This window comes from Acinetobacter johnsonii (genome assembly GCF_048551975.1).
GTDB lineage: Bacteria > Pseudomonadota > Gammaproteobacteria > Pseudomonadales > Moraxellaceae > Acinetobacter > Acinetobacter johnsonii_A.
Map to the genome: position 1 here is coordinate 1 of NZ_JBIMCF010000013.1, position 57671 is coordinate 57671.

At 43.0% G+C, this 57671-nt stretch carries 52 protein-coding genes (1 of these 52 running past the window's edge); 33 read left to right on the top strand and 19 right to left on the bottom strand.

The genetic code is table 11. The features are described from left to right. The first annotated feature begins 283 nt into the window (after positions 1 to 283). From ACG9ZB_RS10805 to ACG9ZB_RS10820, 4 genes are all read left to right on the top strand, one after another. Positions 284 to 454 (top strand): hypothetical protein, encoded by a 171-nt coding sequence (locus ACG9ZB_RS10805; protein WP_419325749.1) that lies wholly within the window; start codon positions 284 to 286, stop codon positions 452 to 454. Between the two features lie 57 nt (positions 455 to 511). Then, positions 512 to 1276 (top strand): glutamate carboxypeptidase, encoded by a 765-nt coding sequence (locus ACG9ZB_RS10810; RefSeq protein ID WP_419325836.1) that lies wholly within the window; start codon positions 512 to 514, stop codon positions 1274 to 1276. A 498-nt stretch (positions 1277 to 1774) separates the two neighbouring features. After that, positions 1775 to 4180 carry a YgiQ family radical SAM protein gene (locus ACG9ZB_RS10815; protein ID WP_419325751.1) on the top strand — a complete coding sequence of 802 codons (2406 nt, stop codon included), beginning with the start codon at positions 1775 to 1777 and terminating at the stop codon, positions 4178 to 4180. A 381-nt stretch (positions 4181 to 4561) separates the two neighbouring features. Next, complete coding sequence (locus tag ACG9ZB_RS10820; protein WP_419325752.1) at positions 4562 to 5104, top strand: DUF2726 domain-containing protein; 543 nt, start codon at positions 4562 to 4564, stop codon at positions 5102 to 5104. 61 nt (positions 5105 to 5165) lie between these two features. Here ACG9ZB_RS10820 and ACG9ZB_RS10825 read toward each other — a convergent pair whose 3' ends face one another. From ACG9ZB_RS10825 to mdtD, 4 genes are all read right to left on the bottom strand, one after another. Further along, positions 5166 to 5522, bottom strand: coding sequence for a RidA family protein (locus ACG9ZB_RS10825; RefSeq protein ID WP_419325754.1), 357 nt, complete (start codon positions 5520 to 5522; stop codon positions 5166 to 5168). A 525-nt stretch (positions 5523 to 6047) separates the two neighbouring features. Further along, entirely contained in the window at positions 6048 to 7109 is a 1062-nt protein-coding gene (gene dinB, locus ACG9ZB_RS10830) for a DNA polymerase IV (RefSeq protein WP_419325755.1), read from the bottom strand. Between the two features lie 134 nt (positions 7110 to 7243). Beyond that, on the bottom strand, positions 7244 to 7957 hold the full coding sequence (locus tag ACG9ZB_RS10835; RefSeq protein ID WP_419325838.1) for a GH25 family lysozyme: 714 nt from the start codon (positions 7955 to 7957) through the stop codon (positions 7244 to 7246). Between the two features lie 170 nt (positions 7958 to 8127). Next, positions 8128 to 9522, bottom strand: coding sequence for a multidrug transporter subunit MdtD (gene mdtD, locus ACG9ZB_RS10840; protein ID WP_419325756.1), 1395 nt, complete (start codon positions 9520 to 9522; stop codon positions 8128 to 8130). Between the two features lie 163 nt (positions 9523 to 9685). On the opposite strand from mdtD, the gene ACG9ZB_RS10845 reads away from it, so the two are divergent. Together ACG9ZB_RS10845 and ACG9ZB_RS10850 are read left to right on the top strand one after the other, a co-directional pair. Continuing rightward, positions 9686 to 11590, top strand: a complete 1905-nt coding sequence (locus ACG9ZB_RS10845) for a choice-of-anchor I family protein (protein ID WP_419325757.1) — start codon at positions 9686 to 9688, stop codon at positions 11588 to 11590. A 166-nt stretch (positions 11591 to 11756) separates the two neighbouring features. Further along, positions 11757 to 12731 (top strand): hypothetical protein, encoded by a 975-nt coding sequence (locus tag ACG9ZB_RS10850; RefSeq protein WP_004978518.1) that lies wholly within the window; start codon positions 11757 to 11759, stop codon positions 12729 to 12731. 58 nt (positions 12732 to 12789) lie between these two features. Here the strand turns inward: ACG9ZB_RS10850 and ACG9ZB_RS10855 are convergent, their stop codons facing one another. Further along, positions 12790 to 13410 (bottom strand): TIGR00730 family Rossman fold protein, encoded by a 621-nt coding sequence (locus tag ACG9ZB_RS10855; RefSeq protein ID WP_419325758.1) that lies wholly within the window; start codon positions 13408 to 13410, stop codon positions 12790 to 12792. A 332-nt stretch (positions 13411 to 13742) separates the two neighbouring features. Between ACG9ZB_RS10855 and ACG9ZB_RS10860 the strand changes: the two genes are divergently transcribed. From ACG9ZB_RS10860 to ACG9ZB_RS10885, 6 genes are all read left to right on the top strand, one after another. Beyond that, entirely contained in the window at positions 13743 to 15323 is a 1581-nt protein-coding gene (locus ACG9ZB_RS10860; protein ID WP_419325760.1) for a TerC family protein, read from the top strand. 72 nt (positions 15324 to 15395) lie between these two features. Beyond that, positions 15396 to 15863: a YchJ family protein gene (locus tag ACG9ZB_RS10865; RefSeq protein WP_419325762.1), complete on the top strand. Its 468-nt coding sequence runs from the start codon at positions 15396 to 15398 to the stop codon at positions 15861 to 15863. Between the two features lie 59 nt (positions 15864 to 15922). Then, a complete protein-coding gene (locus tag ACG9ZB_RS10870) occupies positions 15923 to 16567 on the top strand; it encodes a trimeric intracellular cation channel family protein (RefSeq protein ID WP_004692884.1) in 645 nt (214 codons plus the stop codon). A 103-nt stretch (positions 16568 to 16670) separates the two neighbouring features. Next, positions 16671 to 17990: an MFS transporter gene (locus ACG9ZB_RS10875; RefSeq protein ID WP_419325764.1), complete on the top strand. Its 1320-nt coding sequence runs from the start codon at positions 16671 to 16673 to the stop codon at positions 17988 to 17990. Positions 17991 to 18526: 536 nt separating this feature from the next. Next, entirely contained in the window at positions 18527 to 20746 is a 2220-nt protein-coding gene (parC, locus tag ACG9ZB_RS10880) for a DNA topoisomerase IV subunit A (RefSeq protein ID WP_419325766.1), read from the top strand. Between the two features lie 148 nt (positions 20747 to 20894). Then, on the top strand, positions 20895 to 22574 hold the full coding sequence (locus ACG9ZB_RS10885) for an AMP-binding protein (protein ID WP_419325768.1): 1680 nt from the start codon (positions 20895 to 20897) through the stop codon (positions 22572 to 22574). A 47-nt stretch (positions 22575 to 22621) separates the two neighbouring features. On the opposite strand, the gene ACG9ZB_RS10890 is transcribed toward ACG9ZB_RS10885, so the two are convergent. Continuing rightward, the gene (locus ACG9ZB_RS10890; RefSeq protein ID WP_058868712.1) at positions 22622 to 23002 is read right to left on the bottom strand and encodes a hypothetical protein; all 381 of its coding nucleotides are present in this window, start codon (positions 23000 to 23002) and stop codon (positions 22622 to 22624) included. Positions 23003 to 23109: 107 nt separating this feature from the next. Here ACG9ZB_RS10890 and ACG9ZB_RS10895 point away from each other — a divergent pair, with 107 nt between their 5' ends. Both ACG9ZB_RS10895 and ppa read left to right on the top strand, forming a co-directional pair. Beyond that, entirely contained in the window at positions 23110 to 23514 is a 405-nt protein-coding gene (locus tag ACG9ZB_RS10895) for an MAPEG family protein (protein ID WP_104221762.1), read from the top strand. Between the two features lie 117 nt (positions 23515 to 23631). Then, the gene (ppa, locus tag ACG9ZB_RS10900) at positions 23632 to 24156 is read left to right on the top strand and encodes an inorganic diphosphatase (protein ID WP_004692877.1); all 525 of its coding nucleotides are present in this window, start codon (positions 23632 to 23634) and stop codon (positions 24154 to 24156) included. Between the two features lie 103 nt (positions 24157 to 24259). On the opposite strand, the gene ACG9ZB_RS10905 is transcribed toward ppa, so the two are convergent. Then, positions 24260 to 25552 (bottom strand): OprD family outer membrane porin, encoded by a 1293-nt coding sequence (locus ACG9ZB_RS10905; protein WP_419325770.1) that lies wholly within the window; start codon positions 25550 to 25552, stop codon positions 24260 to 24262. Positions 25553 to 26008: 456 nt separating this feature from the next. Between ACG9ZB_RS10905 and ACG9ZB_RS10910 the strand changes: the two genes are divergently transcribed. After that, positions 26009 to 26779 (top strand): TorF family putative porin, encoded by a 771-nt coding sequence (locus ACG9ZB_RS10910; protein ID WP_419325772.1) that lies wholly within the window; start codon positions 26009 to 26011, stop codon positions 26777 to 26779. A gap of 347 nt (positions 26780 to 27126) precedes the next feature. Then, positions 27127 to 27897: a TorF family putative porin gene (locus ACG9ZB_RS10915; RefSeq protein ID WP_419325774.1), complete on the top strand. Its 771-nt coding sequence runs from the start codon at positions 27127 to 27129 to the stop codon at positions 27895 to 27897. A gap of 71 nt (positions 27898 to 27968) precedes the next feature. Here ACG9ZB_RS10915 and ACG9ZB_RS10920 read toward each other — a convergent pair whose 3' ends face one another. Beyond that, entirely contained in the window at positions 27969 to 29456 is a 1488-nt protein-coding gene (locus tag ACG9ZB_RS10920) for a YifB family Mg chelatase-like AAA ATPase (RefSeq protein WP_419325776.1), read from the bottom strand. Positions 29457 to 29521: 65 nt separating this feature from the next. Beyond that, positions 29522 to 29749 (bottom strand): accessory factor UbiK family protein, encoded by a 228-nt coding sequence (locus tag ACG9ZB_RS10925; RefSeq protein WP_419325777.1) that lies wholly within the window; start codon positions 29747 to 29749, stop codon positions 29522 to 29524. A gap of 276 nt (positions 29750 to 30025) precedes the next feature. On the opposite strand from ACG9ZB_RS10925, the gene glnK reads away from it, so the two are divergent. The 7 genes from glnK to ACG9ZB_RS10960 all read left to right on the top strand — a co-directional run bounded on the left by glnK (position 30026) and on the right by ACG9ZB_RS10960 (position 36227). After that, a complete protein-coding gene (gene glnK, locus ACG9ZB_RS10930; protein WP_004281042.1) occupies positions 30026 to 30364 on the top strand; it encodes a P-II family nitrogen regulator in 339 nt (112 codons plus the stop codon). 59 nt (positions 30365 to 30423) lie between these two features. Then, a complete protein-coding gene (locus ACG9ZB_RS10935) occupies positions 30424 to 31827 on the top strand; it encodes an ammonium transporter (protein ID WP_419325779.1) in 1404 nt (467 codons plus the stop codon). A 151-nt stretch (positions 31828 to 31978) separates the two neighbouring features. Next, positions 31979 to 32437, top strand: coding sequence for a transcriptional regulator NrdR (gene nrdR / locus ACG9ZB_RS10940; RefSeq protein WP_004692852.1), 459 nt, complete (start codon positions 31979 to 31981; stop codon positions 32435 to 32437). 14 nt (positions 32438 to 32451) lie between these two features. Then, on the top strand, positions 32452 to 33555 hold the full coding sequence (ribD, locus tag ACG9ZB_RS10945) for a bifunctional diaminohydroxyphosphoribosylaminopyrimidine deaminase/5-amino-6-(5-phosphoribosylamino)uracil reductase RibD (RefSeq protein WP_419325781.1): 1104 nt from the start codon (positions 32452 to 32454) through the stop codon (positions 33553 to 33555). Beyond that, positions 33552 to 34850 carry a DNA adenine methylase gene (locus ACG9ZB_RS10950; protein ID WP_004692850.1) on the top strand — a complete coding sequence of 433 codons (1299 nt, stop codon included), beginning with the start codon at positions 33552 to 33554 and terminating at the stop codon, positions 34848 to 34850. Before ribD ends, ACG9ZB_RS10950 begins: the two co-directional genes overlap by 4 nt. 23 nt (positions 34851 to 34873) lie before the next feature. Continuing rightward, positions 34874 to 35533, top strand: a complete 660-nt coding sequence (locus tag ACG9ZB_RS10955) for a riboflavin synthase (RefSeq protein ID WP_419325782.1) — start codon at positions 34874 to 34876, stop codon at positions 35531 to 35533. A 145-nt stretch (positions 35534 to 35678) separates the two neighbouring features. Then, complete coding sequence (locus ACG9ZB_RS10960) at positions 35679 to 36227, top strand: VTT domain-containing protein (RefSeq protein WP_004692848.1); 549 nt, start codon at positions 35679 to 35681, stop codon at positions 36225 to 36227. An 85-nt stretch (positions 36228 to 36312) separates the two neighbouring features. On the opposite strand, the gene blhA is transcribed toward ACG9ZB_RS10960, so the two are convergent. From blhA to ACG9ZB_RS10975, 3 genes are read right to left on the bottom strand one after another with little or no spacing between them, the layout of a single operon-like run. Beyond that, a complete protein-coding gene (gene blhA / locus ACG9ZB_RS10965) occupies positions 36313 to 36948 on the bottom strand; it encodes a cell division protein BlhA (RefSeq protein WP_419325784.1) in 636 nt (211 codons plus the stop codon). Between the two features lie 32 nt (positions 36949 to 36980). Then, positions 36981 to 37388: a DNA polymerase III subunit chi gene (locus tag ACG9ZB_RS10970; RefSeq protein ID WP_114836628.1), complete on the bottom strand. Its 408-nt coding sequence runs from the start codon at positions 37386 to 37388 to the stop codon at positions 36981 to 36983. Continuing rightward, entirely contained in the window at positions 37381 to 38829 is a 1449-nt protein-coding gene (locus tag ACG9ZB_RS10975; RefSeq protein ID WP_419325785.1) for a leucyl aminopeptidase, read from the bottom strand. The genes ACG9ZB_RS10970 and ACG9ZB_RS10975 overlap by 8 nt, the downstream gene beginning before the upstream one ends. Positions 38830 to 38987: 158 nt before the next feature. Here ACG9ZB_RS10975 and lptF point away from each other — a divergent pair, with 158 nt between their 5' ends. From lptF to ACG9ZB_RS10995, 4 genes are all read left to right on the top strand, one after another. Further along, the gene (gene lptF / locus ACG9ZB_RS10980; protein ID WP_419325786.1) at positions 38988 to 40088 is read left to right on the top strand and encodes an LPS export ABC transporter permease LptF; all 1101 of its coding nucleotides are present in this window, start codon (positions 38988 to 38990) and stop codon (positions 40086 to 40088) included. A 2-nt stretch (positions 40089 to 40090) separates the two neighbouring features. Further along, positions 40091 to 41161: an LPS export ABC transporter permease LptG gene (lptG, locus tag ACG9ZB_RS10985; protein WP_218289288.1), complete on the top strand. Its 1071-nt coding sequence runs from the start codon at positions 40091 to 40093 to the stop codon at positions 41159 to 41161. Between the two features lie 123 nt (positions 41162 to 41284). After that, a complete protein-coding gene (gene gpmI, locus ACG9ZB_RS10990; protein ID WP_419325789.1) occupies positions 41285 to 42832 on the top strand; it encodes a 2,3-bisphosphoglycerate-independent phosphoglycerate mutase in 1548 nt (515 codons plus the stop codon). Positions 42833 to 42850: 18 nt separating this feature from the next. Beyond that, positions 42851 to 44026 carry a S41 family peptidase gene (locus ACG9ZB_RS10995; RefSeq protein ID WP_419325791.1) on the top strand — a complete coding sequence of 392 codons (1176 nt, stop codon included), beginning with the start codon at positions 42851 to 42853 and terminating at the stop codon, positions 44024 to 44026. 4 nt (positions 44027 to 44030) lie between these two features. Here ACG9ZB_RS10995 and ACG9ZB_RS11000 read toward each other — a convergent pair whose 3' ends face one another. The 3 genes from ACG9ZB_RS11000 to ACG9ZB_RS11010 form a co-directional block, all read right to left on the bottom strand. Then, positions 44031 to 45395 carry a sigma-54-dependent transcriptional regulator gene (locus ACG9ZB_RS11000; protein WP_419325839.1) on the bottom strand — a complete coding sequence of 455 codons (1365 nt, stop codon included), beginning with the start codon at positions 45393 to 45395 and terminating at the stop codon, positions 44031 to 44033. Positions 45396 to 45467: 72 nt separating this feature from the next. After that, positions 45468 to 47036 carry a sensor histidine kinase gene (locus ACG9ZB_RS11005; protein WP_419325793.1) on the bottom strand — a complete coding sequence of 523 codons (1569 nt, stop codon included), beginning with the start codon at positions 47034 to 47036 and terminating at the stop codon, positions 45468 to 45470. A 21-nt stretch (positions 47037 to 47057) separates the two neighbouring features. Further along, positions 47058 to 47693 (bottom strand): response regulator, encoded by a 636-nt coding sequence (locus ACG9ZB_RS11010; RefSeq protein ID WP_004692836.1) that lies wholly within the window; start codon positions 47691 to 47693, stop codon positions 47058 to 47060. A gap of 215 nt (positions 47694 to 47908) precedes the next feature. Here ACG9ZB_RS11010 and ACG9ZB_RS11015 point away from each other — a divergent pair, with 215 nt between their 5' ends. After that, positions 47909 to 48964: a serine hydrolase gene (locus tag ACG9ZB_RS11015; protein ID WP_419325794.1), complete on the top strand. Its 1056-nt coding sequence runs from the start codon at positions 47909 to 47911 to the stop codon at positions 48962 to 48964. 85 nt (positions 48965 to 49049) lie between these two features. Here the strand turns inward: ACG9ZB_RS11015 and thrC are convergent, their stop codons facing one another. From thrC to xerD, 4 genes are all read right to left on the bottom strand, one after another. Beyond that, the gene (gene thrC / locus ACG9ZB_RS11020; protein ID WP_419325795.1) at positions 49050 to 50189 is read right to left on the bottom strand and encodes a threonine synthase; all 1140 of its coding nucleotides are present in this window, start codon (positions 50187 to 50189) and stop codon (positions 49050 to 49052) included. A 65-nt stretch (positions 50190 to 50254) separates the two neighbouring features. Continuing rightward, positions 50255 to 51559 carry a homoserine dehydrogenase gene (locus ACG9ZB_RS11025; protein ID WP_125273421.1) on the bottom strand — a complete coding sequence of 435 codons (1305 nt, stop codon included), beginning with the start codon at positions 51557 to 51559 and terminating at the stop codon, positions 50255 to 50257. A gap of 129 nt (positions 51560 to 51688) precedes the next feature. Further along, entirely contained in the window at positions 51689 to 52498 is an 810-nt protein-coding gene (locus ACG9ZB_RS11030; protein ID WP_419325797.1) for a DsbC family protein, read from the bottom strand. 123 nt (positions 52499 to 52621) lie between these two features. Continuing rightward, positions 52622 to 53539: a site-specific tyrosine recombinase XerD gene (gene xerD, locus ACG9ZB_RS11035; protein ID WP_010325702.1), complete on the bottom strand. Its 918-nt coding sequence runs from the start codon at positions 53537 to 53539 to the stop codon at positions 52622 to 52624. A 179-nt stretch (positions 53540 to 53718) separates the two neighbouring features. Between xerD and ACG9ZB_RS11040 the strand changes: the two genes are divergently transcribed. The 5 genes from ACG9ZB_RS11040 to ftsW form a co-directional block, all read left to right on the top strand. Beyond that, entirely contained in the window at positions 53719 to 53979 is a 261-nt protein-coding gene (locus ACG9ZB_RS11040) for a FeoA family protein (RefSeq protein WP_010325703.1), read from the top strand. Continuing rightward, entirely contained in the window at positions 53976 to 55835 is a 1860-nt protein-coding gene (feoB, locus tag ACG9ZB_RS11045; protein WP_419325799.1) for a ferrous iron transporter B, read from the top strand. The genes ACG9ZB_RS11040 and feoB overlap by 4 nt, the downstream gene beginning before the upstream one ends. A gap of 27 nt (positions 55836 to 55862) precedes the next feature. Further along, complete coding sequence (locus ACG9ZB_RS11050) at positions 55863 to 56114, top strand: DUF6587 family protein (protein WP_419325800.1); 252 nt, start codon at positions 55863 to 55865, stop codon at positions 56112 to 56114. Positions 56115 to 56273: 159 nt separating this feature from the next. Further along, complete coding sequence (gene murD / locus ACG9ZB_RS11055; RefSeq protein ID WP_419325802.1) at positions 56274 to 57620, top strand: UDP-N-acetylmuramoyl-L-alanine--D-glutamate ligase; 1347 nt, start codon at positions 56274 to 56276, stop codon at positions 57618 to 57620. Positions 57621 to 57639: 19 nt separating this feature from the next. Then, on the top strand, positions 57640 to 57671 hold the start of the coding sequence (gene ftsW / locus ACG9ZB_RS11060) for a putative lipid II flippase FtsW (protein WP_419325804.1). Its footprint extends 1165 nt past the window's final position; only the first 32 of its 1197 coding nucleotides appear in the window; the start codon lies at positions 57640 to 57642; its stop codon lies off the right edge, out of view.

The following is a 57671-nucleotide window of genomic DNA, read 5'->3' on the forward strand; positions in this document are numbered from 1 at the left end:
AGTGTGGAGTTATCCATGTGAGAGTAAGTCATCGCCAGCTCATTAATTCTAAATCCCCCTCCGCTTAATGCAGAGGGGGATTTTTTTATGATGAAAAGATTAAGTAATATACGAATCAATCGGCTAATTTATATTTAGGATTGCTTTATACATACTGATTTACTTATTTATCGATCATGACATTTAATCTACCCAACATTTTTGTTTTAAGATTTTAAAAATATTGGATAGTCAATCAAATGTTCATAGTTTGTTAGCAATATCTTTAAATGGAATAATGAGTATGTCTAATAAAATTCAATACCAACTGAAAAAACTTCCTTTAATTTCATGTGCGTTGTTGAGCTGTTTGGCTTTTGGGCAAGTACATGCTGTATCTAATGATCAGGTCAAATATCTGGTTGAGTCAGAAAAAAAGAATTATTTAGGCTCTAGAGGCTTTAGTCAATATTGAGTCGGGGATTAAAGATCTTGTCGGCGTGAATAAGATCGCTAAATATGTCGCCGAACAATTAAAACAGTCTTACTTAACTCCGATGAAGAGATCAGTTCGCCAGGTTCACGCAAACTGATTACTGAAACTGCACAAGACCAAGATGTAGTTTTGTCATTTGAAGGTGGTGGTAAAGATGGTAGTTTACGATTAGCCACCAGTGGGATTGGTGCAGCATATTTAGAGGTTCACGGGAAATCTGTACATGCAGGGGTTAAGCCTGAAGCAGGCATAAATGCACTGACAGAATTGTCACATCAAATCTTACAGTTACAAGATTTATCGAATCCTAAAACGGGGTTGAAATTAAACTGGACGGTGGCGAGTGCAGGTAAAGTGCGTAACGTGATTCCAGACCTTGCAACTGCACAAGCAGATGTTCGTGCCTTGCAAGTTAAAGATTTTCAGCAAGTGGAACGTGTATTACAGGAAAGGATTAAACATAAAAAGTTAGCTGATAGTGAAGTTAAGTTAAAGTTTGAAATGCGTCGCCCACCTTTAATGGCAAACCCACAGGCAAAAAAATTGGCTGAACAAGCACAGCTTATTTACAAAACTGATTTTAACTTACCAATGAAAGTCTTAGCCGAAGCAACAGGTGGAGGTACAGATGCGGCATTTGCTGGCTTAAATTCAAAAGCAGCAATTTTAGAAGGTATGGGTTTATCTGGTGACGGTGCACATTCGAATAATGCGGAATATATTCTGGTCGAAAGTATTGTGCCGCGTTTATATTTAGCGACAAAGTTGATTATGGACTTATCGACCGCTCAAAAAGAATAAAGTTGGTATGAAAGAACTGAATTGATTTGAGTTTTTACATGATGAAAGATGGTGTTTATTTTTAGCAGCATCTTTCATTAATCTAAATATTAGAATCTTAAAAGGGAATGGGTGAGATCTTAAAGAAAAACGCCATAAAGTGAGGGATATTCTGAGAGATCGGCATAGCTATAGTTGATGTTAATTTTTCATTCTTTGCTGCATAATTCAGCTGAAACTGTTGGGTTTCGGTGCATTGTCTCTACTTTCCCAAGTGACTGGACATTGGTCTTTATTCTTTAAGGAATGAAGGGCCAGCTTTTGGCTCTTCACTGTCGAATTGTTTCTTTTTAAATAAAAACTTCGAAATTACGTTTGCATAAAAAAAATAAATGATAACGTGCTGTATATGATGCTTTTTTAACCAAGCAAGCTGAATGTAATTCATGGTAAAATGATCGGCTTTCATCTTTGATCTTTATTTCAGATCTTTCATCTGCCAGCCGAGAATTGCTAGCCATGTCTACTGCTTATACTATGCAGACCGCGCCTAAAGCGTTGTTTGATTACGACAAATATTGGGCGTCATGTTTTGAACCTGCGCCATTTTTGCCGATGTCGCGCGAGGAAATGGACCAACTCGGTTGGGATAGTTGCGACTTTATTTTGGTCTGCGGTGATGCTTATATTGATCATCCATCATTTTGTTCGGGCATTATTGGTCGTACGTTAGAAGCACAAGGTTTCCGTGTCGGCATTATTGCGCAACCAGATTGGACTAATGTTGAAGCTTTTCGTGTTTTAGGTAAGCCCAATATTGCTTGGGGTGTGACTGCTGGGAACATGGATTCGATGATCAACCGTTATACGGCTGATCGTAAAATTCGTTCTGATGATGCCTATTCACCAGATAATTTACCCAATAAACGTCCAGACCGTGCAGCAACCGTATATTGCCAGCGTGTGCGCGAAGCATTTCCAGATGTACCTGTATTGTTAGGTGGAATAGAAGCGTCTTTACGTCGTATTGCGCACTATGACTATTGGTCAGATAAAGTACGTCGTTCAGTGTTGATGGACTCAAAAGCCGATCTTTTGATGTATGGTAATGGTGAGCGTTCAATTACTGAAGTGATGCATCGCTTAGCCAAAGGCGAAAAAATTCACGAAATTACCGATGTTCGTGGCACGGCATTTATTGTGAATAAATTAAATCGTCCATCTAAAGCCAAGTTTGTGGAAATCGCATCGAATGATGTGGATACCATTGGCCGTGTTGATCCGATTATCAATCCTTATGTGATGACTGAAGATTTAGATGGCTGTGAAATTGAAAAAGATAAGGGTAATTCTTTAACTCAATACCAAAATTTCCAAAAAGAAATTGTGACGAATCAAATTGTTCGTGAAGGGGATAAACTCGATCCTGATACACAAATTGTGCAATTACAGCCGTCTTCAAAGGCAATTAAACATAAATTACCGCCGCGTGAACTGGCAGTGATTCGTTTACCATCTTTTGAGGAAGTGGTGAATGATCCTGTGCTGTATGCGCATGCTAACCGTATTTTGCATTTAGAAACCAACCCTGGCAATGCGCGTGCTTTGGTACAAAAGCATGGCGAGCGTGATGTTTGGTTAAATGCTCCACCGATTCCGTTAACGACGGAAGAAATGGATTATGTATTTGATTTACCTTATGCACGTCTACCGCATCCTGTCTATGGCGATGCCCGTTTCCCTGCATTTGACATGATTAAGTTCTCTGTGAACATCATGCGTGGTTGTTTTGGTGGTTGTACTTTCTGTTCGATTACAGAACATGAAGGACGTATCATTCAAAACCGTTCTGAAGAATCAATTTTGCGTGAAGTGGAAAAGATTCGTGATACCGCACCGGGCTTTACCGGCATCATTTCTGACTTAGGTGGGCCTACAGCAAACATGTATCGTTTGTACTGTAAAGACCCTGAGATTGAAAAGAATTGTCGTAAACCATCCTGTGTTTATCCGGGTGTGTGTCAAAACTTACATACCGATCATGCACCTTTAACGCAGCTATATCGTAAAGCACGTGCCATTAAAGGCATTAAAAAGATTCTGATTGGTTCAGGCTTGCGCTATGACTTGGCGGTGTTAAACCCTGAATATGTCAAAGAATTGGTACAGCATCATGTTGGTGGTTATTTAAAAATTGCGCCTGAACATACCGAAAAAGGTCCATTGTCGAAGATGATGAAACCAGGCATCGGGACCTATGATCGTTTCAAGCAAATGTTTGATCGTTTCAGTAAGGAAGCAGGTAAAGAGCAGTATTTAATTCCGTACTTTATCGCAGCACATCCAGGTACGACCGAATATGACATGATGAATTTGGCGATTTGGTTGAAGAAAAATGGTTTCCGTGCCGATCAGGTACAGACTTTCTATCCATCGCCAATGGCAACTGCGACCACCATGTATCACACGGGTAAAAACCCATTAGCTAAAGTGGCGCGATATACTGAAGATGTGGATATTGTGAAAGGTGAGAAGCGTCGTCGTCTGCATAAAGCCTTCTTGCGTTATCATGATCCAAACAACTGGCCATTATTACGTGAAGCTTTAAAGGAGATGGGTCGCCAAGATTTGATTGGTAACTCGAAACAGCATTTGATTCCAACCTATCAACCGCAAGGGACAGAAGGTCAGTATCAGTCTGCTCGGAAGAAAAACTCAACCGTGGATGGCGATTCGCAAAAACGTAATGGTGATAACCGTAACCAACAAGCGAAAAATCAATCGCGTCCATCAAATACCAAAAAGCGTCCTGAGCGCGGTCAGATTTTAACGCAGCATACAGGTTTACCACCGCGTGAAGCAGGTGATGCCAAGAAGCCATTTGGACATTCAAAGTCAAAACCAAAGTCTAAGTCACGTGCTTAATCGCAATTGAATATAAAAAAGGATGCTACGGCATCCTTTTTTGGGATCGATCTTTTTATTGCTTTAGCAAAATAGCTCAAAGATTGGTTTTTCTGCCATCCGTCTGGAAAATTGGGTCAGTCCAAAAAATCATATTGCACGTGAATGAATCACTCTATTACAGTGTAGATAGGCTAAAGAGCCAAAATTTCATTTAGATTAAAACAAAACGTGTTACAACGAATGACATTGCAAAAAATTGTTTAGTTTTACCAGCGTTTGTTTGATTTTAGCTTTAGTTTTTTTATTGCGTGGTTTGGATAAATGGTCAGTAGGTTATACTGATCGAATAAAAATGGTTGTGATACCGAAAATTATAATAAAGATCAAAAGGATGAAAATATGACAACTTATATGGTAATTGGTAGCGTGTTGTTGATACTGGTCATGATTTTAGCGAGTAAAGCGTTGATCCCTAAGACCAAGCAGCAAGATAGTGCATTAAGACAACGTGCTATTTTTAGTATGCATGAGCAACTGACTTATACTCGTTTGAAAGAAATTTTACCGCATCATACTGTTCTGGCACATGTGTCTTATGATGCCTTACTGACTACAAAATTTTCGCGTACGCGAAACAAATACCGCAATTTGGTGGCTGATTTTGTCATTATGGATAGTGCACAACAAGTTTTGGCAGTGGTTGCTTTAGAAGATCCGCTTTCACTGAAACGTCCACAAAAGGCACAGTTTAAGGATGCGATCCTCGAGATGGCTGGCTATAAAGTGATTCGTTATGAAGAAGTGCCTGACTATCATCAGTTACGTGAAGATTTTTATGGCGATCTCTATGCTTCGTCGCGTTCGACTAAAGATACGCGTGTAGCCAAAAAATATGATTACTATAATGCAGCACAAAATCGAAAATTACGTCTGATCGGCTAACTGAATCTCAGTGCGTATGATAAAAACATGAAAAATCATGTTTTTATCATGCATGTATTTTTTATGCAGGTTTCACTGCAATAACGGTTAACTCTACCAATACTCGTGGATCATAAAGTTTAGCTTCAACACACGTACGGGGTAAGGCATCAATGTCTGCAACCCAAGCATCCCAAACTTCATTGAACGCTGCATAGTCATTTTCAATGTCTTTTAAATAAATCGTCACCGATAAGATATGGCTTTTATCTGTGCCTGCATCAGCTAAAAATTGGTCAATCATGTCGAATGTTTGTTGGGTTTGACCTTTAATATCGAGATCAAAGTCAGACGCCAATTGACCTGCCAAATGAACGAGGTTGCCAGCAATCGCAACTTCAGAAAAACGATTTGAGACATGCAAACGTTGAACCGTCATGATGTATGCATCCTGTGTGATGAGTATAAAAATAGAAGATGAAAAGTAGTTCAATAGCCTACCACAAACTCATGTATGACAGATGGCTACGATGTTGGCTTTCAATCAGGTGCAGAATTTTACAGCTTGAAGGATCTTATCTATTGTTATAAGTGCATGTGAACAGAGGATGGGTTCAGTATCTTGACGTGGGAATTACAAAAAATGAAGCAACGCGATTAATAGTTCAATCTTATTCAGGCTTTATAAAAGTATATTTTTAAATATTGGATTATTCTGATGCTAGAGCGCTACTCTGTAATATAGAGGGGAAATACCATATAAATATCAGAGATGTCCTGTAATCTTCGGATTTGATCGTCACGCCAATCACAGGACGTATGCTAAAAGTAAAGGTAAGTTTTAGCATCTCAGCGGTTACATGGATAAATGCAGCGCGTCATTAGATTACTCTAAAAACACAGTTTGTGAATGCTAAATTGCATTATTTTTGTTCTTTTGGTTAAAAAATGACTCATTGAGCAATCAGTCAGACCATAAAGAGAGCTGGGGTAAAGGCTCTTGAGTCGAAAGTGCATAGACCCCAACACCGATAAGACGAAATTGTTGATCCGGTGTGATTTGCATTTCTTTGAGTAAGATATCTAAGGTCATTTGTAGTTCAGTTTGATGCTTTAATGGCGTTTTGAAGCTTTTACTGTGCTGTAAGGTTTGAAAGTTTTTCAGTTTCAGTTTGACGGTGACACCGCGGGCATACAGTTGCTTTTTCTCTAAGCTTTGCCAGACTTGTGCAATCAACTTGGGCCAAAATGGGAGACATTGTTCAAGGATTAAGTCATCATCAAAAGTGGTTTCTTTTGAAATTTGCTGACGTTCTCGTTCCGCTTGTACAGGACGCTCATCAATCCCTTGTGCATATAGATAGAGCTGTTTTCCATACTTGCCAAAATGATGAATCAGGATATTTTCATCTACATGCTGTAAATCACCTAAAGTTTCAAGTTTGAGCGCATGTAATTTTTCTTGCATGACTTTACCCACTCCGGGGATTTTTTTAAGCTGCAAGTGCTGAATAAACTGCTGAACTTGTGAGGGTTTAATCACGCAGATACCATTGGGTTTATTCCAGTCCGAAGCAACTTTGGCTAGAAACTTATTCGGTGCTACACCCGCAGAGGCGGTCAGGCCTATGCTCTGAAAAATATCAGCACGGATGCGTTCAGCAACCTCTGTGGCGCTTGCCAGTTGTTGTAAATTTTCCGTCACATCTAAATAAGCTTCATCTAATGAAAGCGGTTCAATGAGTGTGGTATAACGCTGAAAAATTGTATGAATTTGCTCTGAGACCGCACGATATTTAGCGAAATTAGGTTCAATTACTATCACTTGAGGGCAGCGTTTTTTGGCTTGAGTCATCGACATGGCAGAGCGGAGTCCGTAGTGACGTGCAGGGTAGGATGCGGCAGCAATGACGGCACGAGGATGGTGTGAAGAAATCACTACAGGTAAATGCTTTAAGTCAGGACGATCAAGTAACTCCACCGAGGCATAGAAGGCATCCATGTCGATGTGAATGATTTTTCGCATGTTGAATTTTAATGTTGAAACCTAAGTCAGTATTGCACTATTCAGATCGATTGCGTAGTCCTGTATGCGGCATAAGCGACAGAATTTGACTTGGTATTTTTGTATTTGAACTTCAAAGATGAGCTTGAAACTGCTTACTTGATCGGTAAGTTTTGTGGCGGTTCATAAAGCGCTTGGCGCTCTAAAAAGCTGATCCAATCTTGTTCTGAGCCGTGAAATACATTGAGATCCACCAAGGTTGGTATGCCTTTAATTTGACCTTGGCTGGTGTGTTGCCAAAAGGTCCATTTCGGATTGCCTTTGAGCTCAGGCTTGCCTTGATATTCACGAATCCAAAGGGGAGTTTGTTTAAATTCATCGACCAAAATAATATTATAAAATGCTTTAGATGTATAAAAAATGGGTTGCAAACCATAGTGTTTATACAGTTGGTCGTGCATGACCTGAATCTCTTTGAGCAGCTGTTCTCTGGTATAGGTGTTGATACAGTTGCTGTCATATTCCAAATCAATCACAGGCGGCAAACTATCGGTTTTCTTCGGCACAGTTTCGATAAAGTTCTGCGCCTGAATCTGGCCATCACGGCATAAACGATAAAAATGATAAGCCCCGACTAAAAAGCCTTGTTCACGGGCTTTGAGCCAATTGTCCTGAAATTTACGGTCTTTGAAATCGCCCCCTTCGGTGGCTTTTAAATAGACGAATTTAAACTCTTGGGGAGAAATGGATTGCCATTGGATATCGCCCTGATGATGAGACACATCAAAGCCTTTTACCGGATACTCTTGGGCAGATGCGACATTGTTCTGCAAGAAAAAATAGGTGATTCCCAGTCCGACACATAGCATCACTACACAGGCAATTATGTAATAGGGATATGAGATTTTTGACGGCGTGGAAACTTTTTTTCTTGCGGACATGCTTTTGCAGGTATTGGTTTTTAGCTCATCATCATAGCTCGAATTTGTGGAACTGACTATGATGATTATGGTCAGTAAATGGTAGCACTTCGTATCTGTTATTCATCCACGGTATCTTTGGGGATGTGCCAGAAAATAGCTGCGGTTATCAGGTTAATACAACCCAAAACAATTAAGGTGTTATGGAATGCCATGACGATGTGATCTGTGCCCCAATATGCCGTAAAGACATTGACCAAAGTACCTGCCAGAGCCACGCCAATACTCATCGAAACCATCATGATCATTGACAAAAAACTGTTGCCACTGCTGGCATCTTGTTGTGGTAAATCTTTCAGCGTGAGGGTGTTCATAGATACAAATTGCAGTGAGTTCAGCATACCAAAAATAAAGAAATGCAGCGCGCGTAGCCAAGTTGGGGTGTCTGCGGTATTGAGGGCAAAACTGGCGATACATGCACCAACCAACAAGGTGTTAACCAAAAGCACGTGGCGATACCCGAAGCGCTGAATCAAGTGACGAATAATGGGTTTTGAGGCCAGTGAGCCTAGCACTGTTGGAATCATCAAGAGGCCTGTCACAAAAGGTTCAAAACCGAAAGCTACTTGGAGCATGAGTGGCATCAAAAAAGGCATGGCATTGCCACCGAGGCGAGCAAAGAAGTTACCTAAAATACCCACGGCATAAATGCGGTTACGAAACAGTTTACTGCGAAATAGCGCATTTTGATGGGTATGTGCATGATAGGCATACCAGAGTGCAGCTACTAAGCTCAGTACAATCAGCCCCATACTCCACCATAAAGTCAGGTGCGGACTGGCAAAATTTTCAATCCCTAGAGATAGCCCTGCCATGGTGATCACCAACAGGATAAAACCCCAAAAGTCAAAACGCGGTACATTCTGCTCGGTGACATTCGGCATGGCTTTAAAGCTAATCAGGACACCTAACAGCCCCATGGGGAGGTTAATCAGGAAAATCCAATGCCATGTACTGACTTCGACCAACCAGCCCCCGAGTGTTGGACCAATCAGAGGGCCAATCAGTCCCGCGAGACTCATCAAACTCATGGCTGATAAAAACTGCGTCCGCGGAATGACTTTGAGCATGGCTAAGCGGCCAACAGGGAGCAATAATGCACCGCCTACGCCTTGTAGCACGCGATAGAACAACAACTCATTTACGCTTTCAGAAAAGCCACAGCCCAGCGAAGCAAGGGTAAAAATGATAATGGCACTGAAATAAGTATTGCGCACCCCAAAACGGTCTGCGAGCCAGCCACTCAAGGGAATACAGGCAGCAACGGCAAGCACATAGGCCACCACCACGCTATGCATTTGCAGCGGGTCTTCATTTAAACTGACTGCCATAGCCGGTAGAGCAGTATTCACAATGGTAGTATCTAAGCCTTGCATAAAAAAGCCAATCGAAACCAGAAGTACCAAAAGACGGTACTCAGGAGCGAGTGCTTGATGGGTCGGCGTTTGGTTCATAGATACAACAAAGTGAAATTTTTAAACAGTTTAGCTTAATTTAAGTTGGACTGTTGTTGCGAATGTGCATTTATCACATGCCATCAAATTGACATCTCTACGTCATGTGTTTGCAACGCGTACGTCATACATTGGTTAAATTTGAACCGATATTTAGATCATAATGAATAAAACATATAGTGCTGTCTTTTTAGCATACATGGGGTTGGGCTTAGCGGGGTGTAATGACAGTGATGATGCGCAAACCATCACATCACCACCAGTGGTAGAGGAAGCCACGCCGAATAGTATTGAACTGGTTCATCTTGCAAGTTATGAGTCGGGGATATTTGGACAGAGTGCAGCGGAGATCCCCGCCTATGATGCTGCGAGTAAGCGTCTGTTCGTGGTGAATGCACAAAAGGGCATGGTCGATGTTTTAGATTTCTCCCAGCCAGCGCAGCCGACATATATCCAATCTTTGGATGCTAAAACTTATTTATCTAATTCCGAGGTGAATAGTGTCGCGGTGCATAATGGCATCGTGGCACTGGCGGTTCAGGCTGAGGATAAAACCCAAACCGATATTGTGGCTTTCTTTAAAGCACAGGATCTCTCTTTTATCAGCCAAGTCACTGTAGGGGCTTTGCCAGATATGTTGACCTTCACTCCTGATGGTCGAAAAGTACTGGTAGCGAATGAAGCGGAACCGAATGAAGGGTATCAAGTTGATCCCGAAGGTTCGGTCAGCATTATTGATATTTCAGATATTCAAAAACCAACAGCAATCATTGCGGGCTTCCACACATGGAATGACCGTAAACAAGACTTATTAGATGTAGGCATTCGTATTTTTGGCCCAGACATCAGTCAATACTCAAATGTAGCGACCGCAGGTATTCAAACGACCACCGTTGCACAAGACCTAGAGCCTGAGTACATCGCAGTCAGTGCTGATGGTAAAAAAGCATGGGTCAGTTTGCAGGAAAATAATGCCATTGGGGTTTTAGACTTAGCAAAAAATCAATTTGTTGATCTTTTCCCGATGGGCTACAAGGACCATAGTTTGCCTGAAAATGCCTTGGATGGAAATGACCGTGACTGTGCTATTGGCCAAGACTCTTTGGGGCGTAGTATTACAGAATGTGCAAAAGATGCAGGCATGATTAATATCCGCTCTTGGCCAGGGCTATATGGCATGTATATGCCCGATGCCATTGCACAATATCAAGCCAATGGTAAAACCTATTTGGTCACGGCCAATGAAGGGGATGCCCGTGAATGGTTAAGGGATGAAGCCAAATACTTTGAAGGCGGGGACTTAAATGCTGGTTATGCTGAAGAGATACGCATCAAACATTTGTTTAAAAAAGCAGGTTTTGACGCCAAAGGTGATTATGCCGCGCATTTACGTCAACTTGCACCGGGTTTGAAAGGGGCAAAATTAAACCCCGAGGTGTTTAAACCTTGTCAAACGGCTGATGCAACAGAAGTCTGCGCGGACAATTTAATTAAAGATTCACAAATTGGACGTTTGACCATTAGTTGGACGCAAGGTTATCAAAAAGATCTACTGACTGGTCTGCCAAAGCTGGATGAAAATGGGCGTCTGACTTATGACAAATTATATGCCTATGGTGGTCGTTCGGTAAGTATTGTCGACCCTGAAACCAAGCAGATTGTATGGGACTCGGGGAGTGAGTTTGAGCGAAAAATTGCGGAGCTGTTCCCAGAGCAATTTAATAGCAATCATGAAGCATTTAAATTTGATGACCGTAGTGACAATAAAGGCCCTGAACCTGAAGGTGTGACTTTGGGTAAAATTGGTGAAAAGACCTTTGCCTTTATTGGACTTGAGCGTGCCAGTGGCATCATGGTGTATGACATTAGCAACCCGAATCAGGCTAAATTTGTTCAGTATTTGAACCATCGCAATACCAATGAAACTGAAGTCACGAAGCAAGGGGACTTAGGTCCAGAAGGTTTGATTTTTATCGCGGCGAAGAATTCACCCAATGGTCACCCGCTGTTGGTGGTGGGAAATGAAGTCAGTGGTAGTACAGCAGTTTATGAAGTCAAACTCAATTAAAAAACTGAACTTTGAATTTGAAAAAAGAGCACTACGGTGCTCTTTTTTTATGGCGCTACAAAAAATATATGACAGGGATGTCATGAAAATGAAATAAAACCGTCATAATCTTTGGCAAACGTCCAAGGGCACTGTCTTGGAATAAATTATTCAAAAGGTTGGTTTTATGACAATCGAAATTTTGATGGTGATAGGCTTCTGTTTAGCCGCTTATTCTATCGTCGGAAATGATGTGCCACAGACATTAGGTACGTTTATTTCATCCAATGCACATCGTCCATGGTGGGTGCTTTGGCTCTTTATCAGCAGCATTTTGGTGGTGGTGTTGATTTATGGTTGGTATGCATCTGGTGTGGGTGATGCATCATATGGCCGTTTAGAAACGATCCCTTTTCCTGAGGGTGGAGTCACGTGGCTCTATATTGTGCCACCGATTTTACTGTTATTTTTAACCAAATACGGAATTCCCGTCAGTACCACTTTCTTGGTTTTAACCATTTTCTCGCCTGCAAGTTTAGGCTCGATGATGGTGAAATCGATGATGGGCTATGCGGTGGCCTTTGTGGTTGCGATTATTGTCTATCGTTTTGTGATGCGCCAAGTCGCGAAGTATTTTGCGAAAACCCGTAATCAAGAACCGTCGCATATTTGGATTGGGCTACAGTGGGTCTCTACGGCTTTTCTGTGGAGTCAGTGGCTGATTCAAGATTTGGCCAATATTTTCGTCTATGTACCCCGTCAAGTGCCGTTTTCATTTTTACTGTTTGCCATCACGGTCTTTGTGGTGTTGTTGGCGGTGATTTTGTACCAACGTGGTGGTGCGATTCAGAAGATTGTCGATACCAAAACAGGTGTTACCGATATTCGTGCAGCGACCATTATTGACTTTATGTATGCCCTCATTTTGTTGGTCTTCAAAGAGTGGAGCAATATTCCAATGAGTACCACATGGGTATTCTTAGGTTTACTTGCAGGTCGTGAGTTTGCAATGTCGATGATTTTTGATGAAGTGAACAAACACCGCACTTCGCGTAACGTCAGTAAAGATGCGATGAAATTGATGTTTGGCTTAGCCATGTCCGTGATTTTGGCGACCACACTGCCGTGGTTCTATAACTTTGTCACCCATTATGGACAATAACCGCACATGTTAAACAAGCGAGCTCTAGGCTCGCTTTTTATGGCATTAAGAACAGGGTTTAAATGGCAAAGTGTGTTGGACTGCCGAGGTTGGCAATGGCTGAATAAATCTGTTCAGCATGGTTGCACACAATCAGTTTTGCGCGGTGCTGTGGCGGTAGAAAACCTTCTTCTACTGCATGATCCAACTGGGTAATCAGTGCGTCATAGAAACCATTGACGTTATAAATCATCATCGGCTTTTGGTGTTGGTTCAGTTGTCCCCAGGTTGCCACTTCTAAAATTTCTTCAAAAGTGCCTAAACCACCAGGTAGTGCGACAAAGGCACTTGCACGTTCGGCCATTAAGGCTTTGCGCTCATGCATGGTTTGTACAACATGTAATTCGGTCAGTTGGTGATGCGCAATTTCATAATCCAGCATAAATTCTGGAATGACGCCGACGGCTTCACCGCCGTGGCTAATCATGGCATCGGCCACTTGTCCCATGAGGCCAATACTTGCCCCCCCATAAACCAGACCAAAACCCTGTTTAGCTAAACCTTGTGCCAGTGCAATCGCTTTTTCTTGATAAATCGGTTTATTGCCCGAACGAGAACCGCAGTAAAGTGCGATCAGAGGTTGCGTGGTTTGAACGTTTACTTCAGTGTTGAGAGAGGATGTTTTTAATTCACTATTCATGGCGTATGTTTTTACCTTTTGCTTTATCTACTTTTTCTTTCATAGTTTAAGCAAGAAATGTGACGGCAAGCTGTATTTAATCTCACAATCGGGTAATAATTTGTTAAATACTTTAAAACAGTGCGCTTTTGAAAAAAAGATGAATTTCATTGAGATCTTGCCTATACTTATTTCCTGTTTTACAACACAAGAACGAACATGGGTAGTGGTAGTTGTCGCTCAAGACATCTTCAGTTTTCCGAAAATAATTTACAGCGAGCAGTGCTGAATCTTCATTTTTATTCGCCTAATCATTATGCGCGTTATACATTCCCTCGACAGGAGCAGATCACATGATATTTGAATGGATGTCTGATCCTTCTGCGTGGGTGGGCTTACTCACCTTGGTGGTGCTGGAAATTGTCCTCGGGATTGATAACCTCGTTTTTATTGCGATTTTGGCGGAGAAACTTCCACCAGAACAACGCAATACGGCTAGAGTTGTTGGTTTGATCCTTGCACTCTTAATGCGTTTGGTGCTGTTGGCCTCAATTGCTTGGGTGGTGACACTGACCGAGCCGCTGTTCCATATCTTCGATCATCCTTTCTCAGGACGGGATTTGATTCTTTTGTTTGGTGGGGTGTTCTTGTTGTTTAAAGGCACCATTGAACTGCATGAACGTATTGACGCCAAAGTGGTTCAGAAAGAAGAAAGTCCAGCCAATGCTGTGTTTTGGATGGTGATCGTTCAGATTGTGGTTTTGGATGCTGTATTTTCCTTAGACTCGGTGATTACCGCAGTCGGTATGGTTAAACACCTGTCTGTGATGATGATTGCGGTGGTTATCGCCGTGGGCATTATGCTGTGGGCATCCAAGGCCTTGATGGAATTCGTCAACAAACATCCGACCGTGGTGATTTTGTGTCTCGGCTTCCTCATGATGATCGGTTTCTCATTGATTGTAGAAGGCTTTGGTTTCCATATTCCAAAAGGCTACTTATATGCCGCGATTGGTTTCTCGGTGATTGTTGAATTCATCAACCAAACCATGCGCCGTAATCAAGAGAAAATGGTCACCACCACAGATCTCCGCTATAAAACTGCGTCTGCAGTGCTGCGAATGTTGGGCGGTAAAAATAATGATCATGCCTCTGAGCCTGAAGATGTCCTGGCAACTCGCGCTTATGCGGATGAAGTATTTGATCCTGAAAATGGGGTCTATCATAGTGTCTTGGTACAAGGGGTGCTGGGTTTGTCCGAGCGTCCTGTGAAGTCCGTGATGACACCACGTCCAGAGTTGGAGTGGATTGATTTAGAGGATGATGAAGCCTCGATCAAATCACAACTACTCAGTATTACGCATTCACGTTTAATCGTGGCACGGGGCGAGTTAGACAACATCGCCGGTGTGGTGCTGACCCATAAAGTTTTAAACGAATATATCGAAACTGGTGTACTCGATTTTGATAAACATTTACGTGAACCTGTGATTGTGCATGAAAATGCACAAGTCCTGATGGTGATGGAACAATTGCGTCAAGCACCGTTGCAAATGGCTTTGGTCTTGAACGAATATGGCTCGATTGAAGGGATTGCCACGCCGATTGACGTATTAGAAGCGATTGCAGGGGAGTTCCCTGATGAAGATGCCGAAGACAATGTGGCTGAAAGTTTAGAAGATGGTAGCTTGATGCTCGATGGTTCAATCGATATTCGCCATGTGTCGTTATTGTTGGATCGGGATTTGGTTGACGAATCCGAGCAGTACTCAACCTTGTCAGGCTATATCCTTTTTCATTTAGGTCGTTTACCTGAAAATGGCTCTAGCCTTGAAGCAGATGGTTGCATTTTTGAAGTGGTGACAATGGATGGGCACAAAATTGAAAAAGTGCATGTGATTCCAAAGTCGGATCTGCATAAGGAATCATCTTAAAATCCGTCCTCAAACTGGGGTGAACAGGTTAAAATAGCTCGCAATGTCGAGCTATTTTTTTATGGAAAAATCATGAGTAATGTTGAGTGTCCGTGTGGGCAGGGTGAATATGAAACGTGCTGTCAGCCTTTGCACTTGGGACAAAGCCGTGCGCAGAGCGCTACTCAACTTATGCGCTCACGTTATAGTGCTTTTGCCAAACAGCAAATTGATTACATTGTACAAACCACAGCGTTGGGGCAACAACAGGCTCTAGATGTTGCAGCAATTTCTGAGTGGAGTCGAAGCAACCAATGGTTAAAGTTAGACATCGTACAGGCCAAGGAAAAACTCGATAAAAACCATGCCATGGTTGAGTTTAAGGCCCATTATCATGATGGCACATCGCCACAGATACATCATGAAATTTCACATTTTGTGAAACATGCCGAGGCTTGGTATTTTTTAGATCCAACCACTGAAATGCAAATCACCATGAAACAAGCGTGCATCTGCGGTTCAGGGAAAAAATTTAAACAATGTTGTGCACAATTTTTATAATTTTAAGCAAATTTGGCTTAGAATAGCGCGCATCAATTAGCCTATATGGAATCCAGGCGATGTTACTCACTATTATTTATATTATAGCGATCACAGCAGAGGCAATGACAGGTGCACTGTCGGCGGGTCGGCGTAGTATGGATTGGTTTGGTGTGGTGATTATTGCCTGTGTCACAGCGCTGGGCGGAGGTTCTGTCCGCGATGTGTTATTGGGACATTATCCGCTGACTTGGGTCAAGCATCCTGAATATCTGATGCTGACGTGTTTTGCCGCTTTTATGACAATTTTGATTGCCAAGTGGATGCGTCATTTACGCAACATTTTCTTGGTGCTCGATGCTCTGGGCCTAATCGGTTTTACCATCATCGGCTGTCAAATTGCCTTAGAAATGGGACATGGTTTTGTGGTGTCTGCGGTCGCAGGAGTTCTGACAGGGGTATCAGGCGGTATCTTACGTGATATTTTGTGTAATGACGTCCCTTTGGTCTTCCGTCGTGAGCTGTATGCCAGTATTTCTTTTGTCGCGGTGATTTTCTATTGGGGCTGCATTCAGCTCGGTTTATCACTTGAGCTGACCGTGATTTCGACTTTAATCTTTGGTTTTAGCTTACGTCTAATCGCGATTTACTTTGGCTTAGAAATGCCAAAATTCATTTATCAAGACGATGATGAACAATCGGCTTCCTCGAAAGATGCCAGCTAAAATAGCAGTGATTTGACTGCCTTATTTGTATAAAAAAGCACATAATGATAAAGCCTGTTGAGGAAGCAGCCCGCTATCTTTTTCCCGCTTTAGAGGCCGAGCTATGGATTTAGTTTCTCGCATACAACGCTTACCGATCGGTAAATTTCACTACACCTTGTTGTGGGTCATTGGCTTGGGCTGGATGTTCGATGCCATGGATACGGGGCTGATTTCTTTTATTTTGGCAAAAATGGCCGAAGATTGGCACATGAGCCCAACCGATAAAGGTTGGGTGGTTTCAATTGGCTTTGTCGGAATGGCGATTGGTGCAGTGTGTTCAGGGGGCTTGGCCGATCGTATTGGGCGTAAAACAGTTTTTGCCGCGACCCTAGTGATTTACAGTTTAGCGACGGCAGCCTGTGCCTTTGCCCCGAACTTAACGTGGTTGTTGGTGTTTCGTTTTATTGTGGGTTTAGGCTTAGGTGGACAGTTGCCAGTAGCGGTGACCTTGGTCAGTGAGTATATTCCTGCACAGGTACGTGGGCGTTTTATTGTTCTGCTAGAGAGTTTTTGGGGCTTAGGTTGGCTCTGTGCTGCCTTAGTGGCGTATTTTGTGATTCCAAAGTTTGGCTGGCACATGGCTTTTTTGATGGGCGGGATTCCTGCACTGTATGCCATTGTCATTTGGTTCAAAGTGCCTGAGTCAATTCCTTATCTTATCAACCGTGGTCGAATTGTAGAAGCGCACGCTTTGGTGCAGCAGATTGAACGTCAATGTGGCGTTGAAGTCCTTGAACATATCATCGTTAAACCAGTGGCAGAAAAAAAGACCGTGTCTTTTACCCAGCTCTGGTCGGGTGCATTTGCACGTAGAACCTTGATGTTATGGCTGATTTGGTTTGGCATTGTGTACTCTTATTATGGCATTTTTACATGGTTACCCAGTTTGCTGGTGAAGCAGGGGTATAGCATTGTTCAGTCTTTTGAATATGTCCTGGTGATGATTTTGGCACAGCTGCCAGGCTATGTGGCCGCAGCATGGCTGGTGGAAAAACTTGGACGTAAAGCAACCTTAGCTGGTTTTATTGGCATGTGTGCAGTTTCCGCGTATTTCTTTGGTCAGGCTGACACTGTGAGCATGATCATGTTCTGGGGTTGCTTAATGTCATTCTTTAACCTCGGTGCATGGGGGGTGTTGTATACCTATACCCCAGAGCAATATCCAACCAATATTCGGGCTTTTGGTTCGGGCTGGGCATCGGCCATTGGTCGTATGGGCGGCATTGTCGCACCGATGGTGGTGACGCATATGATGGTCATGAGCAATGGTTTTAGTGCAATCTTTATAATGTTTACCGCAGTACTACTTGCGGTGGCGGCGGTGATTTTGATTTTGGGTGAAGAGACCAAAGGCAAAACATTGGAAGAAATTGGACTGTAATTTAGTCCGTGCTGAAGATTGAGCGTCAGATGTGCTGAGACTCTCAGTCTTCAATACGCTTCAACATAAAATCTAGATGATGGATTTGAAAATAGCCCATAACTAGATCCAACTCAGCAAAAAAAAAATGCAATCTGCTCGACTGAAATGTGGCCTATCAATGTTGCATTTTGATAAAAGTTAGCCCCGTGCATGATGAGGCTATTTAAAATAGCTGTGACTTGATTGATGTGATCTATCCAATTTGTTGTGTCGTATTTTGGACGAGGATGACCGGATTTTTGTCGATCGTATCGATTAAGTTGAGAAGATTGAAGTTGCTTAACCATTTTCCTTGATGAGCAGAGATGAACACAGGAATTGAACTTCAAAATAATTAGTTGCTCATTTTAAAAAAAATGGATAATTTTACGACACTAGGAATATCTAAAGACGCAATTTGTCGTAGTGGTGTACGCTTTCACTTGTATAGGCAGAGCCTGCGACATAGCATAAGAACTTAAACAAAAAACGATTAATTAGGATGACAGGTTGTTATGACAAGCCTTGCGCATCAAGCGACAGAAAACCGTTCCGTAGCCGAATTTACTGAACAAGCATATCTCAATTACGCCATGTACGTGATCATGGATCGTGCCTTACCGCATATCAGCGATGGTTTAAAACCTGTACAACGCCGTATTGTGTATGCCATGAGTGAATTGGGGCTGAAACACAGCGGTAAGCCCAAAAAATCTGCGCGTACCGTTGGCGATGTGCTCGGTAAGTATCACCCGCATGGTGATTCGGCCTGCTATGAAGCGATGGTGCTGATGGCGCAGCCTTTTAGTTATCGTTATCCGTTTATTGAAGGTCAGGGTAACTGGGGTTCTCCCGATGATCCAAAATCATTCGCGGCGATGCGTTATACCGAGGCCAAATTATCTCAATATAGTGAAGTGCTTTTGTCTGAACTGGGACAGGGGACTTGTGACTGGCAGGACAACTTTGATGGTTCGATGAAAGAGCCTGTGACTTTACCTGCACGTATTCCGAATATATTGTTAAATGGCACCACAGGCATTGCAGTTGGTATGGCTACGGACATTCCACCGCACAACCTGCGTGAAGTCGTGAAAGGCACGATTGCCTTAATTCGCAATCCAAATTTAAGCGATGAAAAAGTTGCAGAATATATTCCTGCACCCGATTTGCCGACCAAAGCAGAAATTATTACGCCACCTGAAGAGCTGTTAAAAATACAAAGCACAGGTCGGGGAAGTTACCGTATGCGTTCGGTGTATAGCATCGAAAAAAATGAAATTGTGATCACGGACCTGCCTTATCAGGTGTCAGGCTCGAAAGTTATTTCGCAAATTGCAGATCAAATGCAGGCGAAAAAACTGCCTTTGGTGAGCGATGTACGAGATGAATCGGATCATCAAAATCCAACCCGTTTGGTAATCGTACTGCGTTCAAATCGGATTGATGCTGAAGCGGTGATGAGTCACCTTTTTGCAACAACCGATTTAGAGTCGAGCTATCGGGTGAATATGAACATGATTGGTGCGGATGGCCGTCCACAAGTGAAATCGATTCGTCGTATTTTGCTGGAGTGGATTGAAATTCGAAAGGAAACAGTCACCCGTCGTCTGCAATATCACCTGAATAAAATTGAAAAACGCTTACATATTTTGGGCGGTTTGATTATTGCCTATTTAAATATTGATGAAGTGATTCGTATTATTCGTGAAGAAGAACAGCCAAAAGCGGAGTTGATGTCACGTTTTAATATTGATGACATTCAGGCCGAAGCTATTTTAGAACTCAAGTTGCGTCATTTGGCCCGACTTGAAGAAATGGAAATGCGCCGTGAGCAAGAAGAGTTAGAAGCCAAAGCTGCACTGATTCGTGAACAGTTGGCTAATCCAGAATCTTTAAAAGCTTTGATCATCAATGAACTCAAAGATGATGCGAAAAAATACGGGGATGACCGTCGTTCACCAATCGTACATCGTGCAGAAGCGACGGCGATGAGTGAGCAAGATTTCATGCCTGCTGATCCTGTGACCGTGGTCTTGTCTGAAGCGGGGTGGATTCGCTCAGCCAAAGGTCATGAAGTTGATGCCGAAAACCTGAACTTCCGTGCAGGCGATCAATACCTCAGTCATGCACAAGGTAAATCGAATCAGCGCGTGTATGTGCTGGATGAGTCAGGACGTAGTTATGCACTAGCCATTAATAGCCTACCGTCCGCACGTGGTCTGGGAGAACCGTTGAGTTCAAAATTATCCCCAGTCAGTGGTGTTGGTTTTAAACAAGTCTTCATTGCTGATGATGAAGCCGAAGTCATAGCACTAAGTAGTAAAGGATATGGGTTTAAAACACAGGCAAAACAGTTAGATACCAATGCAAAAGCAGGGAAAGCCTTCCTGACTTTACCTGAAAAAGCCACAGTTATGCCGTTAATCAGTGTTGATCAGGCCACCCATTTGGTGTTATTGACCTCAGCGGGTCGTTTGCTGATTTTAGAGTTGTCAGAGTTGCCTATTTTGAATAAAGGTAAAGGTAATAAATTGATACAACTTGAAGAGAAAGATCAAATTGTATTCATGACAAGATTAACGCTAGATGAAATACTGCAAGTCGTTGCAGGACAGCAGCAATTAAAATTGAAGGGTGATGACTTACAAAAATACATAGGCAAAAGAGCATCAAAAGGGCAGTTATTACCACGTGGTTATCAAAAAGCAAATAAACTGTTAGTTCAGAGATAAAACTAGCATCCATTGATCAAAATACGTTATATATGGTATGTATGCGGGAAATGGATGCAGTATTAAGCAACACAAGTTAAATAAAGAGCGCTTAATATTGAGAACAAAAGTTGAAATTTAAGGATTACTGATAGGAGAATCGGGCGATATGGAAAAAATTTGGTTCGCAGAATACCAAAAAACGGGGATTCCAGAAACTGTAGAATTGCCACCAGAAAACACGTCATTAGTCGATGTTTTTGAACGAAATTTCCAAAAATTTGGCTCTCGTGATGCTTTTATTTTTATGGATAAAGTGCTCACTTTTAGTGAGTTAGAGGAAGCAAGCCGTAAATTTGCAACGTATTTACAAAGTCTGGGCCTAGCAAAAGGCTCGCGTGTTGCTGTGATGATGCCGAACGTTCTTCAGTATCCTATCGTTGCTTTGGGTGTATTCCGTGCAGGTTTAGTACTGGTTAACGTCAATCCACTGTATACCGCGCGCGAACTTGAACATCAGTTAAATGACTCGGGCTCAGAAGTTTTAGTGATCATCGAAAACTTTGCCTCTGTTTATCAAGCGATTAATGGTAAAACGCCAGTTAAACATGTTGTGATTGCCTCTGTAGGTGACATGTTAGGTGCATTAAAAGGCACACTGGTGAACTTTGTATTACGTTCAGTGCGTAAGCAAATTCCAGCATGGAATATTCCTGGCCATATTCGCTTTAACGCAGCGATGTCGAAAGTCAGCGCGAGCAATTATAAGCGCCCGAACTTAACATTAAGTGACACAGCAGTGCTTCAGTATACTGGTGGCACTACAGGAGTATCTAAAGGTGCAGAACTGACGCATCGCAACCTTGTGGCGAACATGTTGCAGTGTGACGGTATTTTCCAAAGTAAATTTGGTGCACAAGATGGTCAACCTAATGACCGCATTTTCTGTGCATTACCGCTATATCATATTTTTGCGTTCATGGTGTGTGCGATGTACGGCATGTACAAAGGCCAAGCCAACGTTTTGATTCCAAACCCGCGTGATTTACCTGCGGTGATGAAAGAATTACGTAAATACCAACCGTCATTCTTCCCAGCAGTGAATACACTATTCAATGCTTTAGTGAACAATGAAGAGTTTAAGCAACTCGACCACAGCAAATTGAAAATGGCGATGGGCGGTGGTATGGCGGTGCTTCCTTCTACAGCAGAAGCGTGGAAGCGAATTACTGGAACCAACATCATTGAAGGTTACGGGCTATCTGAAACTTCACCTGTGGCAACGGCAAATCCGCCAGCGTCAGAAGAGTTCAGTGGCACGATTGGTATTCCATTGCCATTAACTGAAGTTGCAATTTTGGATGATGACGGTAAGGAAGTTGCACTGGGTGAACAAGGTGAGATTTCAATCCGTGGTCCACAAGTAATGCGTGGCTATTGGAACCGTCCAGATGAAACGGCTAAAGTGATGACTGAAGACGGTTTCTTCCGTACGGGTGACATTGGTGTCATGGACCCTCGCGGCTATGTGAAAATTGTAGACCGTAAGAAAGACATGATTTTGGTGTCAGGATTTAACGTTTACCCTTCAGAAATTGAAGAAGTGGTTTCAAAGCATCCTAAAGTATTGGAAGTCGCTGCCATTGGTGTACCTGATGAAAAATCAGGTGAAGTACCAAAACTGTTTGTGGTGAAGAAAGATCCATCTTTAACTACAGAAGAAGTCTTGGCCTTTGCGAAAGAGAACTTAACGGGTTACAAACGTCCGCGTTATGTTGAATTTTTGGATGAATTGCCAAAATCAAACGTAGGTAAAATCCTACGTAAAGATTTACGTAAAACAGCTTAAGTTCAAATAAAAAAAGCGCCGTCAGGCGCTTTTTTTCATGTTCGCATTTAATTTTTCATTAACCACCGATCAATATAGGGACGGCCAATGCCCAAGATGCCAACAAAGGTCAGCATCGTACCGCACTGACGACTAAAGGCTGGGAAAGCAAAACTACCAAAACTCAGTATATTATCGATCAGACAATAGACCGCTACTGCAAGCAACCAAGTCCATAGATTTTGACGTTTAATCCCGACCATCCAAAATGCAATGATCAGCATGACCAGTGTGCCAAGAGTCGAACCAATATTCATATTGGCACAAATGACCGCCAATAAAAAAGCCGTAACGGGAAGCACAATCTTTAAAACACGATCCACTTGGCGTTGATGTTGACGCTGAATTTCGAGCACGTCGAACATTTCTTTTTGATCAGGGCTAGCCATGCTGGAGTCTCATCGAGAAATTATAAAAACACTATAATTTAACCAAATTTATCCTCGGAATGCCATGCTATGATAGCCGTCGAAATGATCTTGATGAGAAAAAACCAATGCAAAGCATTAGCGGGATTATTTATCTCATTTTAATTGCTTGTTTACTGCCTTACGTATTTACAATCATTGCTAAAAAAACAGCAGGATTTCGCGCCAAAGATAATCAACATCCGCGTGAATTTCTCGCCAATACGACTGGTCTGGCAGCACGTGCCAATGCGGCACAGCAAAATAGCTTTGAGAGTTTACCGTTATTTATTGCCGCTATCTTAATGGCTGAATATATGGTGATTCCGCAAGTGATCACCATGACGTTTGGTATTGCCTATCTTGTCTTTCGTGTGGTGTATGGGATTTGCTATTTGGCCAACTGGTCGACGCTTCGATCGATCGTTTGGCTGTTGTCACTGCTTTGCCCAATTTGTTTATTATTGTTGGTCATTCGACTGACGATGGGCTAAGTGCGAAACATACATATTTTCACCCAGTGGATGTATAATCGCAGAAATATTTTTTTCTCAAAAACCGTTATAATCGATGCGGTTTTTAAAAGATTTAACTTGTTAAAGAGTGATGTTATGAGCTACAGCAATATTCCTGCGGGTAAAGATGCACCGAACGATATCTACGTGATCATCGAAATTCCTGCAAATGCAGCACCAATCAAATATGAAATTGATAAAGATTCGGATGCACTTTTTGTAGATCGTTTCATGGGTACAGCAATGTTCTACCCAGCGAACTATGGTTATGTACCAAACACTTTGTCTGAAGATGGTGATCCATTAGATGTTCTTGTTGTAACGCCGCATCCAGTTGAACCAGGTTCAGTAATTCGTTGCCGTCCTGTGGGTAAATTGAACATGGAAGATGACGGTGGTATCGATGCGAAATTGATCGCAGTTCCACATGACAAGTTAACGCCAATTTATAAAGACGTGAAAGAATATACCGATCTTCCACCTTTATTGATTCAACAAGTTGAACACTTCTTCGCGCACTATAAAGACTTAGAGCCAGGAAAGTGGGTTAAATTAACTGGTTGGGAAGGTTCTGAAGTTGCTAAGCAAGAAGTGCTTAAAGCAATTGAAGCAGCAAAATAATCCTTTCAAGGATTGAGGTTGAACTTTATTTTGTAAAGTTCAACCCATAAAAAAACCTGCACAATGTGCAGGTTTTTTTTAGATATCTGAAAAAGTCTTCAAATTAGAAGAATTTTACAGGGATATCTAACCAAATACGCCATTCGTTCGTGTCAGCCATATAATCTGTATTATAGGCATCATCAGCACGATAGTAAGAGTGACGAACACGTAAGCTTGCATCTTTAGCAAAACCAGATTGAACGGTATATTTCACTTGGTTAAAGAATTCACGTTCTTGTGCATCATTTTTAGTTGAGGTTTTAATATCCCAACCATAGACAAATGCAGTTGTCCAACTTAAACCAGGAATACCGTATTCATTGAAATCTAAGCTATATTGAACTTGAGCAGATTTTTCATGATTACCTACAAAATCAGATAAATATGAGTTTGGTAAGTAGATACTTTGACCACCGTCAGCATTCCAACCATATGCATAGCCTGTATTACCAGTATTTTGTTGGTAAGCAAGCATGACATTGTGAGCGCCTTGATTATAAGCACCAGAAATAGCCCAAATGTTGTTAGAACGATCATCATCATTAGTTGCAGTAGAATACGAAGTATCAGCTTCTTTATCCCACTCAGTGTGGTAACCACTAAAGTCAAAAGTTAAGGTGCTGTTATTAGCTAGTGGGTGTACATAGTTTGTATTGATGTAATGACGCTCAAGTGCATTTTTGCTGTCTAAGCCATAGTAAGATGCATTGATTTGATCATTAAACTTGTATTTCGCACCCCAAACCACAGCGCGATCTAATTCATTACCATCACTTTTGATTTGGTCTGAATATTGGTTTTTCGTGAATTTACCTGCTGTTAATTCTAAGCCGTTAATTTCACGGCTTGTTGCTAATACACCTTCAAAGTATTCAGGAACCATACGTGCTGTATTACTTGCAAGCACAGGTAGATCAAGTACTTGAGTTCCATAACGGACTTCTGTATTTGAAATACGTGCTTTGACAATGCCACCACCACGACCCCAATGATCATAAGCATCTACATGGCCATTGGCATCTTTATCACCATCGTTATGTAATGGAATCATTTGGTTGCCAGCATGGTTATTTTTGCCCAGTTTGAATGAACCATCACCAATCACGCCTACACCAAAACCAACGATGCCTTGAGTGTAACCAGATTCGATTTTAACCATTGCAGATTGAGCGGCAGAACTTGTGTCAGCTTCACCATTTTTCTTGTCGCGACTTAAATAACCAGTACGGAATAACACTGATCCTTCAGCGTCTTCAACGAAACCTTTAGATTCACTTTGCTCACTCGCAAAAGCTGTTGATATAAGTGCAGTTTGTACTAAAACTGCTAATGCTAATTTTTTTGTGTTTTGCATTGGGGAGCGAACCTTATACAAATTGGATGGAAAGAGAACAGCAATTGTATAAGTAATCGCTGAAAAATTGTCATTTTTATTTAACATATTCAACTAAAGTAATGAATTTTTTTGTAAGTGATCTGTTTGAAATATTTTAATTTTAGTTAAAATATTTGGTTGACTAGAATAAGTCTTTATAAACATTGAATTATTTTTCTCTCCTTCATTCACTTTTTTGCTATGTATTGCAGAATATAATATATAGGCTGCGAAGTTTTTTAGCCTATGAATCAAAGTGTTTAACTATTTCTGGAATTTTGGAATCAGCTTAAAATCATGCATAGCTAGATTGGTAAACGATGAATTACACAGCAGTTGTCTAGGGAAAATTGACCCATTGTTAAAAATAGCTTTAAAATTTATGGGTATGGGATCAGTAAATGATTCATGTCTAAAGAAATTTCGAGAACTTAAATGTATAAAAATTCACATAAAATTGCACTATTTTTAATTTTTTCTACTGGCAGTATGTTGGTCAACGCAAGTGAGCCACAGCAACAAAGCTCAGAAGGTGGACTCAGTGGAAGCCTTGCTGTGCTCAGTAAGTATATCTATCGTGGCGGTATTGAAAATGACCAGCCGACCCTGCAAGCAGGGCTTGAATATGAACATGCATCGGGTCTGTATGCAGGTTATTGGGGTTCGACACTGAATTATGATGCCGCGGATATTAGCAAAGATCACGGTGTTGAGCATGATTTTTATATAGGTTATGCAGGCACACTCAGTCCAGATGTAAGCTATCGCTCACATATTGTGACTTATTTATATAATGATGGCGGCTCGGTCTATAGTGAAGATCGCACAGAACGACGAAGTACGACTGGAGCAGAGTTTGTAAATAGTCTGAGCTATAAAGACTTTGATGTAGGCGTCACGGTGGCTTTAGCTGATGTGAGCTATGCCAATGCAGGCGATACCTATTTAAGCCTTGGACATCATTATTCACTTCCACAAAACTTTCAATTCAATAGTTCAATTGGTGCATCGATTTATCGTCAGCATGATGATGCCATACTCACTACAGAGAAGAACTTTACTGTTAATGAAGTTCGCTTAGGCCTGAGTAGACCCTTTGCAGAGACAGGGATCGAGATGTCTGCGGATTATATTTATGGTGTACATAACCGTATGGGCGAGGATTTAGAAGACTATCTGGTGCTGGGTTTAACTTACAACTTCTAAATTCTGTAGATATGAAAAGTGCATCCTGATCGGTTGGGGATGCACTTTTTTTATGCACTTAAAAACCTACCTTCCAAAGATGAGTCTCAAAATAGCGCATATTGTAAACAATTATGTTTGTTTGATGAGCTTGGCTTCAATTCACCGCGAAGAGGTTTAACGATCAAGTTGAGGATGAGCTCAATTTCTTATATTTTATATAATTTTAACAAAAACAATTATTTACAATAATTTTTTAAAAGGTGTATCTGATGTTGAATTGAATGTGGCATAGCTATTGCTACTACCTACATGAGTTTATCGAAATAATCAAAAAACGTCGGATACGATGTGGGGGGAATCAAACAATGAAATTTGCACTTAAAGCATTATCTTTAGCTGTGGTGGCTTCAGCTTCTACATTCACTTTCGCAGATGAAGAGCCAGCATTACCGTTTGGTTTATCTTTTAGCGGAAGTACTGCTGTAACAACCGACTATCGTTTCCGTGGTTTAACTCAAACCCAAAATGATCCAGCGGTACAAGCGGGATTTACTTTGGCCCATGACTCAGGCTTGTATTTGGGTCTTTGGGGTTCAAATGTTGATTTTGGTGAAGGTTCACCGAGCTTAGAGCTCGATCCATCAATTGGTTTTGCAACAACATTAGAAAGCTTTGCCAGCAAGCCAGTGCTTGATGTGGGTATGTTGTACTACAGCTATCCAAGCGCAGATGATCTGAACTGGTTAGAGTTTTATGGCAAATTAACCTTTGCGAGTGTTTTCACTGAAGGGGATAGCCTATTGACCAATCTGAACTATACCAATGACTATGCTGCAGCAGATACAGACAGCTGGAATATTAATGCAGGTTACGCAGTTCCATTTGGTTCAACGGGCTTTGGCGGTGTCGCGAATGTCGGTTATACGGTGGTGAGTGATGAAGATAAATATTCATTTGGTGATGATGACAATTATGTCGATTGGAAAGTGGGTGTGACCTATGCATTCCAGTCCATTCCTGGTGCAACAGCAGAATTGGCAGCAGTAGGAAGCAATATTGATACTGATAATCTGGATCATGCGACAGCACGTGGTGTAAAAACAGGTGCCGTATTTACCTTAACTAAAACTTTCTAAATTTTAGCATTTTTAAAACCCCTCTAGTCCTATGGATTAGAGGGGTTTTTCTATGTGGAATTTAGCGATTTTTAGGCATTTTGCTGTCGGTAGGAGAGAGCTTCGGTCAAATGTCCTGTTTGGATGTGCTCTGACTGTGCCAAATCTGCAATGGTTCTGGCCACCCTTAAAATCCGATGATAACCCCGAGCAGACAAATTTAAACGCTGTTGTGCTTTTTCAAAGATTAAAGCAGCTTGTCTATCTAGCGGTGCGAACTGTTCGAGCTGTTTGGGTGATAAAGCCATATTGAGACAAGCTTGGCGCTGCATTTGCCATTGATAAGCTTGAATCACGCGCTCACGTACAGTTGCCGAGTCTTCTACGACTTGTGTGTCCTGCAATTCAGAAGCATGCAAGGGTGGTACATCAATATGTAAATCAATCCGATCCAGTAACGGCCCTGAAATACGGTTTTGGTAGCGTTTAATCGCCTCGGCTGAGCACTGGCAACGGCTATCTTGATTAAAAGCATAACCACAGGGACAAGGATTCATTGCAGCAATCAGTTGGAAATTGGCTGGAAAGGTGATCTGCCGTGAAGCACGCGAAATCACAATCTCTTTGGCTTCAATCGGCTGTCTTAAAACCTCTAAAACCTTGCGGTCAAACTCTGGTAGTTCATCTAAAAACAGTACACCTTTATGTGCCAAAGTAATTTCACCAGGTTTGGGTTGTGACCCGCCACCGACTAAGGCAACTGCAGAAGCTGTATGGTGCGGTGCACGAAATGGCCGCTGCCCAAAAGGATGTTGATGATTGGCCACCGAGTAAATACTCGCCACTTCCAAATTCTCTTGCGTGTTCAAGGGCGGTAGAATACTGGCTAAACGTGAAGCCAATAGGGTTTTCCCTGTCCCTGGCGGTCCTTTAAACAGTAAAGAATGACCACCTGCCGCCGCAATCTCTAAGGCACGTCTCGGACGCAGTTGACCTTTAACATCGGCCAAATCAAATTTGTAGTGCTGAGAGGCTTTTAACGCCGTGGGTTGAAACTGTTGGATGAGATGGTTTTGCGACAGATGCTCACAGACTTGTTTTAAATGTTGCGCTGCAAACACTTGGAAGTTAGGCAATTGAGAGGCTTCTTGCGCATTGGCCTCAGGTAAAATCAGTTGATGTCCAGCTTGCTGGCAGGCAATCGCAATACTTAAAGTACCTGAAATTGGTCGCAGTTGCCCATCAAGTGCCAACTCACCTATAAATTCAAAATTTTCAGTTCCTTGCTCAGGGAGCTGACCAGAGGCAATTAAAATACCCAGTGCAATAGGCAAATCCAGTCGTGAGCTGTCTTTGGGCAGGTCTGCGGGTGCAAGGTTGATGGTGAGGCGTTTGGTCGGAAACTGAAAACCACTATTGATAATGGCGGAGCGCACCCGATCTTTGCTTTCCCGAACAGCTGCTTCAGGAAGCCCCACAATGGTTAAAGAGGGTAGTCCTTGGCTCAGATGGACTTCAACTTCAACCGAAGGTGCGTGTAAACCGAGCAAAGCTCGAGTGTAAATTTTGGCAAAAGACATCTTTTGTTCCATTATAGTGCATTATTTTAATTCGTTATGCGTCTTTTATTGCACCAAACAGATGCTCATTTTTTGTTCTGGACACGTAACTCTAAAGCTTCCACTTGTTTCAATAAGTCATTTAAACGCAAATTGGCATTATTCAGCGCAGTACGTTGACGTTCAATTTCATCTTTGGAAACCAAATCCATCTTAGTGACTACTTCATTGAGCAGTGCGCGTAAATTATGTTCTAAGTCTTGTTTAGGTTGTTCGACTTGTTCCAGTATGGCTTGTAATAAAGTTTCAATCATTTCTATATCCAAAAGTTGGAGAAGTGACAGCAGTGTACCATTGCTGCTTCTGACTCTATAGCCTTTCAGATGAAATATGATTTCATCGATTGTAAAAAAAATCATAAATCTTCGACTAAAAAACCTGAATTTTGAAGCTCAAAACGCATTTAAATGTATAGAATAGGGTATAAAGAAAACTCATGTCAGACTTTCTTTCCCCCCCAACCTAAGAATTTTTGGCATGAAATTTGAACATAAAACCTTACTGGTGAAATAAGCCGAAGGAAAACAAACATGAAGCTCGTAACTGCAATTGTAAAACCGTTTAAATTGGATGACGTGCGTGAAGCACTGTCTGAAATTGGTGTTCAAGGGATCACCGTGACTGAAGTCAAAGGCTTTGGTCGTCAAAAAGGTCATACTGAACTTTATCGTGGCGCTGAATATGTTGTTGATTTCTTACCAAAAGTAAAAATCGAAATCGCGATCAGTGATGAAATGGTCGATGCAGTGATTGAGTCAATCACACGTGTGGCTAGTACAGGAAAAATTGGCGACGGTAAAATTTTCGTCACAAATTTAGAGCAAGTCATCCGTATCCGTACAGGTGAAACAGGTGCTGATGCCGTTTAATTTGGCATGAAGTTTGCTGAGTAACACATAACTCGCACAAATTAGGTTGGGGGATACGAATGAAAAAAATGCTATTCGCGCTGAGCTTATCTGGCGCACTTTTAGGTGGTTCTGTTGCTTGGGCTGAAGAAGCAGCAACAGCGCCAACTTCATCAGAACAAGTCACAGTGGTTGAAACAACGGATGTGGCTGCTCCAGCGGTACAAGCGGTTGAAGCCGCTGCTGCTCCAGTAGAAGCACCCGCACCTGCAGAAGAAGAACCAACATTAGATACAGGTGATACGGCGTGGATTTTAGTCTCCACAGCACTAGTTTTATTAATGACCATTCCAGGTTTAGCGTTATTTTACGGCGGTATGGTTCGTAAGAAAAACGTCTTAAGCACTATGGCACATAGCTTTGTTGCTGCAGCAGTGGTGAGTATTGCATGGGTTATCATTGGCTATACTTTAGCATTTGGTGAAGGCAATGCCTTTATCGGTGGTTTAGATAAGTTCATGTTGACAGGCATTACTACCGATGCGTTAACGGGGACGGTTCCTGAAGTTCTATTCGTTATTTTCCAAATGACCTTTGCCATCATTACGGTTGCCATTATTAGTGGTTCAATTGCAGAACGGATGAAATTCGGCGCATTTATCGCTTTCATCTCGATTTGGGTAGTCGTAGTTTATGCACCAATTACTCACTGGGTATGGGGCGGTGGTTGGTTAGCAAATGATGGTGCACTCGACTTTGCCGGCGGTACCGTTGTACACATCAACTCCGGTGTAGCAGGTTTGGTTGCTGCATATATGCTCGGCAAACGTATGGGCTTAGGCCGTGAATCAATGGCTCCACACAACTTGGCATTAACCGTTGTGGGTGCAAGCCTACTCTGGGTCGGTTGGTTTGGTTTCAATGGTGGTTCTGCATTGGGCGCAAACGGCTCAGCAGGTTATGCATTACTTGTGACGCAAGTAGCAGCAGCAGCAGCGGCAATCTCTTGGTTAATTACTGAAAAAGTTGCACGTGGTAAAGGTTCAGTACTCGGTGCTGCATCTGGTGCGGTTGCTGGTCTGGTAGTGATTACACCAGCAGCAGGGTTTGTGACTGTCGGCGGTGCACTGGCGATGGGTTTAATCGGTGGTGTGGTGTGCTTTTGGGGTATCAGTGCATTGAAACGTGCTTTAAAAGCCGATGACTCTTTAGATGCGTTTGGTTTACACGGTGTGGGTGGTATTGTCGGTGCAATCTTAACGGCATTCTTTGCAAGCGACTTCATCATGGGCGACAAAGTACCAAGTGATGTGATGCATCAACTTTGGGTTCAAGTTGAAGGGGTATTGGCAACGATTGCATACTCTGCAGTATTAACCTTCATTATCTTAAAAGTGATTGATCTGGTGATTGGAATTCGGGTTGAATCTGATGATGAACGTATGGGCCTAGACTTGAGCCAACACGGCGAACGCGTGGACTAATCAATAGAATAATAAATAAACAGTATAATCAATATATTGTGTGAAACAGCCCGAAAGGGCTGTTTTTTTTCTATATCTAGCGTAAAACTCTACAAAACACTGAATTTTTGCTACACTCTAAAACCATTCAAATTTGTTCAATTTAACCACTATGCATTGTCCATTTTGCAACGCTGAAGACAGTAAAGTGATCGACTCACGTTTGGCCGCTGAAGGTTGTCAAATTCGTCGTCGTCGTGAATGTATTAGTTGTGGTGAACGATTCACAACCTTTGAAAGTTATGAAGTGGTCATGCCTCGTGTGATCAAGTCGGATGGCAAAAGTGAACCTTTTGATGAAGCAAAACTGCGTCGTTCCTTGATGCATGCTTTACAAAAACGTCCCGTGACACAAGAGCAAATTGAAACCGTCTTAAGCGATATTCAGCTACAAATCCGCCGTTTAGGTGAGCGTGATGTGAAATCACGCACCATTGGTGAAATTGTTATGCAATCTTTATTTTCGTTGGATCATGTTGCGTATGTGCGTTTTGCATCGGTCTATCAAGACTTTCAAGATGTTGATGCCTTTCGTCACCAAATTGAACAAATGCAACAACGTGAACATTAAGCGAGTTGTCATCCATGTCTGAATTACAGTCTAGTGCTTTACACGCTGACCAAGCTTGGATGAAACAAGCGATTGCTTTAGCACTGCAAGGTCAATACAGCACCAAGCCAAATCCAAATGTAGGCTGTGTCATTGTCAAAGATGGGCAGTTGTTGGGGACAGGTTATCACCCTCAAGCGGGTCAGCCCCATGCAGAAGTTTTTGCGATGCGCGAAGCGGGCGAACAGACCCAAGGCGCAACGGCTTATGTCACTTTAGAACCTTGTGCGCATTATGGGCGTACACCGCCATGTGCCAAAGGTTTGGTCGAGGCAGGTGTGGCGCGCGTTGTGATTGCCTGTCCAGATCCCAACCCCTTGGTGGCCGGTAAAGGGGTACAAATTTTAAAAGAAGCAGGCATTGAGGTCGATGTCGGTATTTGTCAAACCGAAGCACATCAGTTGAATGCTGGTTTTTTTAAAGCCATGGCGACTGGCATGCCTTATGTGCGTTTAAAAGTTGCCTCTAGTTTAGATGGTCGAACAGCGATGGCTTCGGGTGAGTCGAAATGGATTACAGGCCCAGCAGCACGGTTGGATGTCCAGCATTTTCGTGCCATTTCTGGTGTCGTGATCACGGGCATTGAAACCGTATTGGCCGATGATCCGCAGCTCAATGTTAGACAGCTTCAGGGTGTTGTGGATCTGACAACGGTTGTACAACCGAAACGTCTGGTGTTAGACCGTCAAGGCCGCTTGCCGCTGACGGCCCAAATTTTACAGCAGCCGAATACCGTGATGGTGATGGGGCCTTATCGTCAAGCATTGGCTGATTTAGGCGTGCTACAGTTTGCTGTCCAGCCTTTAGATCAGTTATTAAAGCAGTTGGTTCAATCACATCAAATTTACGATGTCATGGTTGAAGCAGGTGCAACGTTATCAACAGCTTTTTTACAAGAAAAGTTGGTCGATGAAATGATTAGTTATGTAGCACCGACCTTATTGGGTCAGTCTGCACGTGCAATGTTCAATGCTGAGTTTTCTCAGATGGCAGAGCAACTCCGCTTTAAGCTTATGGATGTCACACAATTGGGTGATGATGTGCGCTTAACGCTTATCCCTTCTCAAGAGTCATTATGAGTTCAGAGTCTACGGTTTATCATAAACGTCGTCACGCGGCACGTACCACCGATGAATATCTATTTCATCAACTTGTTCCTTATTTGGGGAATAAGCGCCGTTTGTTGCATCTGATTTTAGAAGCGCTTGAGAGTACAGGGACTTTAAACCGTGCAGATGGTCGTGCCCCTATTTTTGCTGACTTCTTTGCAGGTTCGGGCGTGGTCTCGCGTTTGGCGCGTCAAAATGGTTATCGGGTGATTGCCAATGACTGGGAACCGTATAGTCATGCCTTGAACCATGCCATTTTGGCCTGTACCGAAGCGCCTGCATTTAAAGAGTTAGGTGGTTATCAAAAAGCCATTGATTATTTAAACCGCTTGCCTGAAGTTAAGGGCTGGGTAACGCATAATCTGTGTCCGCGAAATGATGAGATTTATGATCCAAGCCGAGATCGTTTGTTCTTCAAGCGTCGCAACGGCATGCGTATCGATGCGATTCGTCAGCAAATTGCCACATGGCAGGCACAAGGGGCAATCGATGATGTGGAGATGTCTGCTTTACTGGCACCGCTGCTGTATTCTGCAAGTTTTGTCAGCAATACTTCCGGCGTCTTTAAAAGTTTCCACCACGGTTGGGGCGGTAAAACCCAAACAGCGCTAGAGCGGATTGAATCCTTGTTGTGGTTAACTCCAAGTCGTTTTAGTGAAGTGGGTGATAATAAGCAAAAGAACCCGATGGCTGAAATGTGGTGTGTCGATGCGCAGCATTTGGCAAATCAAATGAGTAGTTTTGAGGTCGATGTAGCCTATCTAGATCCACCCTATAACCAGCATGCCTACAGCAGTAACTATCATGTCTTAAATGCTTTAACACTATGGGATCAGGTAGATTTACCAACACCAGACACCAAAGGTTTTAAAAGCGGAATTGACCGTGCGTGGCGCAAAGAGCGTCCGAGCCCTTATAACTCGTCAAAGTATGCCAAAGAGGCATATGAAAAATTACTTTCGACCATCAATGCACGTTACATTCTGACCAGTTATTCAACCGATGGTAATATTGAAGCAGGAGACTTGCTCAAAGCCAATTTGGAGCGAGGTCGCGTGACTTTATTAACGCAGGATGTACCACGTTATCGCGTGAGTAAGCAGCGTCAGTCTGAGCGTGCGCGTGTGTTAGAGTTTATTGTGATCACCGATACCCATGCCAAGTCAGGTCCGCCAATTCGTCAGCTACTGGGGCAGTTGTACCATTATGCCGAATTGGGTGGGGTCGATACATCTGGGGTTACGACACAGTTGGCGCTGTGGTAAAAATATAGAGGTAGAAGTCAGAAATGTTTACAGGGATCATCGAAAGTCTAGGCACAGTTGAAAGCGTACAAAATGTCGGTGGCGATGTGCAGTTGCGCATTGGTACGGATCTGGATATGTCAGATGTACATTTGGGTGACTCGATTGCCACCAATGGCATTTGCCTCACGGTGATTGACTGGGGTGAGCACTGGTATGCTGCCGATGTCTCACGTGAAAGTTTAAACCGAACCACACTGGCTCACTGGAAAGTTGGACAACGTGTTAATGTGGAAAAGGCGATGTTGCCCACCACACGGTTTGGTGGACACATTGTGTCAGGTCATGTCGATGCTGTGGGTGAAATCACCGTTGTGCGTGAAGATGCACGTTCGCTTTATTTTGAAGTGACTGCGCCAGCTGAGATTGCACGTTACTTGGCAGAAAAAGGCTCGATTACGGTCGATGGGATCAGTTTAACCATTAATCATTTGCGTGGGCGTATTTTAAGCCTCAATTTAATTCCGCATACGGCTGAACGAACCAACATTGGAACGTGGAAAGCAGGTAGTCAAGTGAACCTTGAAGTGGATGTGTTAGCACGCTACATTGAACGGTTGATGATGGGCGATAAAGCTGCGGAAACTCCCCCACAATCTAAAATTAGTTTAGACTTTTTGGCACAAAATGGTTTCTTGAAATAGAAAAATCGTTTAGATTGCAGCAAGAATAGACAAAAGATGAGCTCCCTATTTGCCCAAAATGAGGGAGTTTTTCTTTTGAAATGAATAGGTAAGCAATTGAGTATGATGAAAGATAGTACGCAGTTCATTGCACGGATCGGTGACAATGATTGATTTTTTTCTCCATCTAGAACAATTATTGCCCGTACTGCTTGCAGAATACGGCCTTTGGATTTATGCGATTCTTTTTCTGATTATTTTTGCAGAAACGGGCTTCGTTTTTATGTTCTTTTTGCCGGGTGACAGTTTACTGATTGCCATTGGTGCCCTATGTTCCAGCTCGGATTTAATCCATATCCATACCATGGGTATTTTGATGATGATTGCTGCGGTATTGGGTTATATCGTCAATTATTATACGGGTCAGAAGTTGGGCTTTAAATTTGCCCATCAGCATTCACGTTGGTTGAAACCCGAATATATGATGAAGACCAATCAATATTTCTTAAAGCATGGCGGTAAAACCATTTTAGTGGCACGTTTTATTCCTTTTGTACGTTCTTTCGCGCCTTTTGCCGCGGGCGCAGGGCATATGAGCTTGGCGACTTTTATGTGGTACAACGTGACCGGTGGTCTGATTTGGATTGGTAGTTTGTTGGCGATTGGTTATGGTGTGGGTAATACCTTATCGTTTATGGTTGATGTGTTGGTTTGAGATCGAGACAGACTACATCAGCCGAGCAAAACAAGCGGGCATAAAAAAACTCACCGAAGTGAGTTTAAGTGGAAGTCAAGGTCTGTTAAGCAGAGTCAGAAACCGCTTCATCAGAAAAGTCTGAATTTTTCAAAATATAGTCAATTTCCTCTTGAGCCGCGGCTTGTAGCTTACTGCGATAGCTGGCGACGGACTCTTCAATTAAGGTTTCCGCTTCAAGCTCTAAACGTAAACGCACACTTTCTAATTCAGACAAAATTTGTGAATCATCAATGCCAAATTTACCTTTGGCATAGTCCAGAGCTTGTTCAGGCGTTTTCTCATAGCGTGCGGTGTAGCTCAAAATTTCCTGATCGACACTTTGACGCATCACATTTAAAGCTTGGGTTTGCTCATTGAACTGACGGATTTCGTCTTTTTTGAGGCTCTCCGCATAAGCTTCCTGAGCTGCGCGTTTGTCTGCCAGTGATTTTTCCAACGCTTGTTGTTTACGAATTCGCGCTTCTTCAATCAACTGTGCTTTCAGATCGGCATACGCTTGTTCAATTCTTTGGGTAGAGACGGCTTGAGCGCGTTGGTCTTGTTCAATCCAACTGTGTAAACCTGTTTCAGGTTTGAGTACATCGCAGACGCGACTCAGGTCATCAATAAAGGCCTGACGAACAGCATCAGGTACATTTAACCAGCGCTGTTTAAAATCTGGACCAACATTCAATGCCACTACGCATCTCCTTATTTAGACGGGGGAATCAATTAAAGCTTGAAGGTTCGAGCTTCAACCCCAAGACGTCTATATTGTTTAAATTTTTCACGACCTTGTTGTTTGGCCGATTCGTTATTTTCAATAATTTCTATAATGTGGCTAAATTTTTCGAACTGTTCAAGAGCTTGATCGTTAAAATTGAACACAATCCAATCGGATTGCTCAGGCAATTGGGCTGAGATACAAATGCGCGCATTGATTTGATCAATGCCATGCGGAATAAAGCTCGTGTCATCAAAACTCCACAAACGTTCATCCAATTGCTGTTGTAGTTGAGTATCGCTTGCATACAGCCAGATTCGCTCTGGCTGACGCAAGATTTTTCGACATAAACGACAAGCACTTTCGACTTGTCGTTCAGGGCTTTGTTCAAATAGATAAAAGCTAATATTAGCCATTAGACTGCGCACGATGAGCTAAGAATTGCATCAATAAGGGTACTGGGCGACCGGTTGCTCCTTTATTGGCACCGGAGTTCCATGCTGTACCTGCGATGTCCAAATGTGCCCAGCGGTAATCACGGGTGAAACGTTGCAAGAAGCACGCTGCAGTTACTGCACCAGCTTTAGGCCCGCCAATGTTGGCAATATCGGCAAATGGAGAGTCTAACTGTTCTTGATAGTCATCAATCACAGGCATGCGCCAGACGCGGTCAAAGCTATTTTGACCTGCTTCAGACAGTTCGGCCGCCAGTTTGTCATCTGGGGTAAACATACCTGTTAAGATTGAACCGAGTGCCACGACACAGGCACCTGTTAAGGTTGCAATATCAATGACCAGTTCTGGGCTAAAGCGTTTTACATAGGTCAATGTGTCGCACAGCACCAAACGACCTTCTGCATCGGTATTTAAAATTTCAACGGTTTGACCGCTCATGGTGCTCACGATGTCACCTGGACGTGTAGCTTTGCCTGAAGGCATATTTTCAGCTGCAGCAATCGTACCTACGACATGAATGGCTAAACGTGACTCACATAGAGCACGGAGTGTCCCTAGAACTGATGCTGCACCACACATATCATATTTCATTTCATCCATACCAGCGCCCGGTTTCAATGAAATGCCACCTGTATCAAAGGTGATTCCTTTACCGACCAAGACCACTGGGGCTTCAGAACGTTCAGCTTGATACTCAAGGGTAATGATACGGCCTGGGCGGTCTGAACCTTTGCTCACCGCAAGGAAGGAATGCATGCCCAGATCAGCCATTTGCTGCTCATCAAGGACATTAACACGGAGTAGGTCAGGATATTGGGCTGCCAGTTCTAAGGCTTGCTCTGCCAAATATTCAGGGAAGCAGATATTGCCCGGGCGGTTGCCTAAATCACGTGCAAAGCTTTGACCTGACTGCACGGCTTCAATCAATTTAAGTTGTGCAGCATTCAGCGGGGACTGGGCGGCAATGAGGCTGATCTGTTCAAGCACGTTGTCTGCTTTTTTCGATTTGAATTCATCAAAAGCATATGCCGCTTGCGTCAAACTGAGGGAAAATAAATAATGGAGTTCAGCTGGAAGGGCTGAAAGGTCAAGACTGATGTGTTTGAATTTTTTTTGTGAAGCTTTGATAATGGTTTGAGCAATTTTCACCAGCTTTGCTGCTTGTAATTCAGTTGCTTTACCGACACCGACCAAGGCTGCATTGGGGCTTGTTGGAATTTGACCAATCAGGCTCAAGGTTTCATTGAACGCAGCTTTAAACTGAGTCGCTTCAATTAAGTTGTTTAAATCATTAATTTGATAAGCATTTGCAAGGTGTTGCGTGTTTTCAGAATCTACTAATATCAACAAAAATTGGCTAGACGTATTCTCTGTGAATGACGTATTAATAGAGAGTTTCATAAGTTTTATTTAAGCCTTATAAAGTTTGAAAATGATTAAACCACTGAAACATTAACATGAATAGAGTTGCAAAGTGCAACAAGAGTACAGGTTTTATATTTTCACTATTCGGGTAAACTAGCGCTAGTTTTTATTCACCTATTTTTGGAAGAATTAATTTGATTATTCGGCGTTATCTGGTCAAACAAGTGGTGTCGACATCCTTGGTTGTGATCGCCTTATTGACCTTGATCATGATGGGCGGTCGTTTGATCAAGTATTTTGGCGTAGCCGCGCAGGGTCGCTTAGATGCAGGTATTTTATTTAGCATTATTGGCTATCGTTTGCCTGAATTTTTAACGCTGATTCTTCCTCTAGGCTTTTTTATTGGACTGATGCTGGTTTTTGGTCGTCTGTATGTCGATCATGAAATGGCAGTACTCAATGGCAGTGGCGTCAGTCGTAATCAATTGGGGCGACTGCTGATTCCTATGACTGTGGTGTTTCTTGCTGTTCAAGCCGTGTTGATGCTTTGGATGGCGCCGTGGGGTGTTCGTCAGTTTGAGCAGCTCACCACCAGTCAGGCGGTGCGTACAGGTTTTGATTTGGTTCGACCCAAAGAGTTTATTTCATCGGGTCCTTATACCATTTATGCGGGTGACTTATCCGAAGACCGTAAAAACCTCAAAGACATCTTCTTCTATCAACGCGCTGAAGCAGAAGGTAAGCCTGATGTCATGATTTTGGCCAAAGAAGCCACGCGGGTTGAAATTGAAAACGATCCAGCCAATGTGGTGGATTTGGTGCAAGGTCGCCGTTATGAAATTTATCCGGGACAGCCACGTTATAGCCAAGCCGAGTTTCAGTCTTATCGCCTACGTTTAGAAAATGATAAAGAAGGGAAATTTGAAAGTGCTGATGTTGAAGCATTGTCTACCATGAAACTTTGGGATAATCGTAATGATCCTGTCGTGGCGAGTGAGTTGGGCTGGCGTATTTTTGTACCGTTTGCCATTGTAGTGGCGTTGCTCCTCGCTGTGGCTTTATCTGAAGTGAGTCCACGCCAAGGACGTTACTTAAAGCTGTTCCCTGCATTGCTTATTTTTGCCAGTTTAATCGTGGCGCTGATGGCCATTAAAACCCGAGTCAGTAAAGAAGAAATGGGGATTTGGGCTTATCCAATGATCTTGGTGATCTATGCGATAGCAGCGGCTTTGTTTTCGCGTAAACAAAAGCTGGCCCCGAAAATTAAGAAAACATTACAACGAGCGGGGTCTTAATCATGTTCGCACGTCGTATAGTCGCAAAACATGTGACTAAAACCACCGCGATGGCGATGCTGGGTGCTACCGCTATTTTATCAGTCTTGCAAATTCTGTTTACCTATTTGGGTGAGCTAGGCTCCCTTAAAGAAGGTTATGGTGCTTGGGATGCTTTACGTTATGTACTGTGGGGAGCACCGCAATATCTCTATGAGATTCTACCGATTGCCGCGTTAATTGGCTCGGTATTGGGCCTCGGCACTTTGGCTTCAAACAGTGAGCTGATTGTGATGCGCTCGGTGGGGGTGAGTCTTTGGCGGATTGTTGGTTGGGTGATTCGTTCGGCTTTAATTTTGGTGGTACTGTCATTTGCTTTAAGTGAATGGGTGATTCCATATACCAATGAGCAAGCCAAAGGTGTGAAAAGCCATCGAACTGCGGCTGAACTTGGTGAAGTACGTGGTTACTGGACACGAGAAGGGCAGCGTTTTATTTATGTCGATTATGCCAACTCTCAAGGTCAGCTGAAAAATGTGCAAGTGGTCGACTTTGATAATAATGCTCGTTTGAAAGGCGTTTTAAATGCTGAGCAAGGTCAGTTTGTGCAAGATGGTCATTGGATTTTAGAAAATACGGCCCAAGTTGATTTACTGCCGACAGGCAACGCTACGGCACAAAAGGCCGCTAAAACGCCTTTGGCACTGGCACTGCAACCGAAGTATGTGCACATGGTGACGATTGATCCTGAAGACCTTTCACCGAGTCAATTGGTCAGTTTCATGAGCTATATGCATGAATATAGCCAAGTGCCTAAAACTTATCAGTTGGCTTTTTGGCAGAAAGTGGCCTCTCCATTTGCCTTGATTGCTTTGGTGTTGATTGCTTGTTCCTTTATTTTTGGCCCACTGCGCCAACAATCGATGGGCTTTCGTTTGGTGATTGCACTGTTTACGGGCCTAGGTTTCTTTTACCTACAAGACTTCTTGGGTTATGCAAGTTTGGTGTATTCGCCTTCACCCGCATGGTTTGTTTTTGTGCCGATTTTACTGATGTTTGTCGCAGGTGGTTATTTATTACAACGTGCGAGATAACTGTATGATATTAAAGAAAACAATGCGGATAATGGTGTTAAACCATCATGCTTACATAGAGTCTTGACCGAAAATTCGGTAAGATAGAGCGATAAATTTGTAGACAAAAAAAGAGTGCTTATTATGGCGGATGCAACTGCTGGGAAAATCCCTCACGTACTGGTCATTATGGATGGTGTGGGACACCGTGAAGCGATTGAAGACAATGCTTTTTTAGCAGCGAATCGACCGAATTTAACAGCGATTGAAGCAAAGCATCCGCATAGCTTAATTTCAGGTTCTGGTGAAGACGTGGGGCTGCCAGATGGCCAAATGGGCAACTCTGAAGTGGGTCACATGAACTTGGGCGCAGGGCGTGTGCTCTATCAAGACTTTACCCGAATCACTAAAGATATTCGTACGGGTGCTTTTTTCGAACATGAAGTTTTGGTTGATGCCGTTGAAAAAGCCAAAGCCGCGGGTGGTGCGTTGCACATCATGGGGTTATTATCTGAAGGTGGGGTGCATTCACACGAAGATCATATTGTTGCCATGGCTGAACTTGCGTTAAAACGCGGTGCAACTGTGTATCTCCATGCCTTTTTAGATGGTCGTGATACCCCACCACGCAGTGCACAGCCTTCTTTAGAAAAATTAGATGCATTGTTTGCTCAATATCCAAATCAAGGTCGTATTGCGACAATGATTGGTCGCTACTTTGCAATGGATCGTGACAATCGTTGGGATCGTGTTGAACAAGCGTATCGTCTACTGACTGAAGGTGAAGCTGCACGTACAGCACAAACTGCTGTTGAAGGTTTAGAGTTAGCTTATGCAGCAGATGAATCTGATGAATTTGTCAAAGCAACACGCATTGGCGATGCCGTGAAAGTTCAAGATGGTGACAGCATTGTCTTTATGAATTTCCGTGCGGATCGTGCGCGTGAAATTACCAAAGCGTTTGTTGAAAAAGATTTTGCAGGCTTTGAGCGTAAAGTTGTACCAAACCTGTCTAAGTTTGTGATGTTGACACGCTACCAAGCGAGTATTGATGCACCTGTGGCATATATGCCTGAAGCATTAAAAAACTCGATTGGTGAATATCTTTCAGACCTTGGTAAAACCCAATTACGTATTGCTGAAACTGAGAAATATGCACATGTGACATTCTTCTTCAGTGGTGGTCGTGAAGATGAATATCCAGGTGAAAAACGTATTTTAATTCCATCACCAAGCGTTGCAACATATGACCTCAAGCCAGAAATGAGCGCCTATGAAGTAACCGATGAATTGGTTGCTGCAATTAACTCAGGCGAGTTTGATCTATTGGTGGTGAACTATGCCAACGGCGATATGGTGGGTCATACGGGCGTGTTTAATGCTGCGGTTAAAGCGGTTGAAGCGGTGGATACGTGTTTAGGTCGAGTATACGAAGCGGTGATGACACAAAAAGGCCATATGTTAATTACAGCCGATCACGGTAATGTTGAACAAATGCAAGATTACCAAAGTGGTCAGGTGCATACTCAACATACCACTGAACTTATTCCGTTCATTTATGTTGGTCCTACTTCAGCAACGATTGCGGAAGGTGGTGTATTAGCCGATGTCGCACCAACATTGTTAAGCTTGATGCATCTTCCTGTTCCTACAGAAATGCAAGGTCGTAACTTAATTACATTAGACGTATAAATCAATTTGGGTGGATAAATGGCAAAAGCATCGTGGACTTCAATAGGTGTAGTGATTGCTTTAGGTTTTGCTTTGATCCACCCGATGGGGGCTGTTGCAAAAACAGCCGCAGCCCCCGCTTTTGATGATGAATTGGAACAAGGCTATGTTGAGGTTCCGATTGAATCCATTCAACAATTTGTGCAAATTTACGGTTTAGTCAAAGACAATTATGTGGCTGAACGCAGTGATGAAGCACTGTTTCAACAAGCGATTAAAGGTTTAGTCAGTGGCTTAGACCGTTATTCTCGCTATTTATCTCCTCAAGAATATAAACAACTGGTGCAGTATACCGAAGGGGATTTGGCTTCAGTTGACTTCAGTTTGGAGTTGGATTCTCGCTTACAACAATGGCTGATTCGTGGATTAAAACCTGACTCAGATTCCAGCAAACTGGGCTTAAGAAATGGGATCTCCGTTTTTAAAGTGGATGATCAAGAGCTTCGCAAGCTCAACCATGCTCAAGTCAATGAATTACTCAGCGGGGCGATTGGTAGTACCGTCAGCCTGCAGTTGAAAGCCAATTCAACGCCGATCAATTTAGTCCGAACCAAAAAGGTTGAAACCGATATTCAGGCGCAATTGTTGAATAACCAAGTTTTGGTGCTTAAGGTGCGTGTGTTTCAGCAGGACACGGCCAATGAAATTCAGCAACTGATAGAAGAGCATCAGTCTTCGCGTTTAAAAGCGGTCTTGATTGACCTCAGAAATAATCCCGGGGGGCTCTTGTCTGCCGCAGTTGAATCTGCTGATTTATTCTTAAATCAAGGGGTGATTGTTTCAACGAAAAGCCGCTCTGAGGGTGATCAGCAGTTTCAGGCCTTACCAAGCTTTGAGTTTCAAAACTTGAAAGTAGGAATTTTAATCAATGACCGCTCTGCATCGGCCGCGGAAGTGTTTACCGCTGCGTTGAAGGAGCATGGACGGGCGTGGGTGATGGGTGAAAAAAGTTATGGTAAAGGCGTGGTGCAAAAACTGTTTCCGCTTTCCAATGGTGCCGCCTTACAAATGACCGTATCACACTATTACACCCCAAGTGGACAAATGATTGAGGGGGTGGGGATTGCACCGAATCAAGTGTATCCGATGCCACATGAAATCAAAGACGAAAGCTATGTTGAACATGTGGCAGAGATTCTAATTAACCGTCGTTAAGCCTTTAAACGGAATCGTCTTCGCCATCTAGCCCGAATTTCTTCAAGCGATAACGTAAAGAACGGAAAGACATACCGAGCTTTTTAGCTGCTAGTGTTCTGTTCCAATGAGTGAGATTGAGCGCATTCATCAAAATTTCTTTTTCAATTTTTTCTAAATACAGCTCTAAACCCTCTTCGGGCAATTTACGCGAAGGCACATGACTGAGTTGATCATTGCCAACAGTACCTTGTTGGGTGGCATTGGCATAGTTAGTCTGAGCAATTGGTCGCAGTGGGGCTGTTTGCAAGTGTGGTAAGTCGATACTGCTTTCATCACTTAAGGTGATGGCGCGTTCCATCATATTACGTAGTTCACGCACATTACCTGGATAATATTGGGCCAATAAAAATTCACGTGCACGTTCACTCAGTGATTTGACTGGGATGTCCCATTCTTGGCAGATTTTCTGAATGAAATGTTGCGCCAAAAGAATAATGTCATTGCCACGCTCACGTAGAGCAGGCAGCACAATGTCCATGACATGGATGCGGAAGTATAAATCCTGACGGAACTTGCCTTGTTGCACCAGTGCTTCTAAGTCTTGATGACTGGCACTAATCACACGGAAATCTACATCAATTTCGGTGTCACTCCCAATGGGGCGAATGCGTTTTTCTTGTACCGCACGTAGTAGTTTCACCTGCATAGTGAGCGGTAACTCGGCAATTTCATCTAAAAATAAACTGCCGCCATGTGCAGATAGAATCAGCCCTTGTTTGTCTTGAGTCGCCCCTGTAAAGCTACCTTTACGGTGCCCAAACAATTCACTTTCCATCAGTTCAGTCGGTATGGCACCGCAGTTAATGGCAATAAATGGCCCTTCATTACGATTACTCAGGCGATGTACCAGATTAGCCACCACTTCTTTGCCAGTCCCCGATTCACCAGTAATAAAGACAGGGGCTTGCGAGCGTGCAATTTTCTTTAAGGTGATGCGTAGCTGTTGAATAGGAAGGGACTGACCAATCAGCAGACGATGTTCAAGCGTATCTTCTTGGATATGCAGCTGACTGATGGGTTGATTAAAAGCTTTTTGTAAAAGTTGCTCTAAATGTTTTTGGTTGATCGGTTTGCTGACAAAATCAAAAGCACCAGCTTTAAGTGCTGCAATCGCAATATCCATATTGCCGTAAGCAGTTAGCACTGCAACAGGTAAATTAGGATAATTTTGAGCAATAAAATCGACCAAGCTCAGACCATTACCATCGGGTAAATTGAGATCGGTTAGACAGGCATCATATTGATGCGTTTTTAGGGCTTGAACCGCCTCTTGTAAGCGATAGGCAATATGAGTATCAATCCCCATCCGACTTAAAGACATTTGCATCAGTGTACATAAGTCTTGTTCGTCATCCACCAATAAAACAAGTGGTTTTTTTTCCACGGTTAACCCCAAAAATTACACGTCATTGTTTATACGGGGGCATTCAATCCGAAAGCATGCCCCTATTTTTTGTTCTACATAGTATAGCTTAGCTTGGTTGGCTTCGCAGAAACTATGGGATAAATATAATCCTAACCCAGTTCCATTAATGGCGGTACTAAAAAACGGTTGAAACAGGGTACTTTGATCCTGTTTGGTGACCCCGTCTCCAAAATCGCAAACCTCAATGTGAACAAGGTTTTTATAGCTATAGACGCGAATTTGAATATGTTCAGCTTCCGTTGCATTATGCCGGATGGCATTTCGAATCAGGTTGATCAGCACTTGTCTCAGTTGTTGTTCATCAAACTGAATCTGAGCTTGATCGGAAATGCGGTAATCAATTTGATCTTTGACATCGGACAAATCTTCAACGATAAAATCTTCTAAAAAAGCGGCGACATCAATTAAGGTCGGATAGGTTTCTTTACTGCGTGCCATGCTCAGTGTATCGCCAATAATTTTATCAATCCTTGAGGCTTGTTTGGCAATCATGTTCTGCAACAGTTCTTGTTGTGGGTCATTGACTTGCATTAATTCATTGGCTTGCGTGATGGCTGCTAGTGGGTTGCGAATTTCATGTGCAATGCTCGCAGAAAGTTGACCTAGTGCAGCCAGCTTGAGTTGTTGTACACGTTGATTAATTTTTTGTGCATCTTGCAGGACTAATAAAGTCAGTGTCTGATTCGGGACTTGTAGTTTTTGAATTTCGATCTGAATTTGAAAGCGGCTCAGTTGAGATGTAAATTGGAATTTTTCTCCATTCTTCAGCTGGTCGAATTTGAGGAGTTCAAATAAATCAGGCTGTGCCTTATATAAAGGATATTTGTCATAGGCATAAATTGGGGAGATGCCCAATAATGTACATGCGGCAGGATTACTCAGCACCATGTGGCAGTTTTCATCGAGCACCAAATAGCCGAGCTCGGTTTGCTCTAAAATATAACGGTTAATGTTTTGTAGTTGGTCCAGTTCTTGGGATTGATAGAAGTTTAAATTTTCAAGGACTTGAAAACGTCGGACTGCAATTTGTCCAGACCCATAAACCACAAAGAACAAAAAGGCGAGCACGGCACTGTTGCCAATGGTATTCAATGAACTAATTGAAAATAGCGTTCCAATAAAGTGTTGATAAACCAGCGTAATCACAGCAATCAAGGTAATGATGAGCGCTTTTTGTTTATCGACCAATACACAAGCGGCAAAGATCGTGATCACAAACAATAAACTTAACTGTAAGTTCGGACCATCGGTTGCGAAAGTGAGTAAACTGAGGCTAATGACATCGACAATAAACAACAAGGTGAGCTGAAGTGATATGCGCTTGCGCACATGCTTGAGGTTCAATAGCTGAAAGGCACTGATAAAAATAAAGCCAATCAGGACAGAACGATACAATACTGGATATTGATAATTCGAAAACAACTGCTCATAGGTCAGCAGATAAACCAACAACAAACAACAACCAATAAACAGTCGATAAGACGCATACCAAACACCTAAACGGTATTGATTTAACTGAATATTGGTTGAGTATTGCAGCATGCGGGTGTTAGTCAGCTTGCATCAGGGTTTGATTAAGCCATAACGAATAGCAAGGTGAGTCAGCTTAACATCACTGTCAATGTTGAGCTTTTCAAAAATTCGGTAACGGTAAGTATTGACCGTTTTTACGCTCACAAAAAGCTTGTCAGAAATTTCCTGTGCACTAATGCAATTCACGACCATCATCGCCACCTGCATTTCACGTTCAGACAGAGCATCAAAAGGTGAGGTTTGTGTATCCGATAGATAAGAACTGGCCAGTTGTTCAGCAATATCAGCGCTGAAATATTTGCCGCCTTGCATCACTTTATTAATCGCACGTACCATTTCGGTCACAGGTGCACCTTTGGTAATGTAGCCTTTGGCGCCTGCTTTGAGTAACAGGGAAGGATAAGGTTCTTCAGCTAGACCACTGACCGCCAGTACTTTGGTTTCGGGTGCGGTTTGTAGTAAGCGGCGTGTGGTTTCAACTCCACCAATACCTGGCATGTTGACATCTAATAGAACCACATTTGGGTGATGTTGACGGACGAGGTTAATTGCTTCTTCACCAGATTCAGCTTGGCCAATAACTTGAACATCGGCATGGTCCTCGAGCATTCGACAAATCCCTGTACGTACTAACTCATGGTCATCTACCACTAAAACTGTGATCACCTAGCTCTTCCTCACTATAAAAACCATATTTTTTGTTACATAAAGCAAAATAAGCTTGCAATGAAACGACAAAATTAGCAATCCTATTCTTAGGCTTATTTGAAAAGATATGCACGCTGTCGACGTCAATGCTGTTCGCATTGTGTACAAATGTAAGGCATATTGGCGTGAATACGCAAATGTATCTTATGGGTTATGAAGTTGAGTGAAGAAAAGTGAAAAAATCAAATAAATTTTTAATGCATCTATTGGGATTGTCGATTGCAACGACGGTCAGTACCCATAGCTTTGCAGACTTGGTGATAAACCCGGGCTCGGGCCCTGGCCAAGCAAGCATGAGCTGGTCTGCAGCAGATGCAGAACAGTTTCTGAATGATGATCTTATGGAAGATCCTGAAGAGTACGCTCCTCAGGGTTCAACAAAAGTCACCACCAGTATTCGCAGTTCCAATGGTGTGGTGACGAACAACAGTACCTCAAAAACGGTACAAATTTTCGATACCTCGAAATATTCCAACCAACCCAGTGTGAATGCTCGTGCAGCACTGGTGATGGATGGCAATACAGGTGAAGTGCTGTACAGTAAAAACAGTAATACCGCGCTGCCAATTGCTTCGATTACTAAGCTGATGACGGCGGTGGTGATTTCAGATGCGCGTTTAAATATGTCTGAAAACATTACTTTACAGCAAGCGGACTTTTCCTGTTCGGGTTGTAAAAGTTCAAGCTCGTCACTGCGTGCAGGGGACAATATGAACCGTGCAGAAGCATTGTTATTTGCATTAATGAAGTCAGAAAACCCAGCAGCATCAGCGCTTGCACGGACGTATCCGGGTGGTCGCTCAGCCTTTGTTTCGGCGATGAATGCCAAAGCAAAATCCTTGGGTATGACTTCAACCCATTATATGGAATCTACAGGTTTACATCCAGGTAATGTCGCTTCAGCACGTGACTTGGGTATTTTAGTCAATGCCGCATCACAATATGGTCTGATTCGTCAGTTCTCAACCACAGCAAGCTATGATTTTAACTTGGGTTATCGTGTATTAAAATCAAATAATACCAATGCATTAGTTCGTAACGGTGGATGGAATATTAATATTTCAAAAACAGGTTTCATTAATGAAGCCGGTCGTTGTGTGGTGATGCATACCACTTTAAATAACCGTCCAGCAGTGGTGGTGTTATTGGGCGCGGACTCATCTGCAGCACGTACCAATGATGCAACGCGCCTAATGAACTGGGCAAGCCAATTACCAAAACGTATTTAACCCGACTTTGTTTTTGTTCACTCAACAACAAAAATTGAGTCATAAAAAAGCCCTGCATATGCAGGGCTTTATTGTCTTCTCTCAATTACATGTTTGAAAGAATTGAATCGCGAACTTGTTCTAAAGTTGCATCGATTGACAGCATGACCGCATCAGAACACTGTTTGATCGCAGTATCTGGGTCTTTTAGACCATTACCTGTCACGGTACAGACAATCACAGAACCTTCTGCAATTTTACCGGCTTTGATGTCACGGATTGCGCCGCCAATAGATGCTGCAGAAGCAGGTTCTACAAAGACACCTTCATACATTGAAAGTAAACGCTGTGCTTCTAAAATTTCTGCATCAGTCAGTTCATGAAACCAACCTTGAGAGTCACGAACCACTGCTTTCGCATGGTTCCAGCTTTGTGGGTTACCAATACGAATTGCTGTTGCAACTGTTTCAGGGTTTTCAACGGGTGCACCACGTAAGAAAGGTGCAGCACCTGCTGCTTGGTAACCCACCATGGTTGGTAGGCCTTCAGGTTTTGGACCTGTGAATTGATCTGTTTCAGCATTGTAAATCACTTGCTCAAATTGATCTGCAGGTTGATTGGCAACTGCTTCGGTATAACCCATCCAGTGTGCAGTAATGTTTCCTGCGTTACCTACTGGTAGGCAGTGGTAATCTGGTGCACGACCTAACTCATCGACGATTTCATAAGCAATGGTTTTTTGACCTTGCAAACGGTATGGGTTGATTGAGTTTACGATGGTCACTGGGGCTTTGTCGGCAATTTCTTTAACCAGACGCATGCCGTCATCAAAGTTACCGCGGATTTGCATGGTGATGGCACCATACATCATTGCTTGCGCCATTTTACCCATGGCAATTTTGCCTTCAGGGATTAAAACGAATGCTTTGATGCCAGCACGCGCTGCATAAGCCGCAGCAGCAGCTGATGTATTACCTGTAGAGGCACAAATAATCGCTTTTGAGCCTTCTTCAACGGCTTTAGTAACCGCCATGGTCATACCACGGTCTTTAAATGAACCAGTCGGGTTTAAGCCCTCGTACTTCACATAAATTTCAACATTTTTGCCAATTAAACGTGGAATGTTCTCGAGTTTAATCAGTGGCGTATTACCTTCACCCAAAGAAATAGCGCGAGTAGTTGCAGACACTGGTAAACGGTCGCGATAACGGTCAACTAAACCAGTATAACGATTGGCATTCGACATGATGATGTTCCAATTGTGTGTAGAGCTTGGAGAGGAAGAGAAGAGCGTTCTTTTCCTCAACCCGATTAATTATCAAGCGATTCTAAACGAATTCGCACGATTTCGCCATGAATGACGGGTAAGGCTTGAATTTGAGCAAGTGCCTCGTCCATTTTTGATTCAACGACTGGATCAGTCAAAATCACGATTGGAATAAGGTCTTTCAAGCGTGGTTGTTGCATGATGGCATCGATACTGATGCCTGCACGACTGAGAATCGTGGTCACATCGGCCAAGACGCCCGTTTGATCTTCTGCATTAATCCGGATGTAATAACCTGTAGTCATTTCTTCACGGCTTAAAATGGGCACATTGGTTAGTGCTTCGAAGGCCAGTTGTGGAATCGTTCCAGCACCATCTTCGGTATAAGAGATATCACGGACGATATCAATGACGTCTGCAACAACCGCAGAGGCAGTTGGGCCTGCGCCTGCGCCTGCGCCATAGTATAAGGTTGGGCCGACAGCATGGGCTTGTACCAAGACAGCATTTTTAACACCGTTGACATTGGCAATCAGTTCTTCCGCAGGGATCAACGTTGGGTGAACACGAAGTTCGATGCCATTCGCTGCGCGACGCGCAATCCCCAAGTGCTTAATACGGAAACCCAGCTCTTCAGCATATTTCACATCTTGTGCTGTGATTTTACTGATGCCTTCGGTATAGACTTTGTCAAACTGTAGTGGAATACCAAAAGCACACGATGCTAAAATCGTGAGTTTATGTGCAGCATCAATGCCTTCGACATCAAAAGTTGGATCAGCTTCGGCATAACCCAGCTCTTGTGCTTCTTTGAGCACATCGGCAAAGGCACGACCTTTTTCACGCATTTCAGTCAGAATAAAGTTACCTGTACCATTGATGATACCTGCTAACCAATTAATCTTGTTTGCCGCTAGGCCTTCGCGCATCACTTTAATGATGGGAATGCCTCCTGCAACCGCAGCTTCATAGGCGATTTGCACGGCATTGTCATCCGCCAGTTTGAACAGCTCATTACCATGTTCAGCAAGTAAAGCTTTGTTCGCGGTGACCACTTGTTTACCATGTAAAATGGCTTCTTTAATCACTTCATATGCAGGGTGGATGCCACCCATGACTTCAACCACAACATCGACATCAGGCTGACGCACAATGTCGAGTAAGTCAGCACTTTGCTTGACCTCATCGCCTAAGTCTAAGTCTGGACGAGGGCGGCGTGTGCCGACATAGGTAATTTGAATTTCACGACCGGTGCGACGTTTAATCTCAGCAGCATTTTCATTTAGTAGTTTAAGGGCACCACCACCCACAGTACCAAGACCGAGGATTGCCAGACGAACTGGTTTCACGTCACACTCCAATTTACTTATATATATTGAACCAAGCCTAGATCATAGCTAAAAAAACTGTGAGACTCTAGGAAAGAAATCATTTTATGTTCAACTATAAATATTAGTTAAATAACAAATAAAAATTAGTTATTTAAGGCGATTTAATAGTTCACTTGGGGCCAAATAACCACCGAGATATTCACCATCTTCATTGTAGATCGCAGGTGTCCCATTTACGCCCATGTTCAGACCCAACTGGTATTGATCTCGCACTGGATTTTTACAGGTCGCCGGTGGAAGTTGAACACCTGAAATCGCTTGATCAAAGGCAGTTTGACGGTCTGTGCTACACCACACACTTTCCATGGCTGGCATGAACTGCTCGCCACGTGGCCATGCAATGTAACGCACCTCAATGCCTTGAGCTGTGATTTCAGGGATGTGTTCGTGCAGTTTATGGCAGTAAGGGCAGCTGGCATCGGTAAAGATATAAACCACATGTTTGGTCTTACCTTTGGCTTTATAAACCAGCAGATCTTCAGTTTTCAGTCCAGCTAGAAGCTTTTTGTTGGCTTCAGCTTGCAGGTTGTCGCTGACGTTGTGGAGGGTTTTATCGCCCAAGCGAATCACATCACCTTGGATAATATATTTACCATCTGCCGTGGTATAAACCGAGCTCATCCCTTCAAGATTGACCCAAAATAAATTTGGCACTTCAGTGGTTTTGATATCGATGATTTTGGCATTGATATTGGCTGTTTTGAAATGCTTTTGAAGGGTGTCAATTAAACGTTGCTTTGCATTGCGTTCCGTCAAAGTAGACGCTTCACCTGTGGCTGGCGCGCTTGCTGTTAAAGAGTCTTGTTTTTTTTCTTCAGTGTTATTTGAACATGCTGTAAATAGAACACTTGAAGCAATAGCACAGGCAATAAACAATGGTTTACGGGTAAATAACATAGATAACCCTTTTTCTTTTGACTTTATAAAAACAGAGCGCCAAGCATAGCAAAAAAAGTACAGGACTCGGTAATACTTCGTAGTCTTCGTGCTAAAAACAGCTTTAAGTTATGAATCAAGACCTTAAGCCCTTGGGTGATGGCTGGCGTGTAGTTGTTGCATACGCACTTGTGCGACATGGGTGTAAATTTGTGTCGTGGACAGATCACTATGTCCCAATAGCATTTGTACTACACGCAAGTCGGCACCGTGATTGAGTAAATGCGTTGCAAAAGCATGTCTTAAGGTGTGTGGAGACAGTTCAGCTTGAATCCCTGCTTGTAAGGCATAGCGTTTAATGGCGTACCAAAAGTTTTGCCGACTCATAATGCCGCCATGTTGAGTTAAAAACAGATAGTCGGTTGCAGATTTATATAATTGCGGACGGGATTCAATTAAGTATTTTTCGACCCATTCCACTGCGATTTGTCCCAAAGGTACCAAGCGTTCTTTATTGCCCTTACCCGTAATCCTTAAATAGCCTTGTTTTAAATTGATTAAGTCTAGGCGTAGATTCAGGAGCTCAGATACACGCAATCCACAGGCATATAAGACTTCAAACATGGCACGATCACGAAGTCCGAGAGCAGTTTCAATATCTGGAGCTTGAATTAAGGCATCCACGTCTTGCTCAGACAAATCTTTAGGCAGTGCACGGCCAATTTTGGGTGTTTTATGTAGTGCGACAGGGTTGTCTGAACGCAGTTTTTGTTCCCGTAGAAACTTAAAAAAAGAACGCAGAGCAGACAGACAGCGCGCAATGGAGCGCGGGCTTTTGCCTTGCTTGGTGAGGGTCAGCAGAACATCGGCGACATCGTCACTGCTCCATTCAGGCATGCTCACCCGACTACACTCGCTGCACTGCAATAAGTCAGAGAGATAAGCATTCCGGGTGTGTGGGCTGACGGTTTGTGCAATGAGATAATCTTTAAAGCCGTGTAAAAAACTGAGCTGAGTTGGAATTTGAACAGGCGCAGGCACACGCGGTTTTTTATTTAACATAAAGCTCTCAAGCACATCATCACGGAAAGACAAAACAAGGAATAGGGGTTTTATTCAATGTAGTGTAATCATTCTCGCTTGTCGATGTGTTATAACAGATGCGAATCATTATCGAATCTGATTTGGTAATTATTCTCATTTGTTTGTATACTGTTCAAAATATTAAAGGGTTGGATGCGGTGCGTTTATCTGATTTAAAAGTCAAACAAACTGCCATCATTAACAAAGTGAATCATACTTTGGATGGCGAAGCTCAGACTGATTTGGTGGCTAGTCGTCTTGAAACATTAGGCTTTGTCGCAGGTACAAAAGTACAGGTGATTACCAAAGGTGTTTTTGGTGGCGATCCAATTTTAATCCAAGTGGGTTTTACACGTTTCGCCTTAAGAAAAGTTGAAGCTGAAAAAATTGAAATTCAAGTCGAAGGAGCACCTAGATGAGTGATGCCTTGCGTGTTGCCCTTGTAGGTAATCCAAACTGCGGTAAAACTTCGTTATTTAACCATCTCACTGGAACGCGCCAAAAAGTAGGTAACTATGCGGGTGTTACGGTTGAGCGTAAAGTTGGTCAATTTACTCTTCCTTCAGGTCAAGCAGTTCGCGTTCTGGATTTGCCAGGGACGTATAGCTTAGATGCGACTAGCCCTGATGAAATGATTACCCGTGACGTGGTGATGGGGAAAATTGCAGAAGAAGGTCAGCAAGATGCTTTCTTATGTATCGTTGATGCAACTAACCTCAAACTTCACCTCGGTTTAGTGATTGAACTGATTGCATTGGGCCGTCCAATGTTAATCGTTTTAAACATGATGGATGAAGCACGTCGCCGTGGCATGCAAATCAATACCCAAAAGCTTTCTGAGCGCTTGGGTGTACCGATCGTTGAAACCGTTGCGGTGCGTAATTCGGGTATTGAAAGCTTGCTCAGTGCTTTAGAGCAGGGCAAATATGCCGTGCCTTATACCGAGTTGACGGGCTTAAAAGGCGACACTGCACATGAGAAAGTAGAAAATTTATTACATGACGCCGTGCAGTACGTCGATGAAGAAGACAAGCGAACTGATTTTCTGGATAAGATTTTTCTACATCCAGTTTTGGGTCTAGTTAGCCTTGCGGTAATGATGTTTATTGTCTTCCAAGCCGTTTTTTCTTGGGCAGCGCCGTTTATGGATGGGATTGAAACCTTCTTTGGCTGGCTGGGTGAAACCATCGGTGGGTCTATTAGCCATCCTTTACTTAACAGTTTGGTGGTAGACGGGATTATTGCGGGTGCGGGCGGTGTCGTGGTGTTCTTGCCGCAGATTTTAATTTTGTTTTTCTTTATCTTGGTATTGGAAGAGTCGGGTTATTTACCGCGTGCCGCGTTTTTGCTAGATAAGCTGATGTTTAAAGCAGGTCTTTCTGGGCGTGCCTTTATTCCGCTCTTGTCTAGCTTTGCCTGCGCAATTCCGGGCATCATGGCATCGCGTACCATTAGTGATCCGCATGACCGTTTGACTACAATTTTTGTGGCACCGTTAATGACGTGTTCTGCACGTTTACCTGTATATGCCTTGTTAATTGCTGCTTTTATTCCTGAACAAACTGTTTGGGGTATTTTTAATCTGCAAGGTTTAGTGTTGTTTGCTTTATATATGGCCGGGATTGTCAGTGCACTGTGTGTATCTTTCGTTCTGAAATTCTTCCATAAAGACAAGTCACAACATATGTTGATGATGGAGTTGCCAAGCTATCGTTTCCCTGACTTAAAGAATATTTGGATTGGTTTACTTGACCGTGCCAAGATCTTCTTACGTCGCGTGGGTGGCATCATTTTCGCGTTGTCTATTTTGCTGTGGTTCTTGTGTACCTTCCCGCAAGCTCCTGAAGGCGCGACTTTACCTGAAATTGATTATTCATTTGCCGGTATGCTCGGTCATTTACTGCAACCAATTTTTGCACCGCTGGGCTTCAACTGGCAGATTTGTATTGCCTTGATTCCAGCCATGGCTGCTCGTGAAGTCGTGGTGGCAGCTTTAGGTACGGTATATGCCTTATCCGCTGTTGATGAAGATGCCATGTCACAAGGTTTGGCTTCACTCATCAGTAGTGGCGGTGAGCTCGGCTGGTCGGTAGCGACTGGTCTGTCTTTATTGGTGTGGTTTATTTATGCACCGCACTGTTTGGCGACTTTAGCGACGGTCAAACGTGAAACAGGTTCATGGAAAACCGTGAGTTTTATGACCATTTACTTGTTTGGTTTGGCTTATTTCATGTCATTCCTGACCTATCAAATTGCAACGCACTATTTGTGCTAATCGGCGTAAATAGGCGAGAAGATTGAAATGATTGAAATTCTAATTGTTGCTGCTCTAGTGATCTGGAGTGCAGTGGTGGTGTTTAAGAAAGTATTTCCTCAGACATCAGGTTCAGTTTTCACATCTTTGGCGGAGCTATGTGAAGCACGCGGTTGGACCCGTTTAGCAACGTGGTTAAAGCCTTCAATGGCTGGCGGGTGTGGCGGAAACTGTGCCTGCCCAGCGACAGAAGACAGCAGTGCAAAAAAGCCTGAAGTTCAGGCGGTGAAGTGGAAATAAAACGATTTTTACTCACAAATAAAAAAGCCGTCCAAGAGGGACGGCTTTTTTACGCACTGACACAAAAAAAGTGCGGGAAAGTCAAAACAGAAAAAGCATTCAAAACAGCAAAGTGCTAACATTTCCGCAGATAAATCTCAGACCAAGCATGGGGCAAAAATGTTAATACAACGTGGTGGACTTAAGGTCGTTGCAGGGCTCGGCATTTCTGGTGTTGCAGCGGTCAATTTTTTACATAACCAAGGCTACCGCGTTGCAGTAACGGACTCCCGATCGACCCCGCCCGGTCATGACCAAATTCCAGCAGAGGTACAAACCAGTTTTGGTCAGTTTGACGCGGAACTGTTGTTGTCTGCTGAAGAAATCGTTATTAGCCCTGGGCTCGATCCGAAACTACCTGAAATTCAAGCTGCGATTGCCAAAGGCATTCCCGTGGTGAGTGAAATTCAAATCCTACGCCGTGCAACAGATAAGCCAATTATGGCGATTACGGGCTCGAATGCAAAAAGTACCGTGACGACCTTAATTGGTCTGATGGCTGAACATGCAGGCGTGAAAGTCGCGGTAGGCGGTAACCTTGGTCGCCCAGCCTTGGATTTAACCAAAGATGAGCCAGATTTATACATTTTAGAACTATCCAGCTTTCAGTTAGAAACCACATCAAATTTACAGGCTGAGGTTGCGGTGGTGCTGAATATGAGTGAAGACCATCTTGACCGTCATGGCGATATGATGGGTTATCACACCGCGAAGCATCGTATTTTCCAAGGTGTGAAAAAAGTTGTTCATAACCGTGATGACTCGCTCACTCGTCCTTTGGTACCTGATGCTACACCAATGCAAAGCTTTGGTTTAAATGCTCCTGATATGAATCAGTACGGTGTGTTAAGAGATGATGATGGTACGATTTGGTTGGCTCGTGGCCGCACACGGTTATTGAATAGTGCAGAGATGTATATTCAAGGCACACACAATGTTGCCAATGCTTTAGCCTGTTTAGCTTTGGGTGAAGCGATTAATCTTCCGCTTGAGTCGATGTTGGAAACGCTGAAAAGCTTTAAAGGCTTAGAGCATCGCTGTGAGTTTGTGAAAGACGTTGACGGTGTCCGTTACTATAATGACTCTAAAGGAACCAATGTCGGCGCAACTTTAGCTGCAATTGATGGCTTAGGTGCAGCAATTGCGGCCAAAGGTGGCAAAGTTGCGATCATTTTAGGTGGTCAAGGTAAAGGGCAAGACTTTAGTGCCTTACGTGAAGCTTTGAGCAAATATGTGAAAGTGGCGGTATTGATTGGTGAAGATGCAATATTGATTGAAAAAGCCGTGGCAGGAACAACGACTTTACTGCATGCTGACACTTTAGAGCAGGCGGTTGCACTTTGCCAAGCCCATACCCAAGCCCACGATGTCGTATTATTGTCACCTGCATGTGCAAGTTTTGATATGTTCAGTGGTTACCCACAGCGCGGACATCAGTTTGTCGCTTGTGTGCAAGAACTCCACTAAAAATAATAAGGAAATTGAGATGGCTGAGTTTGCTCAGACAACGATCAATAA

Excerpts from the sequence above, each read along its gene's own strand:
- ACG9ZB_RS10805 (WP_419325749.1), top strand. The coding sequence starts at position 284 with ATGTCTAATAAAATTCAATACCAACTGAAAAAACTTCCTTTAATTTCA.
- ACG9ZB_RS10815 (WP_419325751.1), top strand. The coding sequence starts at position 1,775 with ATGTCTACTGCTTATACTATGCAGACCGCGCCTAAAGCGTTGTTTGAT.
- ACG9ZB_RS10820 (WP_419325752.1), top strand. The coding sequence starts at position 4,562 with ATGACAACTTATATGGTAATTGGTAGCGTGTTGTTGATACTGGTCATG.
- ACG9ZB_RS10825 (WP_419325754.1), bottom strand. The coding sequence starts at position 5,522 with ATGACGGTTCAACGTTTGCATGTCTCAAATCGTTTTTCTGAAGTTGCG.
- dinB (WP_419325755.1), bottom strand. The coding sequence starts at position 7,109 with ATGCGAAAAATCATTCACATCGACATGGATGCCTTCTATGCCTCGGTG.
- ACG9ZB_RS10835 (WP_419325838.1), bottom strand. The coding sequence starts at position 7,957 with ATGCTATGTGTCGGACTGGGAATCACCTATTTTTTCTTGCAGAACAAT.
- mdtD (WP_419325756.1), bottom strand. The coding sequence starts at position 9,522 with ATGAACCAAACGCCGACCCATCAAGCACTCGCTCCTGAGTACCGTCTT.
- ACG9ZB_RS10845 (WP_419325757.1), top strand. The coding sequence starts at position 9,686 with ATGAATAAAACATATAGTGCTGTCTTTTTAGCATACATGGGGTTGGGC.
- ACG9ZB_RS10850 (WP_004978518.1), top strand. The coding sequence starts at position 11,757 with ATGACAATCGAAATTTTGATGGTGATAGGCTTCTGTTTAGCCGCTTAT.
- ACG9ZB_RS10855 (WP_419325758.1), bottom strand. The coding sequence starts at position 13,410 with ATGAATAGTGAATTAAAAACATCCTCTCTCAACACTGAAGTAAACGTT.
- ACG9ZB_RS10860 (WP_419325760.1), top strand. The coding sequence starts at position 13,743 with ATGATATTTGAATGGATGTCTGATCCTTCTGCGTGGGTGGGCTTACTC.
- ACG9ZB_RS10865 (WP_419325762.1), top strand. The coding sequence starts at position 15,396 with ATGAGTAATGTTGAGTGTCCGTGTGGGCAGGGTGAATATGAAACGTGC.
- ACG9ZB_RS10870 (WP_004692884.1), top strand. The coding sequence starts at position 15,923 with ATGTTACTCACTATTATTTATATTATAGCGATCACAGCAGAGGCAATG.
- ACG9ZB_RS10875 (WP_419325764.1), top strand. The coding sequence starts at position 16,671 with ATGGATTTAGTTTCTCGCATACAACGCTTACCGATCGGTAAATTTCAC.
- parC (WP_419325766.1), top strand. The coding sequence starts at position 18,527 with ATGACAAGCCTTGCGCATCAAGCGACAGAAAACCGTTCCGTAGCCGAA.
- ACG9ZB_RS10885 (WP_419325768.1), top strand. The coding sequence starts at position 20,895 with ATGGAAAAAATTTGGTTCGCAGAATACCAAAAAACGGGGATTCCAGAA.
- ACG9ZB_RS10890 (WP_058868712.1), bottom strand. The coding sequence starts at position 23,002 with ATGGCTAGCCCTGATCAAAAAGAAATGTTCGACGTGCTCGAAATTCAG.
- ACG9ZB_RS10895 (WP_104221762.1), top strand. The coding sequence starts at position 23,110 with ATGCAAAGCATTAGCGGGATTATTTATCTCATTTTAATTGCTTGTTTA.
- ppa (WP_004692877.1), top strand. The coding sequence starts at position 23,632 with ATGAGCTACAGCAATATTCCTGCGGGTAAAGATGCACCGAACGATATC.
- ACG9ZB_RS10905 (WP_419325770.1), bottom strand. The coding sequence starts at position 25,552 with ATGCAAAACACAAAAAAATTAGCATTAGCAGTTTTAGTACAAACTGCA.
- ACG9ZB_RS10910 (WP_419325772.1), top strand. The coding sequence starts at position 26,009 with ATGTATAAAAATTCACATAAAATTGCACTATTTTTAATTTTTTCTACT.
- ACG9ZB_RS10915 (WP_419325774.1), top strand. The coding sequence starts at position 27,127 with ATGAAATTTGCACTTAAAGCATTATCTTTAGCTGTGGTGGCTTCAGCT.
- ACG9ZB_RS10920 (WP_419325776.1), bottom strand. The coding sequence starts at position 29,456 with ATGTCTTTTGCCAAAATTTACACTCGAGCTTTGCTCGGTTTACACGCA.
- ACG9ZB_RS10925 (WP_419325777.1), bottom strand. The coding sequence starts at position 29,749 with ATGATTGAAACTTTATTACAAGCCATACTGGAACAAGTCGAACAACCT.
- glnK (WP_004281042.1), top strand. The coding sequence starts at position 30,026 with ATGAAGCTCGTAACTGCAATTGTAAAACCGTTTAAATTGGATGACGTG.
- ACG9ZB_RS10935 (WP_419325779.1), top strand. The coding sequence starts at position 30,424 with ATGAAAAAAATGCTATTCGCGCTGAGCTTATCTGGCGCACTTTTAGGT.
- nrdR (WP_004692852.1), top strand. The coding sequence starts at position 31,979 with ATGCATTGTCCATTTTGCAACGCTGAAGACAGTAAAGTGATCGACTCA.
- ribD (WP_419325781.1), top strand. The coding sequence starts at position 32,452 with ATGTCTGAATTACAGTCTAGTGCTTTACACGCTGACCAAGCTTGGATG.
- ACG9ZB_RS10950 (WP_004692850.1), top strand. The coding sequence starts at position 33,552 with ATGAGTTCAGAGTCTACGGTTTATCATAAACGTCGTCACGCGGCACGT.
- ACG9ZB_RS10955 (WP_419325782.1), top strand. The coding sequence starts at position 34,874 with ATGTTTACAGGGATCATCGAAAGTCTAGGCACAGTTGAAAGCGTACAA.
- ACG9ZB_RS10960 (WP_004692848.1), top strand. The coding sequence starts at position 35,679 with ATGATTGATTTTTTTCTCCATCTAGAACAATTATTGCCCGTACTGCTT.
- ACG9ZB_RS10970 (WP_114836628.1), bottom strand. The coding sequence starts at position 37,388 with ATGGCTAATATTAGCTTTTATCTATTTGAACAAAGCCCTGAACGACAA.
- ACG9ZB_RS10975 (WP_419325785.1), bottom strand. The coding sequence starts at position 38,829 with ATGAAACTCTCTATTAATACGTCATTCACAGAGAATACGTCTAGCCAA.
- lptG (WP_218289288.1), top strand. The coding sequence starts at position 40,091 with ATGTTCGCACGTCGTATAGTCGCAAAACATGTGACTAAAACCACCGCG.
- gpmI (WP_419325789.1), top strand. The coding sequence starts at position 41,285 with ATGGCGGATGCAACTGCTGGGAAAATCCCTCACGTACTGGTCATTATG.
- ACG9ZB_RS10995 (WP_419325791.1), top strand. The coding sequence starts at position 42,851 with ATGGCAAAAGCATCGTGGACTTCAATAGGTGTAGTGATTGCTTTAGGT.
- ACG9ZB_RS11000 (WP_419325839.1), bottom strand. The coding sequence starts at position 45,395 with ATGCAAATGTCTTTAAGTCGGATGGGGATTGATACTCATATTGCCTAT.
- ACG9ZB_RS11005 (WP_419325793.1), bottom strand. The coding sequence starts at position 47,036 with ATGCTGCAATACTCAACCAATATTCAGTTAAATCAATACCGTTTAGGT.
- thrC (WP_419325795.1), bottom strand. The coding sequence starts at position 50,189 with ATGTCGAATGCCAATCGTTATACTGGTTTAGTTGACCGTTATCGCGAC.
- ACG9ZB_RS11030 (WP_419325797.1), bottom strand. The coding sequence starts at position 52,498 with ATGTTATTTACCCGTAAACCATTGTTTATTGCCTGTGCTATTGCTTCA.
- xerD (WP_010325702.1), bottom strand. The coding sequence starts at position 53,539 with ATGTTAAATAAAAAACCGCGTGTGCCTGCGCCTGTTCAAATTCCAACT.
- feoB (WP_419325799.1), top strand. The coding sequence starts at position 53,976 with ATGAGTGATGCCTTGCGTGTTGCCCTTGTAGGTAATCCAAACTGCGGT.
- ACG9ZB_RS11050 (WP_419325800.1), top strand. The coding sequence starts at position 55,863 with ATGATTGAAATTCTAATTGTTGCTGCTCTAGTGATCTGGAGTGCAGTG.
- murD (WP_419325802.1), top strand. The coding sequence starts at position 56,274 with ATGTTAATACAACGTGGTGGACTTAAGGTCGTTGCAGGGCTCGGCATT.